The sequence below is a fragment of the Dyadobacter sp. 22481 genome, from assembly GCF_052044875.1.
GTDB classification, from domain to species: Bacteria; Bacteroidota; Bacteroidia; order Cytophagales; family Spirosomataceae; genus Dyadobacter; species Dyadobacter endophyticus.
The window spans coordinates 288,357-346,027 of the sequence record NZ_JBQENV010000005.1; the positions used below are offsets into that span (position 1 = coordinate 288,357).

A 57,671-nucleotide genomic window follows, 5' to 3' on the forward strand; every position below is an offset into this window, starting at 1 on the left:
GCCAGAATTGGGAGCAAGGGCAAGTTTCGGGTTGTCAGACCAGCTCGGGTATCTGTCAGGCTGATTTCCCGGACGACTATGATCCGAACGAGCACACGGCTGAGCAAAACCAGAGCGCAGCATCCGTAGTCTCCAACGGTTATGTACCCTGATTAAAACCAGGACGGGTGACGTAGCCACCCGTCCTAATATCTAATTCCTTTCGTACCCAATCTCACCCGCAGCGGAACAAATCTCGAACCAAATGCTTGGTGATTTACAAAAGTCATCAGATATAAGTATCTAAAATTGAGATTATTATTTTGTTCTACAATTTTACCAAAGTATCGTACCGCGACCAAACTCCTCGTAGGGGGCATCGTGACACATGAGGTTATAACAGCTGTCCGAGGTCATTACATTGTGACTTTCTAAGATATAGATGGGCATCTTCGTGCCGTCTCCTCGGAGCGCCAGGAAATCAGTAAAAGCCACGTTAACGTTTCGTTAACATTGTTTAACAAGGCATTAACTTCCTCTTTAAGAGAAACATCCAGCTTTGCGGAAATTCCTAATATCAAAAAGAAAAATGATGAAACACTTACACTTTTCCGCTCTATTCTTGATGCTCGTTTTTGGCACCGCCTGGAAGGAAAAAAACGAAAATGAGCTATTGAGAGACCTTGTTAGGCCCGAAACCAAAGACGTGACTGCCTCTCTCGTGGATTTACGTATGGATGCAGATCGAGCCAACTTTTCCGGCGATTGGAAATTAAATGAGTCGAAAAGTGAACGTGATGGCCAATTTCCTATTTGCATATTTGGAGAAGGGGATCGTTCAACTTCTAAAACAATTAAAGTTGCAGAGCACGGAGATTTTCTCACGGTAACCGTAGCGAGACCACTGCCTTACGGAAGGCTTGTTACTAGTCAAGAGATAGTGACCTTTGATGGTAAAAGTGAAGCCACCATTGTCGGAAGTCCTAGGGAGAAATCAAGCGCAAGGTGGTCAGATGATGGCCAAACTATGACTATCAATTCAGTAAAATCCTTCAACACAGTTTCTGAGGATGCAGATATTGCAGTAACAGAGGTTTGGAAATTAATTAATGATGGAAATTCTATTTCGGTCCAGGTCATTTCAAACTCCGGTTCCGGCGAGAATACCATGAAACTGATATATGATAGGCTGTGAGCCTCCAAGGGTGAAATTATTTGAGGCCTTGCATCGGTGAGGCCACCTGCATTTTACGGATGATATTTTTCGATCCGCACGTTTTTCCTGTCTCATAAAATGTCTGATACTGAATCCTAGCTATACAAGTTTGTGTTCCCTCGTCGGCGAATGGAGGGTTATGTCAGACGGCTTGTATTCCCGACCATGGATACGCGGACGTATCCGTAATAGGACACAGCAAAGCCTTCTACAATCATGTATTCGACCTTGTGATCATTCACCGACCAGATAATTTGGGGAAGGAAATTGAAATCAAGCATTCGCGATAACCCTTATTTGGATTGTCTTACGGATTGCCGCGACTTCTCAGGAGGGTTATCACCTCTGAGGAAATCTATGAAATTTTCAAACCTTTTTTGACCTTCCGCGCGACCAGTAGCGCTCACCGTGCCACTGGTCGCGGTGTCCTTCATTTCCTGGAAGCTGCTATATTTTCTTACCTTTTCCATAGCGGCACTGCTTTTCCTTGTTTATAAAACACTGACATATACAGATAGGGTACAAACAAGCACAATGAACACTCGTGCCCCACATCAATCGGTGCAATCAAGTCCCAAATGAAACATAACCACAAGGCCGGCCGGTAGGTTTTCAAAATACTCCAATAAATGACCGATCACGCAACCTTCAATATTTCCTTCTCTACCCTTGACAAAAATTTGGAACGTGATTTCAATGTGTCCATATCCTTATGGGACGATAAATAAAATACCCCTTCCTTACTGGGATCGTCCAGAAGATAAAATTTATAACCGTATTTCACCTCTCCTGGTAACAGTTCGGTGCCTTTTGCCGCTGGTAAGAACTGATAAAGTATGGCTCCGAACTCCTTGAAAAAATCTGGGGTGTAAGGCGTTGTAAGGCGGTCCAGGTCTGCCGGCTTGGGAACGTGGTGCTGTATAAGTCTGGTTTTCATGGCTATATCTCTCCTTTTTCTCTCAGTGACCAAAATAACTGCTGGGCATTCTCAATAGCCTCCTTGCCTGTCCATCCCCAGAACGTTCCTGCCAGTGCATGCAACTTCTCGTTCATTACCACCGGCTCCTCAATAGAAGGAATTCCGTCACTCGGCCCCCAGCTATCAAACACCTCGCCTTTACTATCCAATATGATTTCATACGGCATTTTGCCGAAGCTCACCTGTTCTTTGTATTTGTCTATCACCAGGTTCATCGCCTTGATCGCGCTCCGCTCACAGTGCACCGGACCCGTCGCGCCCTGCATATACAGGACTAGCTGGTCCGCACATTCCCGGTTAGTGAATGCCGCCTGTGGCCGGAGGGTATCAATTCCAGCATAAACTACCCATGCATAATTCGGGGAGACAATGGGCTGTATTTTCCCCTTAAATTCCTGCTGCCAGACATTATACTTAGCAAGAAGGCTCTTTTCCACTGCTTCGATGCTGTACTCGTCAAAGTCCTCTTCCTCCCTGGTTTTTGTAGCTTCTAGTTTCATAGTTGTTGATGAATTTATGGCGATTAATTTTTACTCTGAATTTTCCAACCAGCTATAACATAGGGAAATAACTACATGGATCGGGCGCCCAGCAGAAGCCAGCGATATTTCCCGGCCTCTGTGGTTCAAAGTTCATTTGATAACCAAAATTAAAAAATGGTTTTCAAACATGCATCACAAATTGATATTTTTATTACCAATATTTTGATACAAATACTACCAACTCCATTAGAAGTATGAGGAATTGGCTTACTTGAAGGTTACACGCCCGCGGATCCGCAGAAAGGCTTGACTGTTAAAACCCTAAAAAGTCCGCAAGAGAGCCCGGAACCAGCCCCTTAGACGATTAATTACAACAACCAGAGAAATTCGCCGAGTCCTTCGCGCCGGTCCTGCTGCCCGTGAAGAATCACTAGTCCAATGCCGGAGAGTCCATGCTAGAAGCTGTATCCGTGATCGATGCTTCTATCATCGATTATTACCCTTGCTTTCAAGCTCAACCATCTTGCCTTAGAGACGACATCGTAAAAAATGTCGTAGCAGTCAATCGGCGCAATTTATAGAATGCCAAGGCGATGCCGGAGGCGCCCGAAGTTATATCGAACGCACTGATACCGTGATCAAGTACAGAGTAGGCGCAGTCAATTAAAATTTGCAGGCCGCCCGTTGCCATTGACTTTCGCTTTGATCAACACTGGCTTCATATTTCCCTCATCATCGATTTGCCTGATCCCGTGGTCTCATCCAGGGCATCCATCAGAAAATCATTACAAAGCCCTACGGTGATTATTTTTTGAATAAAAATCTATTTTTATTGTTTATCAATAAAAATTTATTATTTTGGGTACATAAACCTAAATTTCAGCAATGATATCAAAAACAAACAACTTCGTATTTTGGGCCTTATATGTTGTGGCCTGGCTTATTTTTGTCGGGCTGAGCATTGAAGCGGGGGGCCTGATAGTAAATTTCTTTTTCAGTCTGTATAATCCCGAATTTGTCCAAAATCTTTATCAAAAGTTGGACTTAACTGAAATGTATAAAGATAGTAGATTAGTTTTCTTCGGTGTCTATGGCTTTATTCTAAGCATTTCAATTTTAAAAGCTTGCCTATTTTACATAGTTATCAGACTAATGCACACAATCGATTTATCAAAACCGTTCAACGCTTTTGTTGCAAGGCAAATTTCGCAAATCAGTTACTACACCCTTTCAATTGGATTGTTAAGTTACATCGCCAGACAGTTAGCTAAAAATTTAATGCACCACGGTTTTGCCACCGGCAATCTAAACCAGTTTTGGGCAGACAGTCAAGCATTTATTTTAATGGGAGCTGTAATCTATATTATTGCGACTATTTTTAAAAAAGGGGTAGATATTCAAAACGAAATTGATTTAACTGTTTAAGTGATGGCAATTGTAGTAAATTTAGACGTTGTAATGGCTAAACGAAAAATGTCACTTAATGAGCTTTCTGACAAAGTTGGGTTGACTTTATCGAACCTTTCCATATTAAAGACAGGAAAAGCAAAGGCAATTAGATTTAGTACTTTGGAGGCAATTTGTAATGTATTAGAATGCCAGCCAGGTGACATTTTAGAGTATGTTAATGACCTGCAAAAAACAACGGCCCGCTACAAGGATTTGGCATAACGGCAGATGAAGTGCCATATTTGAGCATTAGAGTCTAATAAGCATTTGCCTTGAATGCCTCAACCTAAGGTAATCTATGAACTGATAGCTGCTGACGTTTAAACACTTCACTATTCTTTATTTTGGCTACTTGTAATTGAAACCTGAAATACCCCGGGTTGTATTTTAGCAGGTGTAACGACCCCATGCCGCATATGAATGTAGGCGAAAATCCTGAACCGTTATTTCAACCCATTAGCTAACTAATTACAACAACCAAAGAAACTCGTCGAGCTCTTCGGGCCGGTCCTGCTGACCGTGAAGGGCCGCGAGCCCAATGCCAGAGAGTCCATGGTAGAAGCTGTATCCGTGATCGATGTTTCGATCATCGACTAATACCTTGGCCTTCAAACTCAACCATCTTGCCTTAGTGGCGAGGTCGCGAAAAATATCGTAGCCAGTCAATCGGTAGAGCTTATCAAATGCCAAGGCGATACCAGAGGTGCCCGAAGCCATGTCGAGTGCACTGATACCGTGATCGAGTACAGAGTAGGCGCAGTCAATTAAAATTTGTAAGCCGGCTGTTATCCAATCGCCCCTGTGAAAACACATTCCTGCGCGCAGCAATGCGTATCCTTTACCCAGCTCCCCTGTCTGGAATCCGGGGTCGGTTTGGGTGTTGCTTAGATCATTGACGTTCTCGCAAATCCTTTCGGCCAGCGTTGAAACTCCGCCTATCCCCTCTTTTTGATCCACCAGCCCGATCTCTGCTGCCGCTGAAACAAACAGCAATGGCGCAGAAAGTCCTATTCGAAGATTCTCATTTCCGCACCCGGTAGCGCCGACAAAACAAGCCTCACCCCCGGCTGCCAAAGCTGAAACAAACCCTTTAATTGGCCCCGCGAAATGCCTCGCCCCTGCGTTAAACCGCCTGAGCGCATAAAGCGCCGCCCCAAGATCCGAATTTTCAAAACCAGCGATCTGGCAGCGGCGAGCCATTGCTGCAAGGGCGAGCTTGTCGATATCCTCAAAAAAAAACTCCTGCTCGATCTGGATAAAACCACGCTCAGAAAGCCTGTGGGAAACCAGGGCTAAGTCGGCAAAATCCAGCCAACTGGTCTTCCCAGAGACGACGCCATTGCAGCCACGATCAAATAGCTCCTGAACCTCTCCCCTAAGATCAACCCGCTCAAAGCTGGCACCATACTGGCTCATAAACAGGGCGCAGGAGAATGCTCCCTGGCTCAACCCACAACCAGAGACTTTCCAGCTTCCGCCTTGGATCACCTGGTAGATTTGCTCTAAATCGCTGGCAAGCACAGCTGGATATTCCATGTTTGACGATACTACACGATGCATATCGCAGGTTTTTGATACGAAATAAAATCAGAAATCACCCGCCGGACTAATCCGGCGAGCCCGATCTCATCTTGGGTTTTGCTGGATTCCACTGGTGGAAACCTCATTAGATGGAATAGGAAACGTATATCTGGGGCTACCTGGGGCAAGAACATATTCTTTACCCTCATGCCTTCTTCGAAGTGTGGTCTTAAATGCCTCCTGCATATTTAACCTACGCAGATCAGCCCATCTTAGACCACGGGCAACGAGCTCTTTTTTTCGCTCAGCGATCACGAGTCGCAGTGCCTGCTCGGCAGTTGCCGCAACAAGAGGCTTGAAAACTCCATTCTTGAAGCGCTTCACCAGAAGCGCGTTCAGATCCGATAGCGCAAGGCTGGTATTACCTAACCAGGCGTAAGACTCGGCCCTTGTCAGATAGACCTCATCGGTTGCCAGACCGCTAAAAAAGCCAAAGCTGCCTGCATAACTTCCCTTATAGAATACCGTCCCGTCAGCGAGCGTGTCAAAATAGCACTGCTTGCGCAGATCCCCCGAGCCGTAGCTCGCATAGAGCGAAGAATCAACCTGATAGTAAGGTGTAAAGAAAAACAGGTAAAAATTCATCCTGTTATAATAGAGCACTTCCTGATTGGCATCTTTGGGTGAATTAGGGAAGCTCAATTTGGCGGCCGGATCCAGATCATTAAAGTCGACCAATTTGCCAGAAAGGGCCAGGGACGCAGAAGCGCTCTTTTCGGCGCTTTCGTAATCACCCATCGCAAGCTGGACCCGCGCCATCAGCGCGTAAGCCGCCGCTCGCGACGGCCTGTTCTTCCAGACAGATTCGGCAGTGATCAGCTCGGCTGCCTGCCGCAAATCAGCCAGGATTTGCTGGTAGGTATCTAGCAAACTTGCACGTGGGACAGTCTTAGTCACCTCGGTCGTCAATTTCAGCGGTATTCCAAGCTGCGAGCGGGCACTGGCTGCCTCATAGGGAGGAGCAAACTGCTGGGCGAGCCCATAGAAGGCGTTGGCACGGTAGAAGTAAGCATACCCCATCAGATTGGATAGCTCCGGACCGGGGCTGAGCTTACCAGCACCCTCCAGAACCAGGTTAGCGGCAAATACAGCTTTGTAAGGCACATCCCAGTCCGCAGAGCCCGCTCCACTGTACAGATCGTCAGCCCACAGATAGGCCTGCCTTTCGACATACTCCCAGGATTGGAACTGCTGGAAGCTTGCCGTAAACTCGTCCCCGGCGATCAGGTTTAATCCCGGTGAATTCATGCTGTCAAAATTATCGAGCACGGCTTGATAGTCGGCCAAAGTCCTCGGAACGACCAGCGCCTTATCGGGCTTAACATCCAGAAACGAGTCCTGGCATCCCGAAAGCATGGCCAATATGGGCCAGATCAAATATTTCTTCATCGCTGTTCTCGTTTAAAAATTTGCGCGGATGCCCAGAGAAATGCTTCGTTGAGGTGGGGTCGTATCGACAAAATCAGGGTCTAGGCTGCCCTTCATTTTTTTCCAGATCACACCCAGGTTTGCCGCATATGCATAAATCTCAAAATCCCGGATAAAGCTGCCTGATGAAACTGCATTCCATGAATAACCCGCCCTGATATCCTGCAAACGGAGATGGTCTGCCCTTTCTACCAGATCCTGGGAGCCGGTATAGAATAAATCCCGGTTAGTGTTGGTCGAAGCGGGCATCGAAGGCACATGGGTTAGCAGCTCATCGCCTGGCTGTTTCCAGCGTTTTGAAAAATCCCCGTGGGCTGTCACGCCAGTCAATACCTGCGAGTAAAGCACCGAAGGCAGCCGCACGTAATAGGCAAGCCGGTAGCCGATATTGGCTGACAAACTCCAATTGCGCCGGCTGACCGTATTGCGCAGGCCGCCGAAGACAAGCGGACGGGAAGAGCCGTGGTAAACAAGCGAATTTAAATCTGCCACTGCCAGCAGCGCCGCGTAGTTCTTGCTAACCTTCCCATCAAGCCATCCTCTGGGATCCCCGTTCTCGGGGTCCAGGCCGGCCGAAGGCAAGCTGTACATTCCCGTCAAATAGCGCCCCTGGGTAGGATAACCATTCGCTGAGACTACATAATCGCCCCTAAGGTTACTGGACTTGGGAAGGTATTTGCTGACTTTGATGCTCGCATAGCTAAGGATAAACTGGGTTTGCCAGCTAAATTTACCCTGAAAGTTATTGCTGGTTAAAAGCACATCTATGCCTCTACCACTGGTATTAGCAGTGTTCCCACGGTAGTTGGTCAATCCCGTTTGCGGGGCAAGCGGAGCATCCCCTATCAAATCAAACCCTTTTTTGATGTAGTACTCTATGCTACCGGAGACCCGGCCGGCAGCTGTTTTAAAATCCACGCCGAAATTCATCATCCTAACGCGCTCCCAGCGCAGGTCGGGATTGGGCGGGTTGCGAATCAGCGAATATGGAAGACCGATCTCGGTCTGCGAAGCGATGCTATAATAGGCCGTAGTGTAAGCAGAGAGCGTCCTATCTATGTTACCATTGTAGCCGTAGGTGGCGCGTAGTTTCAGCTGCGGGAGCCACCTGGCATGAAAAAACTTCTCCTGGTGCACATTCCAGCCAACTCCAACTGAGTACAGCGGCACACCCCGCTGATTGGCATTCACCCCAAAAAGGTTGGACATGTCTTTTCTGCCGCTGGCCGAAATCAGGTATCTGCCATCGAAGGTGTAGGCTGCATTGGCATAATAAGAAACGAACCGGTCGGTCAGGCTGCTCATCCCGCCATATTGCGGGATCCGGTTGGAGGCGGAGGCAGGATTGATATAGGACTTAAAAGTAGACAGGTAGTCAACTTGTTGAAAGCTGCCCAGCGCGTCATCGTATCCATAGCTGCGCCACGCATTGGACTTTGTGCCCAGATCGCGCACTTCGGCACCAGCGATTGCGGTCAATTGGTGCTTCTCTAAGATCGTCTTCTCAAAGTTGGCTTGCGCCCGCGCGAAATAACCCGAAACATCAACCGCAGACTGATCCAGGATGTCCCCAACCGGCACTGGCCTTACTAGCCCTGTCTCGGAAGCAATCGTAAATCGGTTAACAAGGTCGCGTACCGTCCAGCTTTTCTGGTTTTGCTGCCGCCATCCACGCGAGCTGCTGCCTGTATACTGGAATAACCCCTCTGCACTTAACCCCGGAAGGATTTTGTACCGAAGCCCGGTATTGATGCGGTAGTCGAGCTGTCTGGTTTGATAATTGCGATAGCCCATCTCGTCCAGGGGCACAAAGCCCCAGTTCAGCAGTCCTTTCGAGGCCGCATCATCCAAAAAACTGTTGCGATAGTAGTGGCTGAGCCTGGCCGGGTTACCAGACTCGTCAGTGAAAGACGCATACGGGTAGACTGCGCTGGTGGATGTCAGATTGAAATAAGATAACCCGAGTGCATTGTCAATCACGCGCTGGCGGGTAAGGTAGACTCCCGTAGAAAGCTCGGCTTTGCCTTTTAAAAGTGTCAAATCGTTATTGGCACTCACAGTTACGCGCTCAGAGCTATTTCCAATCTGCGAGGAGAGTCCTTTATCGTAGCCAGCCGAAAGGTGAAAACGCGAGGCCTTTCCCCCACCCTGCAAGCTGAGTGCGTATTGTTGATTGACACTGTTTCGGTAAAGATATTTGCGGTAGTCATTTCTGACATCGACACTACGCAATGCGTTGATTTGTGCATCGGCGCTCCCGGCCGATATCTTTCCATCACGGGCTGCGATCAAAAGCTCGACCACCGGAGTGAGCGCAGGTTTGCCGGGGCTGTTTTCGGCGGTTTTGTAATAGCCTCTGGAAAACAGCAGCTGCTCCATATCGATGACCTGAGAGCTGGACATCCTCGGCAGGTAAAAAGGATCAGGCTTCTGGGTTACAGTCAGGCTGGTATTCAAGCTCACCCGAAGCGGCTGCTCGTAGGCTGCCTTTTTAGTGGTGATCACAATAACCCCATTGGCAGACTGCGCCCCCCAGATCGAAGCGGCTGCGGCATCTTTGAGCACAGTCACACTTTCAATATCATTAGGATTTATCGCGTTCAAATCACCCGTATAGGGGAAATTGTCCAGCACGATCAACGGGTCCGCTTTGGCAAAAATCGTGCTCTGCCCCCGGATCGAAATGTTGGTTTGGCTGCCGGGTTTGACAATGCCGCGGTTAAAGATCAGGCCAGGCGTTACATCTGCCAGCCGGCTGATCACATCCGGCCCCACGCTCCGGTTGAATAGTTTCTGATCTACCTGGGCAAATGAGCCGGTCGCGCGCTCTTTGGGCAGTTGCTGATAACCGATTGAGACGATCACCTCGCTCAATTGGCTGCTGCTGGCTTCCAGCTCTATATCCAAAGATCTCGCTACCGAAGCGCGGACCTCCTTTGTCTGGTAACCAATAAAGGAAACTGCCAGCGTAGCCGTATCGGCGGAAAGATTAAGTCTAAACCGACCCAGCGAATCAGCCATCGTTCCGTTGCGTGTGCCTTTAATGACTACCGAAGCCCCGGGTAAGATGCCCCCGTCTGCCCCTCGCACCCGCCCGGTGACTTCGCCGGATTTCTGCGCCCAAACCGCACCGCAGCTCAGCAAAAAAGCAATAAACAATATAGATCGTCTCATAGTGAAAGGGCTTACTTATTTTCGATCACCAATAACCAGCACCTGGATAGGCGCCTGAACCGGCTCTAACACAAACCCGTATTTGGCCAGCTCTGAATTCAGCGCTTTCAGATCAGACCATCCCGCAGTGAGCAGCATGTCCATCTTACCGGTAAACCCGGTTTGGTCGACTACCATCGTGTTCAGCCGTTGAAAGTAGTTCAAGCGGCGTATGATCTGCCCAACCGATGCATTGGAGACTTTCCATTCGTATGGTCCCAGGTCAAGAATGGTTTTCCCTCCACTGCTGGCCAGTGCCCGGGCTGTAGAAATGCGTTTCAGAGCCAGACAGGCCGTGTCCCGCTGCTCAACTGCCGAGGTGTATTCGGGAAAGAACATTTCAAGGTCTCGCTGCATTAGTTTGAAGGCCTGCTTTTCCTGATCCAGGCCGACTGCGAGCTCATAACAAAAGCCGTTGCCGTCCTGAAGCCATTTCTCATAGGGCCCGCCGACAAGTGATGAAGTCAACCGGCCCTTATCGCGCACCTCAAAAATGGTATTGGTTTCGTTGAAAGGGACTCCATTAAGCGCGTGAGCGATCTTGAAAAACCAGGCCCGCTCGCAATTTCGGACTGTGATCCGAAAGTGGGACGTGCTATCGCGCAGGATTGAATGTCCAAAGCCTATGCCGGGCGTGTACCGGGTGAAAAGCGAATGGTAAAGCATATTTGAACCGTCCCCACCGTTTCCACCCAGCATCATCGGCCAGTACGGGCTGTATGGAATCCTTTTCTCATCGCTTTTTTGCTCCATAACAGGCACAGTGCCTGAAAGCATCTTTGTAATATTAGCGGCGTTAAGCTCCTGCATGCCGGTGATCGCCCGGATCACACCGGAAGCGTCAATCCAGACATAATGCGGGACGGCATTATACGCAAACAAGCGTGATAAGGTAGTGTCACCCGTGACACCGGGTATACCTATACGTTTGGGATTACGGCGGTAATATTTTGAAAAGAAGGACTGGATCTCCTTTTCACTTTGATAGGTGACTGATAGGATCTGCGCCTTTCCATCAAATTGCCGCTGAAGTGAATCTAAGACCGGCAGCATCTTCACGCAAGGGCCGCACCAGCTCGCCCAGAAGTCAAGGATCAACAGTTTACCCCGGAAATCGGCAAGCGAAACAGTTGGTGAGCTGTAATCCATCACACCGGAAAGGCGTAGATCAGGTAAACGGTCACCGACCTGCAGGGGCCTGGACACCTGGCCACGCGCCGGGCTCCACATGACAAGCAGATAGTACGCAAAGAGCAAATACAGAATATAGGACAGTCTTTTCCCGGGAGAGCAATAAATGAATTTCATTGCAATGAATTTTGGAGTGAAACAAATGTGAACAGAACAGTAGGGCACGCCTCTCCTACCCGATTCGGTTCAGCGAAACGGTATTTGGAAGAGCAAGCAGGTACAGTGCTATTCGGGCTTGCGGATAATCAGCCGAAATATTAGGGTGGTCTTCATAACGGTAACAATGGTGTCAATGGTGAAACAATAATTGTTACTGAAAGCCTCAGAAAGTCGAGATGTGAAAGCAAGCCGCCCTTTTAAAGGGCGTGGATCTCAACTTATTGACATTAGAGGCACTGGTATACCCTGGAACGAATAAGCAAAACCCACGCCTAGGTCGTGAGCTATTCTGCTTGTCGTCTCGTTCCAAAAAATTACCAGTTTTTCTAATGTGAGACTCTAAGCGAATGCTTCAAATTTCTTTGTGAAGTATCGCAAGTTACTACGTTGCCGTCTTTGCTGGTCAACGGATGTAACCGTACAAATATAACAATTATTTTAATTTGATATATGATCATACGTCAAAAAATTTTCTGAATGGATGGACTTTCCTTGTATGGAAAGTAAAAATATAATTCTTCAAAAATTCGGGGAGGCAATACTTGAGGCAGCCAAAGAAAAGGATTTGAGTTTGAGGAAGCTTGCCGCGGCCTCTGGTCTTGAATATTCGCAGGTTCAACGGATAGCTAAAGGCAAGGTAAATTTAGCCTTGACGACAGTCATTTCTCTCTGTGAAGGACTGGAAATATCACCCTCAGAGCTTTTCACCAAAATGAAATGAGTACTCGAAGGAAGCCTCGGTGATAAAATTTAGCTAAACCTATTTCCTGGATACATCAAATAATGAGCTTCAACTAGTCTCCTCCAAACTCCCATTTTTGCATTACCCCTTGGTCGCTTTCGTGAGTGAACGCAAATAGCCTGTTCGAAATCTCATCATGCAAATAATAGTCGTCGGAATCTAAACGGTAGTAGATCTTTACGTTAGATGGGTCGCTTCCGGCCCAATCCATATCAGGGATATAATCGTCAAGGCGGAAATCATTGATCTGCCCTTCGAATGAAGCTCAGTGTCGACATAAACAGGATGGTCTGTTTTTAACATTTGGTTATCTCAGTAAAATGCAGCCTGATCCTGACAACTAGAAAGAGACCAATAAAAGGGTACAAAAAGGTACAACAAAACTTGTACTTTTCTGTACCCCTTCCCAGCGACTTACTTTGTAGCGTAACAAAAATCAACCGGCAACCCAAGGCTGGTCACTTCAAACGCAAACGTAAGACGCATATGTTTACCTCAAACCCCTGGGCTGTTTATGCGGGAATTCTCGCCGGTGCCCTGCTGATTTACTACACCTTCGTTGGATGGAAATATTTTCGAACCGAAATCAATAGCCTGCTTGGCGGAAGAACCAGGAAAGGGCAGTTTGACGCTGGCACTTTAAGCAAAGCAATTGGGAAAACGTCCGACCCGAGCCGTCCGGACCAAGAAATTTTAAACGAGCAGGACCCGCAGCCAGAATGGCAAAACGAAGAAATGTCCACCAGGGTAGAGAACCTTTATGAGCACCTGACAACAGAAATCGAAGAAGCCCATCAGAAAGGCTATGACAGGCAGGATCTGATCCAAATGCTTCAAATAATCCTGAAAGATTACCAGATGCTTAAAAGATCGCCTTTCCAGTTTGCGGTAAATAATCGTATTGACGCCGAGTGCGCAAAATATGGCTCCATACATCTCAGCGAGGGTGATAAAGGTGAGGTTTGGGGGATGTTTTAATGGAGCCCGCCCAACGATCTGACCCCTTCCGAGTTGCGGAAGGGTGTCAGACGGAGGGGAATCGTAAGTATGTTCAACTTAAACGGATAGAGGAGTATGAAAACGAGCAGAAAGAATCCACCGGTGAGGTACGCCCTTTCACTTACATTGGCTCTGGGCCTAATCAGCACAATCACATGGGCCCAGGACGGGGCAGCAGGTATCCAGGAAGCCGATTCACAAGTCAGATCCTACTTTGAGCCCGGCACAAACCTGATGTATGCCATCGGGGCAGTACTGGGTCTGGTTGGCGCAGTAAAGGTTTTTCAAAAATGGAATGCGGGCGATCAGGATACTGGCAAAGTTGCTGCGGCATGGTTTGGTAGCTGCATTTTCCTGGTGGTAGTGGCGACAGTATTGCAATCTTTCTTCGGACTCTAGGCCGGCAAAAAGGTAGGCTTAAAGGCTTGACGTATAAACATTACCGGCAACCTTTAAATGCCTACCTTTTGATCAAACACGCCAGATGAATCAAACAATTGATAGTATGGGAATTTACATCGGCGAGCGGCTCAGAGACTATTTATCGTTCCTTGTTCGCCTCAATAACCCCAGATATGGTTTCAAAACTTACAAAGTGATCAAGAGAAACCCAATAGCAGATGGCACGAATCACATATGTGGTAAACAAGGGAATCAATCGCAGCATCGTTTTTCGCGGGCTTAAAGGGCAGTACATCTGGTATGCAGGCGGGGCAATGTTCATGGTGATGATTATGTATGCGCTCATGTATGTCTGCGGAGTGAATACCTACCTGTGCCTTTTGATTGCCGTATGCCTGGCCGCCGCATCGATCATGACAGTCTACCAGCTCAGCAACAGCTTTGGCGAGCACGGTCTGAGCAAAGCACTGGCGGCCAGAAAAGTCCCTGGCCTTGTCAAGGCCACTTCCAGAAAACGGTTCATAACCAGGATTAAATCAAATTAAAGCAAATGGAAAAGCTACTCGATGATCTGCTACCGATACTGGATGTGGAGCATGATATGATCCTTTCGCGCCAGGGCGATGTAACGATCGTTTTCCGGGCAGAGATGCCCGAGATCTTCACGCTCTCTGAGCAGCAGTACGAGGCCTTTCATCAGACATGGGTTAAGGCCATCAAGATGCTCCCCTCCCGCGCTTTGCTGCATAAACAAGACTGGTTTGTTACAAAAGAATTTTCTGCCAACCGCTCAGAGCCAGTCAGCTTTCTAAGCCAGGCCAGCGACAAATTCTTTAAGGGAAGACCCTACCTTTCCCATGAATGCTATCTGATGCTGACCAAATCGCCCCAGGAAAGAAAACTATCCAGCTCGCTGACCTCTAACCTGATTCGCAGCTCGATTGCGCCTCGGCAGACGCTAGACAAAGCAGCGCTCGATGATTTTTTGGACAGTGCCACCCAGTTCAAACGTATTTTAGAGGACAGCGGCATGAGCCGGCTCACCCAACTACAAAACGATCAGCTGCTAAGTCAGGCGCGCCGGGCGGGCCTGATCGAAAAGTACGCGTTTCTGCTGACCGGCACTGATCAGAGGCTGCTGCGTGAGATCAGCTTTGAGAAGGGAATTCAGATCGGGGACAGACTATGCAGCCTATACACGCTGGCTGACGCGGCTGATCTTCCAGGGATTTGCAGCGCTGCGACAACCTATGAGCGCTACTCGACTGACCGCGCCAAATTCAGTGTCGGTTTTGCTAGCCTTCTCGGGCAGTTGCTGGCCTGTAATCACATCTACAACCAGTACGTCTTTACTGGCGAGGGTGAGAAGACGCTCAAACGCCTTGAAAGCAAAAGGCTCAGGCTGCAATCCCTTTCGATTTATGCCCGCGAGAACAGTCTGGCCCTTGAGGCCACCAACGAATTTTTAAACGAAGCCATCCGCGAGCAGCGGCTCCCGGTCAAAGCACATTTCAATGTGCTGGCCTGGACAGAGGAGCACGGCTCGGTCAAAGAACTAAAAAGCATGGTCTCATCGGCACTTGCCCAGCTGGACAGCTCAGCCAAACAGGAGACCTCCGGAGCCCCCCAGATTTTCTGGGCGGGCATACCGGGAAACGCAGCCGATTTTCCCATGAACGATACTTTCGACACGTTCGCAGAACAGGCCGCGTGCTTTTTCAATCTGGAAGGCCCCTACCGGTCCTCAAAGGGCAGCTTCGGGATCCGGCTTGGCGACCGGCTTACCGGCAAACCAGTACTGGTCGATATCTCCGATGAGCCGATCAAAAAGGGGATCTGTACCAATCGCAATAAGTTTATTCTCGGCCCTTCCGGAAGCGGTAAAAGCTTTTTTACCAATCACATGGTCAGAAGCTATTACGATTCCGGCGCGCATATTGTGCTCGTCGATGTTGGTCACAGCTACAAAGGGCTCTGCGATATGGTTTCGGGATACTATTTCACTTATGATGAGAAAAACCCGATCCGGTTTAACCCTTTTTACATAGCGAAAGGCGATGCGCTTGACACTGAAAAGAAGGAAAGCATCAAAACGCTGCTACTGGCGCTTTGGAAAAAGGACGACGAGACTTTCAGGCGATCAGAATATGTCGCCCTTTCAGTGGCGCTTGCCCAGTACTATGAGCACATTCAAGACAGCGGCATTTTTCCATGCTTTGATAGTTTCTACGAGTTCCTGCAAACCCAATTCGTGCAGGTACTCAAACAGGACCAGGTCAAGGACAAGGATTTTGATATAGGTAATTTCCTTTACGTTCTCAGGCCCTATTACCGTGGCGGCGAGTTTGACTATCTTCTGAACGCGAAAGAAAACATCGATCTTTTATCAGAGCGCTTTATCGTCTTTGAGCTGGATAACATCAAAGAACACCCGATCCTGTTTCCGATCGTGACCATTATCATCATGGAGGTTTTTATCTCCAAGATGAGAAAGCTCTCCGGCATCCGGAAAGTGATCCTGATCGAGGAAGCCTGGAAGGCAATCGCCAAAGAGGGAATGGCCGAGTACATCAAGTACCTGTTCAAAACGGTCAGAAAGTTCTTTGGTGAAGCGATTGTGGTCACTCAGGAAGTGGAAGATATTATCTCCTCCCCGATTGTCAAGCAGGCCATCATCAACAACTCGGATTGCAAGATCCTTCTGGATCAATCCAAGTATCAAAACAAGTTCGATCAGATCCAGGAGCTTTTGGGCCTGACCGAAAAGGAAAAGTCGCTGGTGCTCTCAGTCAACAAGGCCAATGACCCGCTGCTGCGCTACAAGGAGGTCTTCATCAGTCTGGGCGGGGCGCTCTCCAAAGTTTACCGCGCCGAGGTCAGCCTGGAAGAATACCTAACCTATACCACTGAGCAAACCGAAAAGATCAAGGTGCAGCAGTATGCCCAGCAGCTGGGCAGCATACAGGCTGGCGTCGCGGCCCTTGCCCAACAAATGCGCCGGAATGGCTAATCTCAAATCAAAGACTGATATGTTTAAAAAGGCATTTATCCTCACGCTGCTGCTACTGACAGCGACCACACCTATCAAACAGGCGCAGGCAGCAATTCCCTGGGCTGAGATTATCAAGCAGGCCGTCAAGCGCGTAGTCAGGGCAATGGACCTTTTAGTGCAGCGCCGGCAAAACCGGCAGATCCGCCTTCAAAACGCGCAAAAAGCACTTGAAAATGCGATGGCCAAATTAAAGCTCGATGAGATTGAGGACTGGGTCAAAAAGCAGCGGGAGCTTTATAAGGAGTACTATGAAGAGCTCAAAAAGGTAAAGGCTGTGGTCAGCTACTATTTCCGCATTAAAGCGACCCTTGACAAACAGGCCCAGATCGTCGGGCAGTACCAGACGGCTTGGGCAATATTCCGAAACGACAGGCATTTCACCGCAGCTGAGCTTGCCCAGATGGAAAAAGTCTACAAGGGGATCCTTCAAGAAACCGCCCGTAGCGTGGAGCTTTTGGAGCTGGTCGTTAAATCCTTTGCCACCCAGATCTCTGATGTAAAACGGCTTGAAATCATTGACCGGGCGGCAAAAACCGCAGACCAGATCTACGATGAGCTCAACACCTTCAACCAGGAAAACAAGCTGCTGAGCCTTTCCAGGGCCAGAAGCGAATTCGACGCCAAAGTCACTAAGGAGCTCTACGGCATCCAGTAAAAATAATCCTTATGAGAACACTACTGATCGCCTTATGGCTGGCGCTACTGGCCACGGGCGCCCATGCCCAGCTATTCAAAGAATGGTTCAGGCAGAACAAAACGCAGCGAGAGTACCTCAAGGAGCAGATCGTGCAGTTGAAGCTTTATTTAGAGCTAACCAAACAAGGGTACAAGATCGCCAAAGAGGGCCTTAACACGATCCATCAAATCAAAAACGGTGAGTTTAAGCTGCATAAAAACCGCTTTGATTCATTGCGCATTGTCAAGTCAGGGATCACCTCGCTCTTCCGCTTGCAACACATCACTGATCTGCATGGGAGCATCAATGAAGTCTGCGAGAAGTTGCCTGCTGAAATCGCTGGTTGCCGGCTGCTTGATCCGGCGCAGAAAAAGCGAATGATCACTGGCCTTAAAATGCTCTATGATGACTCCCAGGTGCTGATCGGCGGTTTTTTTATGGTGATCCGCGATGAGCAGGTTTCGATGACTGACAATGAGAGGATCCAGCGGATAGAGGGCATCTGCAAAGAATTCGAAGAGAATTACCTGTTGGCCCAGAACCTGAGGCGGGATCTGCGCCTGGTCTGCAAATCCGTCTCGGCAGAGCTGGAAGATATTGATAACCGCCGCCAATTGAACGGCATCAAATAACAGTTATATGAAAAAACTAATCCTTATACTGATGCTGGGCTTTGCCGCTCCGCTAGCCTCGCAGGCCCAAACCCAGGAAGTGACCCAGCTGATCCTAAACCTTGAAAAGCTGCGCGAGCTCAGGAAAATTCTGCGGGAGCTCAAAAAGGGGTATGACATCCTTTTTGAAGGCTACACCAAGATACGCGATATATCCCGTGGAAACTTCAAGTTGCACGAGGCGTTTCTTGACGGGCTCTTGCAGGTCAGTCCGGCAGTGAAAAACTACGGGCGTATAAAGGATATCGTTCAGATGCAGCTTGCCATCATGCGGGAATGCCAAAGCGCGCCCGGAGCGCTTTCAGCCTCCGGAGTATTCAGCGCCAAAGAGCTGGATTACCTGGGTAAGGTTTACAGTGAGCTCTCGGATGGAAGCCTAAAAAACCTGGATGCGCTGCTTGATGTAGTGACCGCAAAAAAGCTCAGGGCCTCCGATGATGAGCGGCTATCGATGATCGATTCGATTTATAAGGACCTCTCAGAGCAGCTGGTTTTTCTCAGGCACCTCAATAGCAACAACAGCGTTCTGGCCGCCCAGCGCAAGGACGAAAAGGCCTCGCTGAAAACAACGGAAAACATCTACGATATAACGCCCTAGGCTAAACAATCTGCTTATGAAACAGTTCAAAGCCAAGCTGCTGATTGCAGCTACCGGCACGCTAGTGCCCAGCCTCGCCTACGCGCAAGGCTACCAGGCGCAAATCCGAGGGCTGAACCGGGTGCTCGATGAGCTCTACTCGGAGATGCTCCCCCTTTGCGAGCAGCTGATCAGTGTCGGCCGCGGGATTGCAGCCTTTGCCGCCATCTTTTACATCGGCCACCGGGTCTGGCGGCACATCGCAGCCGCAGAGCCTATTGATTTTTACCCGCTGCTCAGGCCTTTTGTGATAGGCTTTGCAATCCTTGTCTTCCCATCGGTGATCGCGCTGATCAACGCTGTGCTCTCCCCTGCCGTGCGCGGCACTTCGGGCATGGTCACCGGTTCAGACAAAGCGATCGAGATGCTGCTTAAAAAGAAGGAGGATGCTATCAAAAGCTCCGAGTTCTGGGAGATGTACGTAGGCGATGACAGCCGGGGCAACCGCGAGAAATGGCTTAAATACATGTATGGTGACAGCTACTCGGAAGGATTCACTGACGGGATTGCCAATGATATTAAATTTTATATGGCCAAGCAGTCCTATAATTTTCGCAACTCGATCAAGGCAGCCCTGAGCGAAGTCCTAAGGGTGATCTTTGAGGCCGCAGCACTCTGCATCAACACGATCAGGACCTTTTATCTGATCGTTCTGGCCATCATAGGCCCGCTCGCATTCGGGATCGCAGTCTTTGACGGCTTTCAGTTTACGCTTACCAGCTGGATTGCCCGCTACATCAATGTGTATCTGTGGCTGCCGGTGGCCAACATCTTCGGGGCCATTATCGGAAAGATCCAGCAGAAGATGATTGCGATGGACATCCGTCAGATCCAGGGCTCGGGTGACACCTTCTTCAACGCACACGATATGGCCTACCTGATATTTCTGGTGATCGGGATTGTGGGCTATTTCTCGGTGCCTTCCGTGGCAGGCTACATCATTCACGCAGGAGCGCCCGGGGCGCTGCTGCAAAAAACCACGCGGGTCTTTGATGCTGCTAGTACTTCTGCCGGGCGCATCGCCATCCCAACGGCTCCCCTTTTGACGCCGCCGAAAAGGACTTCCAACTAAACTAAAAAGATATGTTTACCAAGACTCAGGACATCGAGCGCGCCTTCCGGCACATCCGCCTTTTTTGTTTCGCGCTGATCATTTGCTGCGCGCTTCTCTCAGCCGTTTCGATCTACCTCTCATTTGATTCGGCTGAAAAATCTGCCCAGAAAGTATACATCCTGGCCAGCGGGAAGGTGCTTGAAGCCTATGCCTCCGAGCGCAGGGAAAACATTGCAGTGGAAGCCCGCGACCACGTCAAAACCTTCCACCGGCTGTTTTTCACGCTGGCCCCCGACGAGAAGGTTATCACGGCAAATCTGTCCAGGGCATTGTACCTGGCCGACGCCAGCGCAAAAAAGCAGTACGAGGACCTTCGCGAGTCCGGGTTTTATGCAGGGGTAATCTCAGGAAACGTCTCGCAAGAGATCCAGATCGATAGCGTCAACCTGGACGCATCGGCTCAACCCTACACCTTCGAGTGCCGCGCCATCCAGCGGATTATCCGCCCGACCAGTATCGTATCGCGCAGCCTTGTAACGGCAGGGTCCCTCAGACCCGTCGAGCGAAGCGACAACAACCCGCACGGGTTTCTCATCGAGCGGTGGGTGACCACCCAGAACAAAGACATTCAAATTCAAACCAGATAACTGCCATGTTCTACCGATTCAAACCAGCCCGCAGCCCGCAGCCTGCTGGCCGACAGTATCAAAAGCTGCAAGCAAAAATCATTTCCATCCAGCGCGCCTGGGCAAACCGTTTAAATAGTCGCGCGCAAAGGCTGTCTGCCAGAAGGCTCAAAGCTGCGCTTATAGCTGCCGGCCTGGCCGCCTCAGCTGCTGCGGCAGGTCTTATCTACTACGGAATCAATCCGCCAAAGCTGACCCTACACCGCTTCGAGCTGAGCTTGCCTGCTATTTCGGGCTCCATTTCTGTGCCTGAAAGCCCATCCAAACAACAAGCGCTGGATCAGTATCTGGACAGTGTTGAAAAGGCCTTCATCTTAGATAGTATTCAAAACACAAAACCACAAATCAGCCATGACGCCTCGCCCCTACACTGACCAGTTTTTAAGGCAACGCAAGTTCTATCTTGTCTTGCCGCTGCTTGCCCTACCGTTTCTGACATTCATTTACTGGAAGCTGCTGGTTCGAAATCTTGATAAACCACCAGCGGAGAACCCGCAGGGTACCGGCCTGCAATTAAGTCTGCCTGCCGCTGAGCTGAAAGGCGAGCAAAACATGGACAAGCTTGCCTACTACCGCAAGGCGGATCAGGATTCAGCCAGCTGGGCGCAGCAAATCAAAAAAGATCCCTACCGGCAGGGTGAATACAGGCCAGTAGTTGACTCGACAAACTCAGCGCTGATGGGACTGTCGGCCCCGGGTTTAAAGCCCGGCCATGTAAGCACATTCCAGGCCGGCAGCGGGACAAAGCAGGAAAAACAGCTCCATCAAAGGCTCAGGGCTCTGGACAAAGCCATAGCAGCATCGCATGTGCCGGCATTCGAAAATCAAGAGCCCGGTAGGGACACCGCAGCTGAAAGCAAGCCAGATATCTCCCGGCTTGAAAAGATGATGGCCCAGATGCAAAGTCAGGATCCGGCCGACGGCCAGGATCCTGAAATGAATAGACTCGATGGAATGCTCGATAAGCTATTGCAGTTACAGCAGCAAGAGAATCTGCCGGCAGAGCCAGACGATGTCAAGGATGCAAATCAGACTCCAGGCCTTCCGGTAAATGCGGCTTCTACCGATGATCCTATCTCGCTGCTTGCGGCGCATCAGGATTCTTCTGCTTACAGAGCAGGTGAGGGCCTTAAAACCGGTTTTTACGGACTCGACCAGCAAGATGCAGCCAACACCGAATCCGGACTGACTGCCGTCATCGATCATACCCAGCAGCTGGTCTCAGGCAATACCGTTCAGCTTAGGCTGACAAAGGCGTTATCGGTCGCCTCAGCCCAGATCGCGGCAAACACCTTTGTTTATGGCACCGCGTCTTTGTCGGGAGAGCGGCTCAAAATCAAGATCAGCTCAATCCGCTCAGGCGATTTGATCCTTCCCGTGAGCCTGTCAGTCTATGACCTGGATGGTAATGAGGGAATATTCATCCCGGGCGCGATGCCGCGCACTGTGGCCAAGCAGCAGCTCAGCAGCCAGGTGCAGGGATATGACCTGGATGCTGGCGGCCTTTCGGTGGGTGCCCAGGCGGCATCTGCCGGAATCCAGATGGGTAAAATGCTGCTCAGCAGAAAAACCAGGCTAACCCAGATCACCCTCCGGCAGGGCTACAAAGTGCTCCTTTACGAGACCAACACAACTAACCGATAAGATCAGCTATGCATCATTTCATCAAAATGGCAGTATACATATCCTGCCTTATCCATCTGCTGGCCCAGCCTAAGGCGTTCGCGCAAAATGACCGGCTTTACGCGATTGAGTCACTCCCACTCGAAGTCAGCGCGGCCAGAACTGTTTCTTTGAGCTTTGCAGCCGCTGTGAAAAGCGTCGACCGCGGCAGTGCCGAACTTTTGGCCCAAAAAGCAAAGGGGACAGAAAACGTAGTGCTGATCAAGGCGGCCCGCGAAGAGATGGAGCCTACCAGTTTGCTTGTGATCACAGCCGACGGGGATCTTCACGTATTCGAGGTCCGCTACCAGCAGCAGCCTTCCAGCATCGGGCTGCAAATTATGCCCAGCCGTCAGCAGCCGCTTGCGGCCCAAATGCCAAAGACCATCGATCAGAATCAAATCCAGCAAGCTTTAAAGCTTGCCGCAGACCAACCGCCAAACCTAAGGCGCAAAAGTCTAGCAGGCGATGTATCCCTGGAAGTAGACGGCCTCTACATCGCAGGAGCTGTGATGTATTTAAGATTGAGCCTTGAAAACCGGTCTGTGATCGACTACCAGATCGAAACACTACGGTTTTTGGCAAGCGACAATAAGCAAATCAGACGCTCAGCCAGCCAGCAGGACGAACTGCTGCCAATCGGTGGATCTGTCGCGACCGATCAAATCAGGGCCTCAGAGCAAAAAACCCTGGTAGTGGCCCTGGCCAAAATGACACTTCCTGAAAGCAAGAGCCTTCTGGTGCAGCTCACAGAGCACAGTGGCTCCCGGCATATTACCGTGCGCTTAAAAGCCAAGCACCTGGCGAAAATAGCGCGGATTCCATCAGTGTCAAACCTTTAAAGAGATCGGAGATGAACCAGAAAAATTTCGAGTATCTCACAGACCAGCTCAAATATCACGGCTTTGGGCAAGAACTAAATGAGCAGTTACGGGCCAGTATGCAAAAACAACTTGCTCAGTTCTCTTTGCAGCACAAGATGCGTTTTGGAAACGATGAGCTTACTGCCTCTTTGAATTTTCAAAAATCGGCCCGAGAAGATCTGTATTTTTTTAACAGCTACCTGGCCAGCCTGAAAAACTACGATCAATCTCAGAAGGTCAATCAATTGTTCTACATGCAGCGCTCGGGAAGTATAACCGTCAAAGAAGCTTTTAACCTTTTACAGGGCAGAGCCGTTGAAAAACAGCTCATCAACCGGCAGGGGGATCCCTACCAGGCCTGGGTGCAACTCGACTTTAAAAATACGGATCAGGCAGGCAATTTTAAGATCCAACAGTTCCATCCAAATTATGGGTACGATCTTGCCGGGGTGCTTTCCAGGCTTTCAATTAAAGAGCTTGACCAGCATCAAAGCAAGGCAAAACTGCTTGACTCACTTCGAAAGGGCAACCGCCAGCAGGTTACCCTTCTTGATCAGGGCGTGGAGCACAAATTCTTTATCGAGGCAAGCCCGCAGTTCAAAGGTATCATCGCCTATGACCACAACTCGGTCCGCCAGCAGATCCACGCCCTGACTGACTCCAAACAGCACGCCCCCAAGCAGGCCGCCCAACATGCTTTGCAGGCCAGTGATGCCGACCGCCTGGCCCGCCAGCAAGAGCAGGGTCTGTCGGCAAGCTAGCCCGCTCGCCCCCATGACCACCGTATACCTTCAAGGAGATGGACTATACTGCTTATCAAGATTATATAAAAAAAGTCCGCCAGGTGGACATGGTCGGCTACCTGTCCCGGTTGGGGATAGAACCTGCCAGGATCGCCGGGGTCAACTATTGGTACCAAAGCCCGTTTCGAGACGAGAAAACGCCTTCTTTCAAAGTAAACCGGCACCTGAACCGCTGGTATGATTTCGGGGAAGGTGCCGGCGGTAACCTGATTGATTTCGGGATCCGCTACCATCAGTGCTCAGTCGGCGATTTTCTGAGCGCTTTCAGGCAAGACATACTGATGCTTTCTGCTGCGGCGCCTTCGGCGGCAAGAGCCCAGCCCGAGCAAAACAAAATCAGAATACTGCAAGAAAACCCGCTGAGCAAGCCCGCCCTGCTATCTTATCTGACCCAGCGCTGCATTGACATCGAGCTCGCCAGAGAGCATTGCCGGCAAATAGACTATGAGCTCTCGGGCAAAACCTACTACGCGATCGGTTTTGCCAATGACTCAGGCGGCTACGAGCTTCGCAATGCGTATAGCAAGATCAGCACTTCGCCCAAAGATATCACCACCCTTGGGCGCGCAGGTAACGTTCTGGCTGTTTTTGAAGGTTTTTTTGATTTTCTTTCCTACCGCTCCATGCATCCAAATGCGGGCATCGAATCCGAAAACTACATGGTGCTTAACTCGGTAGCATTTTTCTCGAAAGCCAGGCCCGTATTCGAAAGCCACCGCCAGGTCCATCTTTATCTGGACCTGGATCAGACCGGCAAAAGCCTGACCAGCCGGGCGCTGGCCGAAAACGATCATCTCACAGACAAGAGCATGCTCTACCATGGCTTCAAGGATTTAAACGAGTATCTGATAGCGACCAACAACCAGGCTAGGAAAAGTCTATCAAAGACACCAGGACTGGATTTGTCAATATGAGGCGCAAATTGGATTTGCCCACTACCAGGTTTTGTATTTTAAATGATTCCCCAATAAAGTGATGAAAGAGCCTGTCCCCAACCAAAGCCGCACCGTTTACTTCCAAGTAGAGATCTCTCAATACGAGCTACTCAAAGACAGATGCAGCCGGACCACCTGCCGCAGTCTGGCAGAATACCTCAGAAAGCTGATTCTCTCAGAACCAGTCACGGTCAATCACCGGAATGCTTCCCTGGAAGACTTGATCACAGAGCTCTCGCTGACGCGAAGGCAGCTATCGGATGCGATCCAGATTTTTGAGCAGTCCGCACAAAAAGTTTCTGCGAGCCCACACCAGCAGCTGACCGCCGTCTGGCTTAATGAACATGAAAAAGACCGGGCTAGGATCGTAGTGCTGATCGATCAAATCTATCAGCACTGCAAAAAAACTGCGCTTGTATGGTTGCAATAATCAGATCGGCGGCCTCAGCAAAGCGCAGCTGCCAGTATAACGAAAACAAGGTCGATGCCGGGCTTGCCAGCTGCATATTGGCCGGCAATTATCCATGTGAAGCCGGCGAGCTTACAGCAAAACAACGCATGCTCGTGCTTCAAAAGCGGCTTGATCTCAACGAAAGGTGCAAAAAAGGTTGTCTTCACATTGTACTTTCCTTTCCGGCCGAGGATAAACTTACCCAAGCCGAGCTCAAAAAAATCTCGCAGACCTATATGGATCATATCGGTCTTGCCGATCAGCCATTTCTGGTTTATCAGCATCTGGACACGCTTCATCCACATCTGCACCTTGTTACCGTAACTGTGAAGGCGGACGGCTCAGGCAATTCGGTCTTCCACAGCCGGCAGGCAGCGGTCAAAGATGTGATCAAACAAATAGAAAAAGACTACCGGCTCACCCCATCCCGGGGAAGAATGATGCCGGCCGGCAAACTGGAAAGCGCTCAAAAATTACAATACGGCAAGATCCCAGCAACGCTTGCAATTTCTCAGGTGCTCTCGGTGGTGCTTCCCAACTTTAAATACAGCTCCCTTTTAGAGCTCAACGCGGTGCTCAGGCACTACAACCTGGTTGCCAAGACTGGCAAACCCGGGTCAAAAATTCGGTTTTACCAAGGGCTCACCTACCAGATGCTTGCTGATGACGGCAGAAAAATAGGGACATCCGTTAAAGCCAGCCGCCTTTCGGGTAAACCCACCCTGAGGTATCTGCATGAGCGTTTTAAAGCAAATAAGCTCGCTGTACTGCCCGGCCAGCAGCGCATTAAAACCCTGATTGATCTAGCCCTGATTGCCCCCGACACCCGCTCTCTGGCTGCTTTGGGCCAACGTCTTTCCCAGCAGGGAGTCAAAGCTGTATACGCCCTGGAGGCCACTGGGAAGCTCTGTGAAGTTATTTTTGTCGATTTTCGAACCAGATCCGTCTTTTCGGCCAGTCAGCTTGGGGGCCGCTACACCCCTTCCAAGCTGCTGGAACACTTGGCCGAATCGGAAAAGAGCTTGGAGTCAGCCCCGAGCATTTACCAAAATCCCCTATTGAAGCCTTCCTCTGGCATGGCAGCCCTTCAAGCAGAGCCGGCCATTGGCAGCGAAAAACAAGCCAGCGCCCCCCTACCCGATGAGAGCCTGTTAAAGCTGCTGCTTGATCCTGTGCCGCAGGCAGATTCGCTGCCGCGGGAGCTGAAAAGGCGACTGCATAAAAAACGCAAACAAATCTCACTACAACTTTAAAACGCGTCAAGGATGAGCTCAGCCACCGCAGAAAACCAGCAGGCACTACAGCGGATCATGGACATGAGCCGCATGATCAGCCTTGCATTGCTGGCCCTTCACTACTACTATTACTGCTATGGGGCCTTTGAATCCTGGCAGCTGACAGCACCTTGGAGTGATAAGGTGCTCGAGCAGCTGATAAAGACGCAGCTTTTCAGTCATTTTTACAAGACTAAGCTGGCCGCGCTTTTGTTTCTTTTTATTTCGCTGCTGGGCGCAAAAGGCAAAAAAGATGAAAAGCTCTCGATGCGCTCCCCGCTCTTGTGGGCATCTACGGGGCTGGTCTGCTTTCACTTTTCTTTTCTATCTCTGAGCATCACCGGGCCAGATCGCCCGCTTGCCGCGGCAATCTACATGCTTTGGTGTTCGAGCGGCTATTTGATCATTCTTTTAGGCGGGGCCCGGCTCTCTCGGGTGATCCGCCAAAAGATCGCAGTCGACATCTTCAATGCCGACAATGAGAGCTTTCCACAACAGGAAGCGCTATTGGAAAACCAGTATTCGATCAATCTGAAAGCGCGCTACCGGCATGGCGGCAGAACGCGGGACAGCTGGGTGAATTTTATCAACCCGTTCCGAGGCATTCTCTTGGTCGGATCCCCTGGCTCTGGAAAAACCTACTACGTGATTCGTCATATCATTACCCAGCACATCATGAAGGGCTTTACCATGTTCATATACGATTTTAAGTTTGACGATCTGACCAGCATCGCCTACAATACCTGGTTAAATACACCTGGTGGCCAAAAGGCGGCTAAGGCGTTTTACTATGTGAACTTTGATGATCTTTCGCGATCACACCGCTGCAACCCGCTCGACCCGGACTCGATGACTGACATCTCCGATGCGGCAGAGTCGGCCCGCACCATCCTGATGGGCCTGAACCGGGAATGGATCCGCCGTCAAGGCGACTTTTTTGTCGAATCTCCCATCAACTTTCTGACGGCCATTATATGGTTTTTAAAAAAGTATCAAAACGGAACCTTCTGCACGCTGCCTCACGTGGTCGAGCTGATGCAGACTGAGCACGCCAAACTTTTCTCGGTGCTCAGGACCCAAAAAGAAATACAGGTACTGATCAACCCTTTTATATCTGCTTTCATCCACCACGCCAATCAGCAGCTGGAGGGACAGATCGCCTCAGCGCAGATTTCGATGGCCCGTCTCTCCTCACCGGCGCTTTATTATGTGCTCTCCGGAAACGACTTTTCCCTGGATATCAATAATCCTTCGGACCCCAAAATAGTTTGTATGGGTAATAATCCGGCCAAGATCATGACTTATGGGGCTGTGGTCTCCCTTTATATATCCCGCCTGATCAAAGCAGTCAACCAAAAGGGTAAACAAAAGTCCAGCCTTGTCTTCGATGAATTCCCCACCGTCTATTTGAACCATATTGATTCGCTGATTGCCACCGCCCGGCAAAACAAGGTAGCGACCACCCTTGGGATTCAGGACCTGAGCCAGCTCCGAAAAGATTATGGAAGAGAGCTTGCAGACGTGGTCATGAACATCACAGGGAATATCATCTGCGGGCAGGTCAGTGGCGAGACGGCCAAGCAGCTCTCTGAACGCTTTGGAAGGATCAATCAGGACCGCACCAGCCTTACGATCAACCGTACTGACACCTCCATCAGCCGCTCCAAGCAGCTGGACCCGGCAATTCCTCCCTCCCGCATTGCGGCCCTAAGCGCCGGTGAATTTGTCGGAATGTGCGCTGATAATCCCGACCAGCCCGTGGATCTGAAAACATTTCATTGCACGCTGGTCAACGAGCATAACGCACCCGGCCGCCAGCAGGCTTCGCAAAAACCCTTACCTGTTGTCCGCAAGGTAAACCCTGATATTATCGAGGCCAACTACCGGCAGATCAAGGAAGATGTAGAAACGATTATTTTCTCGGAAATGGAAAGGATGCTCTCTGATCCGGAGCTGGCGCATTTGATCATCAGCAGATAATCGCCAAAGCTCCCAGGCAATTAAATGAGCGCGGTAGCTATTAAAAGAGCTTGCCCATCAGCCGTTATCAAAAGCTATTCAATGATTGGTGATCGCGCTTGACCGGCCGCTGCCAGTGTTTTCACCCGCTTTTTTGACAACATCTCGCCAGGAATAAATTCTCCATGTATCCACCTAACAAAATTAGTTGCATGCGTCTGATAGACAGCTACCGAAAGGGAAGTAAGCCCAGACTGACTGACCTGGCTCAGATAGTCTTTCAGCAACCGGCAGACCTCTTGGCTGAGATCAGTATCAATCTTCTTTTGAGTCATATTGTATTAGTAAAGGGTTTTAGGGCGCTTTGGATATTGGACATAAGAAATAATCGCTGCTGAATTTGCCCAAATAACCAGCGGAACCATCCTGCCTTTGGGCTTTCCGGCCGAATTACCTATTGAAAATGCATTTCTTTTTTTGACACTGCGCCAGAGGAATATGCTGCACCCGAAGGCTAAGAATTCCAAAAGTTTTCTGACAATCCGGTGAAGCTCATCTAGTCGCGAACTGAATTTGAACTTTAAAGCAAATCAAAACGCTTCGCCTGCCGGATCGATAAGATTAAGATTTGCATCATAGACATCTAATCCCCTGTTGCTTAACTCGACTGGGACAAACCCAAATTCCGAGTTGGGGTGATCAGTGGCTCTGAATTCTCCACCATTACAGCCTTTTATAGCGCTAATCCCAAGAAGCGGGAGTCCAGCAATATTGTAATCCTTGTTCTTTGGCCAGTGGCGCTACTCGAGATTGAAATACTTAAAAACGTCCCTGGCAATGATCCGGGAATTGACGGTAAACTCATCCAGTGTGCAACCTTTGTGAGCAACCAAGAGGCTTTCGTCACCCACATGTTCAAAAAGTTCCAAGCGCAGCGCTGCGCCATGATTCCCAGGAATCCCTTGCAGGCCTTCGAAAATTGCGACAGCCTTCTCTTGGTCGTAACCAACCTGAAAATAACCAAAGGGGCGCCATCCACCCGGCGCCTTAACGTTGGCAGCTATTTCGTAGGAGGCCCTCGTCATATTTTTCTTTTTGAAATTTTAAAATAGCGGAATAACAAAAATCGGAGGGCCCGCAAGCCCTCCAATTTTTTAAGCTATCTCAATCAGCCTCGGAGCTTTTTGCTTGGCCTGTTCCCGCTTAGGAATTGTCAGGTGTAGCAAGCCGTTTTCATATTTTGCCGCTATGTGCTCGACATCGACCACGTCTTTGGGAAGAACGAAGCTTCTCTGAAAAGACTGGTAGCTGAACTCCCTGCGACTGTAACCATCCTGGCCAGACTCCTGCTGATGCTCTTTTTGAGAGCTGATGGTAAGCATGTTGCCGTCCAGCTCAACCTTGAAGTCGCTTTTGTCCATTCCGGGAGCGGCCATTTCAACATCGAAATTATCGCCTGTCTCGCGGATGTTTACCAAAGGCACCGTTGTACTGGTAGCTGAATAGTTATTGTTGCCCCAGTTAAAAAGTTCGCGGCCAAAGAAATCGTCGAACAGCGCCGGGAATGCTGTGGGCAATAGCCCGTTCCTTTTGATGAGTGACATAATCAACCTCCTTTTTAAAAAGTTAAACAATGAATAATGAACTTTCGGCCGGCCTTCATCGCCCGCCTTACCCTGCTGATTCAAAGTGCGTTCCAAGCTGGATTTGCCGGAAATTTTTTCAGGGTTCTGACATTTTTTCTGACAGTTTTACACTGCAAAAAACTGACAAACCTGGCAGTATCGGAAATTTTTGTTGAACAGGTTTTTGAAAAATTCACTCATTTTTTATTTTCGCGCCAAGAAGAGTGCATAGGCCGAACGAGGCTTTGCAACCATTCTTTAATAGATGAAACTTAGTGATAACTTTTGTTTGTTAGATTATGTCTCTTTTTTGTCCAATTTTCAAAAAGTACAACACTTATTCCATTTACGGTTTATTTTTCATGGCCGTACTCCCGGCAAATTCACAGGCGCAGCCTTCGGGTAAACCTATTGGAAGTTCTTCTTTTCAAACCACCTTATTTAATCTGGAAGCCGGCGCCAATGAGCCATTCCGGTATTCGGCAACACTAAAAAATGGGGCTGGTCAGCCAAAGATCTATGCTTTGGACGCGAAAGTGCCCTCCGGCTGGCTGGTATCTTTTCGCACCTTGGGCAGCCCCGTCACATCGATCCATCTCGAAGCGGGCGCAACGCAGGAAGTATCCGTAGAACTGAGCGCAAGCCCTTATTCCAAGCCGGGAAAGTATGCCATTCCCGTAACGGCTATTTCGCCCGTCGACACGCTTAGGCTCAATCTTGAAGCCGTTCTCAAAGGGGCTTACAAGATCGAACTAACCACTCCTTCCGGACGACTCAGTGAAAATGTTACCGAAGGTAGCCTAGAGCAGATCGTATGCACAATCAAGAACACGGGCACCCTGCCGCTTACTAATGTGGAATTGTCAGCCCAGACACCCCCGAAATGGCAGGTCACCTTTGAGCCGGCCAAAGTGGAGCGTATAGACCCCTCCGGTTCTATCGATGTAACGGCCAAGGTGCATGTTCCGGACAAAACAATTGCCGGGGATTACGTCTCCACCTTTACGGCTAAAACCCAGAACGCCAATGCAGATGCTGCTTTCCGGATCACCGTTAAGACTTCCTTACTATCCGGCTGGCTTGGCATTCTTGTCATTTTACTTGCCATTGGCTTAATATTCAGGTTAATCAGAAAATACGGCAGACGATAAACAGTATGGAAAATCCTGTCATTGATTTGAAGGGGTTGACTAAGTGTTATGGTTCTCTGAAGGCAGTCGATGACCTCAACCTGAAAGTCGAAAAAGGCGAAATATTCGGTTTGCTAGGCCCGAACGGAGCAGGAAAGACTACAACCATCCTGATGATGCTCGGCCTTACCGAACCCACTTCGGGCAAAGCGCTGGTCTGCGGAATCGATGCAACGACCAACCCCATCCTGGTAAAGCGTAAAGTGGGATACATGCCCGACAGCGTCGGCTTTTACGAAAATATGACAGCCCTTGAAAACCTGGTATACACCGGAAAACTCAACGGCATCCCTGGAAATGAGGCACACCGCCGCGCGCTGGATCTGCTGGATCTGGTTGGCCTGGGCGAATCGGCCAACAAAAGAACGTCCGTTTTTTCCCGCGGTATGAAACAAAGGCTCGGTCTGGCGGAAGTTTTAGTCAAGCGGCCAGAAGTAATCATCCTCGACGAGCCCACGCTCGGGATAGACCCAGCGGGCGTTAAAGAATTCCTTGATCTGATACGCCAGTTGAGCAGGGAACAGGGATTGACCGTCTTGCTTTCTTCCCACCATTTGCACCAGGTGCAGATGGTTTGTGACCGTGTGGGTATCTTCGCTGCCGGTAAAATGCAGATGGAGGGAAATATTCACAAGCTTTCACAGGCCCTTTTTGCCGAAGACTCCTACTCGGTGAGCATCACGGTGAGAGAACCTTTACCAGCTTCCTGGGAGTATAGTGATGAACTGCGAGACATCCGGGACGTGCGAGGGTTGCGCATTAGTGAAAACCTCGTGCAGATCGCATGCGCTTCGGATGTTACGCCTGACATAGTCCGCTTCTTTGTCGCCAAGGGCCTTGACGTAATGGGTGTCCATAAGCGGGAATTCGGACTTGATGAGATTTATCAAAAATACTTTGACAACAATTTAATTGAAAACAATGCCCATGAAAAGTCTCGCAGCATTTTCAAAAGGTACATCCATAAAAAGTGACCCCGGCGCTAACCCGGTCACCACTTTTCGGGTGGTGGTCGATAAAGAAGTGACTGACCATATCCGTAGCTGGCGGCTTATCCTATTGCTGGCATTGCTGGCGCTCACATTTTTTGGGGCTTTATATGTTTCGCTGAGCAATATCAAAAGCGTAGTTTCAAATGCTCAGGACCCGGATAGCACGTTTCTTTACCTGAAACTGCTGACCAGTACAGACGGCACGATGCCCCCATTTCATGTATTCCTGAATTTTCTCGGTCCATTGCTCGGGATAGCGCTGGGCTTTGATGCGATCAATTCCGAACAGAATAACGGCACCTTGATTCGCCTGATGGCTCAGCCAGTATACCGCGACAATCTGATCCTGGCAAAATTTGTGAGTGCGTTAATCCTTGTAGGCACCCTGTTTTTTACGCTCGTCTTACTGATGATTGGCGCAGGCTTGTGTATCACAGGTGTTTTGATCGAACCAGTCGAGGTACTCCGAATATTCACCTTCACCATTCTGGCTGTCGTCTATGTCGGCTTTTGGCTGAGCTTGTCAATATTGTTCTCGATCGCATTCAAGCAAACGGCCACCTCCGCGCTCGCAGCGATTGGCGTGTGGCTATTTTTTACAGTATTTTATCAGATCGTTGTCAATTTGGTGATGGCCGCTTTCATTCCCAGACATACCATACAGACCGAAGCAGACCTGGTCGGCTACAATGAAATGATGCTGAACATACTCCGCCTCGCGCCAAGCCAGCTGTTCTCCGATGCAACGACCACTTTGCTGATGCCGTCGGTGCGAAGCCTCGGCCCGATGACAATGGAGCAGATGGCGGGCGCTATTCCCTCACCACTTCCGTTTACGGAAAGCCTGATGGTGGTCTGGCCCCAAGTGTCCGGATTATTAGCCGCAACTTTTCTCTGCTTTGCATATTCATATTACTTATTCATGCGGAGAGAGATCAGAAGCTAGAATACGTCATTAGGGCATAGCAATTTGCGATAAGCTTGGAGGATCCGGGGCCGCTGGTCTATCTAACGCAGATAAATCACCAGTTCTTTGCCGTAGAAATGCGATCAAACATCATGATCTCACTTCACTACTGTATTGCTTTGGCTTTTTGCCGATGTGTCTTTCGAATATTTTAGTAAAATGGCCCAGATTCTCGAAGCCGAGTTGATAGCCTACTTCTGACACAGATATCCTTTCTTCCCGCAGAAGCCGCGCGGCCTCTTTCATTCGTACATGTTGATAGTACTCATAAATACCCATTCCAAATACTTGCGTGAATATTTTGCGCAATTTTAGCTCGTTCATGCCAGCGATCTGCTTCCATTCTGCGATGGTGCCGGGCCGGTTCAGTGACGAAACAATCCTATCCCTGACCTGGTAGACGGCGTGGATGTCCTTGGCATGCAGTTTCACGACAGCCGCGCTTTCCCGCTTCTTCAAACTTGTGAACAGATGGAAAAGCAATTCTGTCGCTTTCATCTTGTAGTAAAAACTTGTCATCACGCCCGGCCCCTCCCGTTTGACGAGCTCGTTTACGGTTCGTAAAATGTCATCGGTCATCAGTTCCTCGATCCAAAAATTACTGGCGCTATCGAAAAGGTAATCGAAGTGTTCAGCCTCTTCCTTTAAAAAGCTCCTTAAATAGCCGGCACTGACACTGATGGAAACGTGTGATACCCGCGTGTTCTTTTTGAAATGTAATGTTTGGTGGATCGCGTAAGGAAAAATACGAACATAAGGCGCCTCAACCGGCGCGTTTAACCCGGACATAGCTGTTCCGCCGTCCTGATCATCTGCAAAGATGTTGTGAAATACAAAGCCGATACCGCCAGCCAAATCCGACTCCCCGGTTACGCGGGTAAAATCCTCTGTTACCAAAAATGATCCGAAGTGAATGGCCATGTCGGGCAAAAAGGTAAATCCTTTGAAATAGATCACCTGAAAATGCTGCAACACATTCTCTAAGATCAAACCCAGCTTATTCATAAACTGCCCGATGTCGCTGCTTTCCTGTCCGCCTGGCTGAATACTCATTTTCTCGACTAAAAAAACTCGTTCATCGAATATTTTAACCGTAAAGCTACGAGTAGTTTTGCTGTGTTCAAGATAGTATCTGATAAAAAACAAACAGAAAACCATGAAAAAACGAGCGCTGATTTCCGGAGCCAGCTTTGCAGGATTAACGCTGGCCTACTGGCTGAATAAGTTTGGTTACGAAGTGACCGTGGTAGAATTGGGCAAGGACCTGAGAACGGGCGGATCTCCCATTGATGTTCGTGGAGAGGCATTGGAGATCGCCCGTGAAATGGGGATTTACGATCAGGTTAAATCCAATGAATATATCCACACGGATGAGATAGTGGATGCCCGGGATCAAACCCTGGTCAAATTTGCCATTAATACCTTACCGGAATATCTGGGCGATGTCGAGATACATCGCGGGATACTGGTGCAGATCATTTACGATGCGATTCCAAAGGATGAAGTAAAGATCATGTTCGCTAGCAGCATATCCACATTGGTCCAGCGAAAAGATCATGTGGAGGTGACCTTTGAAACAAGGCAGCACCAAACTTACGATCTGGTATTCGGAGCGGACGGTACGCATTCCACCGTGAGAAAGCTCGTCTTTGGGCCGGAGGAAGCGTTTAAGAAATTTCTTGGCGTTTATTTTGGATTTGCTGTCACCGACGAGATCCAAACAGGCAGGCTCGGGTCGACGGGTATTGTGTATCGGGAGCTCGGAAAACAGGCGGTGATCTTTGAATTTCAAAATGGCGTGAACACCATCCTGGTCTTCCGGGCGCCCAAACTGGAATGGGATTACCGTGACCGCGAACGACCCAGGCAAATCTTAAAAGAATACTTTGGCGGCAATAGCAATTGGAAGATCCCGCAGATTTTAGATGCGATGGTACGCGCTGACGACCTCTATTTCGACGAAGCCTGTCAAATCCAAATGTCCGGCTGGACCAAAGGACGTGTCGCATTGATCGGTGATGCGGCCTATGCGCCAAGCTTTTTCACCGGTATGGGCACTAGTCTGGCGATGCAGGGGGCGACCTTGCTGGCCAAGCAACTGAATGCGCATGACGATCATCAAACTGCTTTTGCGAACTATAATGAAGTGTTCAAACCCATTGTCGAGAGCGTGCAGGCGCGTGTCGATCACTCTTTGAAAATTCAGTTACCGGAAACGCAACAAGAATTGGAAGCGTCTTTTGCGGCTTGGAGCATGATCCAGGAATAGGATATCAAGCAGGTCCCGTGCATATGTGCGGGACTGATTACCGTGTTTTTCCGGTTATCGACCCTTCTATCGCTTTCCCACCAATGCCAAAGTCCGTAAATCAGCCTCCCCTTCATAATACTTTTCTAGTACCGCCTCAAACACCGGATCCGTTTCAGGCAGCAAACTGAATAACGTCATACTCGACCGCAGTTTAAGATCGTCAGGGATTCCCAAAATATGGTATGCCGATTTCCCTTCTACCGCCAGCATTGCTCCGGATATTTCAACTAACCTCTTTCCCAACAGGGGGTGTTCGAAATACCGCCTCGCCTGATCGAGATTTTCGATGGCGAAATAGTTAGCCGTGCTGCTGTGCCCTAACCCTTTGATCTGAGGAAAAATGTACCACATCCAATGGCCTCGTTTTCTGCCATTTTTGATCTCACTGAGTGCTGCGTCGTAGTCACTTTGCTGCGCATCTAAAAACTTTTGCAAATCCATCTCGCTCATCCTCGGTCAAATACGCGACGTATAGCAACCAGCATATAAATTAATGTCGGCGCAATGCCGGCATTAATGCTTCACTTCAACTTTGGGAAACTGTAAAATCTGAACGGCAGCACCTGCGCTATTTCCCGAAAGCTGCACAAATACATGATCCCCGTCTTTCCGCCGGATTGCGTAAACTTTCACCGGGTTGTTGGGATAATCAATCGAGCCCTCTTCGCCGAAGTAGGTCGCTTCATCCTTGATTTTGTCTAGTTCACGAGGCGATACTTTCCCCTGGAAGATCAAAAGTCCCCCAGCGGCTGTGATCAAATCCCGGTAATTTTTTTCGACATAAGCCAACGACCACTCCTTGCCGGTCTCACTGATGAGAAAAGTCTTGTAAACAGTTCCTTCAAGAAGGATCATACCCTCTTTGGTAGGAAAGAACAGCCGGTCGAACTCGCGGGTTATTGGCTTGTTTAGCGCGGTGACTCCCACAGGAGGGGCGAATATCGGAAACGCAGCCAACGGCTTTTCACTTATAGGAAATTTACTGAGATCAATGGTGTCGACAGCCACGGGTACCACCCGAGGTCCGGCAGCGGGCTGGTTATCTGTAATGGGTATCATAGCCCGAGTGAAAGCTAAGCAAACACAACCCAGCAGCGAATAAATGAAAGATCTAATATTGGTCATTCAATGGTGGATTAATTATTTAAAACTAAACAATGTCGTAAGGCCAAAACATAGGCCCATAGTCACGGCAGCTATCCAACACTGGCATAACGGCTTGGTGAAACAGGGATCGAAATTCGATTATCTGCTCAAAATACAGAATAAAACCATTAAATTAAAGCAATTGTAACCGCTCGGAACAAATCGTCATGAAAGGGGCTGTCAGGTATCTGCGAGTAAGCCATGGCTAAAGCTCGATTGCCAAGGAATCTGACGGTCAACACACCGAATTCGCCAGCATGATCTCTTTACTTTGGTTAACCAAGCCGCATTAATTCCTGACACCAGCGCCCGTTTGTCCGATTCTTCCACCGAGTGTTCAGTTTCGGACATGCAGATTTGCAAAAAACCTCGTTTGCAGACAATAGAAGCATCTTTTTAAGATGGCATACCATTTGTTATACAAATACAGAAATAATTAACTAGTATGCGAGGTACCTACCTGGGAGAATTTGAAGAATTGGTGCTGCTGGCAGTGGCGATACTAGCCGGCGGGGCTTATGGGGCAGCTATCACCAATGAGATTGAGCAACAAATGCAGAGATCAGTGAACTTGGGCGCAGTACATGCTGCTCTGGCCCGACTGGAAGAGAAGGGTTTGCTTACATCCAGACTCGGAGGGGCTACGGCGGAGCGTGGCGGACGTAGTAAGCGATTTTTCACCATTACGATGGCTGGAACAAAGGCTTTGGACAACATCCGCGAGATCCGGAACCGCATGTGGATTGCTATTCCCAAACCGGCCTGAGCTATGAAAGAGCAAACTCAACCGCCAAAATGGGCCACCAGCCTACTACGCTGGTTCTGCGCGCCACACCTGGTCAATGAACTTGAAGGCGATCTTTACGAACTCTTTGCACAACGTTTGCGGACATACGGATTGCGTGAGGCACGTAGGCGTTACGTGCTCGACGTATTCAGCCTGATGCGTCCTTTTGCGTTGAAAAAACAACCTGAGAAATATCCTAAACCTGCATTTTACCCAATAGCCATGATCCGTAATTATTTAAAAATTGCCTTCCGTAATCTCGCAAAGCACAAGATGTTTTCTTTCATCAATGTCATGGGACTTTCAGCGGGCATGGCAGCCTGCTTTCTGATCGCATTGTATGTGCATTTTGAGATGACTTACGACGCATTCAATACAAAGGCCGACCGCATTTACCGCGTTTCAACGGATATCCAGACCAGTTCCGAAACACTCCGGTATAGTATCAGTCCTTGGGCAATGGCATCGAATATGCAAAACGAATTCCCTGAAATTGAAAATTATGCGCGGGTTCGAAAAGACCAAATGCTTTTCCGGACAGGAGACCGTAAATTCAAAGAAGAGAATGTATTGCTGGCAGACTCGACCCTCTTTCAGGTCTTCGATTTCAAACTGTTAAAAGGAGACCCCAGAACCGCATTGACCGCACCATTGCGCATTGTTATGACAGAAAGTGCCGCGCGAAAATATTTCGGCAGTACCGACCCGATGGGTCAGACGCTGCTGCTCGGCGACAAAGGCGAACCCGCTCAGGTGACCGGCGTCATGCAAGACCCTCCGGCCAATTCACAGATCAAAGGCGACATATTTATGTCGATGAGCACCTACACAGCCCATCACGACAAAAATATCGAACGCGAATGGGGAAGCTTCGGTGCCATCGCGTACGTATTGCTTAAACCAGGCGCGGACCCCGCTGCACTGGAGAAGAAATTTCCGGCATTTTTGCAAAGTCACGCAGGAAAGATGATGGCCGAGCAGCAAATGCAGATCCGTATGCTGCTGGAACCGCTTCGAAACATTTACCTGCACTCTACCCGGCCAGCTGATGAATCCGGAAATATCAACAATATCTATGTTTTCACCGCGGTCGCACTCTTTATCATGCTCATCGCATGCATCAACTTTGTGAACCTAACTACTGCAAGGTCGGTAGAAAGGGCTCGGGAAGTGGGTGTGCGAAAAGCGGTGGGCGCAGGAAAAAATACACTGGCACGTCAATTCCTGGCAGAGTCAATGATGATGTGTTTGCTGGCGTTCTTCATATCGATTATCCTATCGGCTGCGTTAATTCCGATTTTCAATGAGCTTGCTGGCAAAGTGGTAAGTGCCGGGATAATCTATGAGCTGCCCATTGTAGCAATATTGCTCGCAGCAGCTTTGCTGATCGGACTGCTCTCAGGCATTTACCCTGCTTTTGTATTGTCGTCCTTTGAACCGGTACGGGTTTTGAAAGGTCGATTCACAACAAGCATGAAGGGTATCATGTTGCGCAAAGGGCTGGTGACCCTTCAATTTGCTATCTCGATCGCGATGATTATCGCTACAATTGTGGTATACACCCAGCTGGATTTTATGAGAGGCTATGACCTGGGCTTTTCAAAAGATCAAACATTGGTCATTCAAGGAGGTACCGGACGGGAGCGTGATGCTTTTGAAGAATCCATTACAAGTTTAGCCGGGGTAAAATCGGCAACAGCTTCATCGGCAGTACCAGGGGGCTGGAATCCACAGGCTTTTTCAAGAATAGAAAATAAAAGCGGCCAAATGCAGGCAGGGAATATGGATGTATACCGCGTCGACTATGATTTCATATCTCAGTATGGTTTGCAAGTGGTAGCCGGGCGCGCATTTTCAAAACAGTTCGGCACTGACAGCACACAGTCGCTGATCATCAATGAAGCAGCTGCAAGGGTGCTTGGTTATGCCTCGCCAGGCGAAGCTGTCGGAAAGAGATTTGATCAATGGGATCGGCAGGGTACAATTATAGGTGTCGTGAAAGATTTTCATTTTAAGTCATTGCAAGAAAACATCAAACCGTTGACATTCCGTACGCTCGACTTCTGGAACGGGAAGCTTCTTTCCGTACAGATAGAGGGCAAGAATGTCAGGCAAACACTTTCCGCTATCGAAAATCAATGGAAACAAATGCATCCTGATCAGCCTTTTAGCTATTATTTCCTCGATGAATTTTATGACCGTCAGTATCGGGCCGACGAGCGTTTTGAGGCTCTTTTTGTAAGTTTCGCGTCACTGGCGATCTTCATTTCCTGTCTGGGATTGCTCGGGCTAGCCTCCTACTCAACTGTTCAGCGTACAAAGGAAATTGGCGTCAGAAAAGTGATGGGCGCCTCGGCCGCTAGTATTGTGGCGTTGTTATCCATGGATTTTCTGCTACTTGTTTGTATAGCGTTCATCATCGCCGCTCCGGTGGCCTGGTTTGCAATGGATCGCTGGCTGGATGGTTTTGCGTATAAAACAAGTATCCGCTTCTGGATTTTTGCGGCGGCCGCGTTGTTAGCAGCGTTTGTAGCATTAGCGACAATCAGTTTACAGACCGTCCGCGCCGCATTGATGAACCCAGTCAAAAGCCTTCGAAGTGAGTGAGGAAATAGCCGAGAACCTCGTCGAATTCTGTAACAGTTGCCTGAACATGGATTTGAGAAATCCCGCTAAGAGCCATGATTTTGCCGGCCAGCTACTTTTGATCCGGCTTTTGAGTTTGCAATGGGACCGGTAAGGATATACCAGTAAACCCGGCATAGGTGGGCCCGACACGGCTGTCCTGATAGTCAGAACTTCTGGTATCACTTATGCGACTTACTTGAAAACCGGAGTTATTGCGATTACCGCCGCGTTGTTTTTGACGGGAGGCCCGGATACAAGGATCGACGGAGCAGCCAGGGCATTGCTCTTAGGAAATATCCTGTGTATGATTCAACTCACCGCAAATTTTCCAGCCCGATTCCGGCAACCATTTCGAAAAATTCCATCACAGCTGAGAAAAGTGGCCATAGCAGACAACGCTGCTGATAACGGCTAAGTTAAACATTTACAAACGTCTTGTTTGTGCCATTAGTCACATAGCCATCCGCCAAAGCCAAATGGTGGCCATGCACAGAGGCCGCGGTAGGGGCACAGACACTGGCTATCGGACGGTGCGCTCTCTGATATTTAAAAATATCTTAAGAGACATCGGCATAGCTATTCCATTGCTTCTTACTTACTTCGTATACAGTGATTTTAATGTCACAACTTATACCATGCGAATCCTGATTATCGAAGACGAAGCCCGCATTTTGAACTTTCTCCGACAGTGACTGGAAGAAGAAGCCTACTTGGTCGCGTTAGCTGTCGTCATATTGCATATCAGAAAAAGGACATTGCCGCCTTGGCGGGGCTCAACGTAAAGGTTTTTCTGAAAAGGTTGGGTATTACGAAGGCACGGCGCGATAAAAAAAACTATCTTACCACTAGTATTAATCTATTAACTCAACGAAAATGAAAGCACTTCTAACTTTTTTCTTTTGCCTGTCACTGCTTCTAAACAAAGCCATTGTAAAAGGTCAATCAATTGATCCCATCAAATTCACACTGGAAACCAAGGCCACTCAGCTTCAACTTGGAGAGGAAATGGAAATGGTGATCACCGCTCAATTACTAGATTTCCCTTCCAACACCGTTTTTGTTTTCAAGGAAAATTACTCGTTCAAGATTAAAATGATATTCCCTGAGGGCTTTGTAACAACCGGTGGCTCCTATCGGGATTACATTGGGGCAACCCTTTCCCCTTCGAAGCCCGTAGCCACCTACTCGGTCAAGGGTAAATTTGTTTCAGTCAGCAAGGCCAACAAATTTTCGCTGCTTCGAGGAAGTCAAGATGCAACAGATCAAAGTCAGTTTATTTACAGCGCTTCGTTATCATATACTACCAGGGAGCCCGAGGCCTCATCTGAGGACGCCAGGAAATCTTCCGAAACAATGGTTCTTGATACTCCGGAATTTGTGCCCTTCATGACAAAAGAAAGCCTGAGAGCGGGACTAGCGGGTGATGCAGATGTTGTTAAAATTTTATATAACGACCGTGTCTATACCTACCGCTATGATTCATTAAGTATTGCACTAGACAACTCCGTCACAGTGCTAGTACGCGATAGTACCCGCAGGTATTTGATTGATACTGACTATTTAACTCCTGAAATGTTTGGAGCTAAAGGAGACGGCATAACAGATGACAGTGCAGCAATCCAGGCATGTCTGGATGTTCCCGGCTATGATTATCTGTTTCGAAAAAATGCTATTTACGCAGTTGGCGGGCAATTACTTATCAAAAATTCTAATACAAAAATTATAGGGGCCAACGCCACTATAAAAGCCAGGAGCGATTTCTCTTTGCCTGCTGAACGTTTTATTATGCGTACTGGTAATACAACCCCCATTTATTCCAATACCTCTGTTTCCATCAATATCTATGATGGATCAGCAGAATTTACAATGGCTAACGCAAGCACATTACTGCGAGTGGGTGACATGGTTCGCATTGAAGGACCAGGAAGTTACCCTAAGGGCGAGCTGACAAACCCGCTTTACAGCTCTGGGCACCTTTCTCAAATAAAAAGAATTGTTGGAGATGTAGTAACAATGACTGACGCGGCAATTGAACCATTCACGGGTACTAAAATCTATACCTATAAAACCTTAGATGCTATTGAAATTTCAGATTTAAATTTTGATCATGGGACATTTGGAACACCTGGAACATCTCAGGTATTTGGCTCATTGTCATTAAGCTATTGCACCAATGCAAAAGTAACAGGCGGGAAATATCGTGGTAATGGGCTAGGCCAAATAGGGCTAATCATTGACTCAAACATCAATACTTTTGTCCAACAGCTGGATGTAGATGGATACTCCAATCTTGTAGGTTCTTCGCCCATTGGCTACGGAATTTCAATGACTGGTCATAATGTGACGCTGTTCAAAAACAGGGTTTCAGAATGTAAACATTCCTTGGCCACTTCCGACCGAAGGTTCATGTCGACCGGACTTATTATGGACAGTAACATCTGCTACGGCTTGAAAACGCTAGGTAATACTGCTCCGCTGGATTATCATGCCAACGCGAGAGGCAAAGCAATAAATAATACTGTTTATAGTTTCAACACGTTGGGCGCCCAATTTCGCGATGGAGGCATAGATGTAATCGATAATACCATTATAATTAATTATCAGGGCACAGAAAGCCTGACTTTCAAAGGATTGATTTTTTACGAAAAGTATTTTGGGGAAAATCGAATTGAGGGAAACAAGATTTTTGTACATCATGCCACCGCACCGTTAGGCGTACAAATTATTCAGGTTGACGTTGATGCTAATCTTGGTAGTAAAAATAGAAATGTCAGCATTCGCAAAAACTACCTTTCGGGGGGTAATATTTATTGGGAAGAATCTGATGGCGGACTGGTCATCGAAGAAAACGAATTGACCTCTCCGGGTGATATGGGAACCGCTTTAATCAGTCCAGGTATCCAAATTATTAACTCTCAGGACTTTTTGATTCGTAATAATACTTTTACCAACAACCATGTGACGCTCGCTAGTTACGCTGTTATAGTTGATATAGATAGTAAGAGGGGAACAATTCAGGACAACAAAATTAATCTTGTCAAAGATGCTACTTCATCTCAAATCCGTCTTTATGGCGATGAGCTAAAAGTAACTGGAAATACAATAATGTCGGGCGCTGCGACCGGAAATAGCTATATTGGTTGGTACACATCAGATAAGAAAATATTGTTACTTAATAACAAAAAAATCCTTTCCCCCGCCGGACCTTATGTAAATATTGGCTACGGTTCTTTGCAAGATGCCAACGCATTCTACTCAGATCACTCCGTTATGGTTATTGCCAGCAATGGCACCACCCGGTACACTTGCAAAAGTATTTCAGGCGTATATACCTGGGTTTTAGATGAGACTCTGATAGCCAGTGATGCTGAAACACAGATTTCAGCATCAGTTTCAGAAGACAGCAAAGTAGTTTCAAGGTCGAAGCTTTTCAATTGGTGGGCCTGGCTAAAAACGCAGGCTCAAGTTGTTTCAGCCGCATGGACATTTTCAAATTCCGTTAAGATGTCTAATCTGCCAACTTTCGCCAGTGAATCCGCAGCAGCCGCAGGTGGCCTAACAACGGGAAGTTTATACAAAACATCGAGCGGCGAGATTCGAATAAAATTATAAAATAGAAGCACCTTTAATCCCTTGGACACGGAATAAGTGCGCGAACGTGTTGGCGGCTATATTTTAAGGTATCTCCAACAATAGAAAAGGCCACCACGGGTCGCTGGCATGGTGGCCACATGCTTGCCGCGGAATTTTTTAACCCAGTAATTGAATTTATGGTATCCCATAGTATTCCGATTGCAAAAAGCAGCCTGTTTGCTTATCCCTTGCGGCTGCCACTGATCGTACAGCTCACGCATTCTTTCTGTCTCATTTTTCATGAAACAAGATTACGAACTACATAGATCTGTTAAAATATGGTTCTATCGGACGCATACCAAAAAATTGGTAAGAATCCGAAAATCAAGTGGAGTCAATGCAGATGAAACGGCTGCGGTTCTGAACATGTCTGATGAAGAATATCAGAAGTTGGAACACGGCGCCGGAGAAATGACGCTCTCCCAATTATTTCGCATTTCGGAAATTTTAGAAATTGAGCTGACAAGCCTCTTCGGAGAAACCGAAAACACCATCTACACCAACATACCTGAGGGTATCACAGAAGTTAGCTTTAAAATCACCGTGAAGTCTCGAACCCCTGTTGACATTGAGAGCGAAACTGCGACGAAGTTTGGCTTATCCAGACCAACACCAGAGGCGACTTTCACAACTATAAAAGGGCGCAGGCGAAGGCCCTAGAAAAGCTAGCCTCCATGTTCACCCAACCTTGAAGGTACGTTGTGGGTCCTGAACTGTTAAGAAACGTGGACAATCGATCAACCCTTCTCAAAAAAAACCACCCCTACCCGATCAATATGACCGATCAGCTCCGTGTTTTCAATTTTGTGATAAGCAGAAAGATCAATTTTATAAGGAAGCATTAGATCATCCAGTTCCAGTTCAATTTTAAACAACTGAGATAGATCGAGCCCCGGCGCTACCAAAGCCAAATCAATATCGGAGCCGTTTCGGTAGTTCCCTTTCGCACGCGATCCGTATAGAATGGCTTGCTCTACTTCGGGATGCTTAGCAAACACCCCCTGAATGCTACTGACGGTTTTTTCTGATAATCCGTGCATTAGTCATGTTGCAATTTAATACGCTCCATCGTTTCCTGAAACTTCACAAACAACGGGTAAAACCGGTCAATAATATTTGTGTAAATCTCATCGGAGATCTCTTCGTTGTAGGTGTGGCTGGCAAGATTTCTATTTTTGATCATTTCCATCCAATTGTCTCCGTCTGAGATCAAATCAGTACTAAAAGCCTGCCGCGTCGCATCCCTTGATCCCCTGATTTCAGTATTGCCCTGATATACAAAAAAGTCCTGCATCACCTTCCAGGCCAGCTCGTGCGTGTATTCGAATGCTTGTATAATCCCTTGCCTTTCCAGCTCGCTCAACGGACGTTCGGCATCGAGCTTCACGGCTTCGCCCAACTTTTTTAGTGCCTTTTTATAATTTTCAAAGCGCTGTCCCCAACGGATATCCTGCTCGCCCATAGTTTCAATTTTGTGCCAATTTCAACAATTACTTTCCGATACAAAATATACAACACCCTTACTACCAATCAATTAACCAATACAAGAACCAAATAAGACACAAAAACTACTGGTTTCTGTTGAGTATACTGATGATGAGATTTTTTACTGTCTCCATCTCCTCCGGCTTGCTTGCTGCCGCAAACAAGGTGAAGCTGGCTAATGCCTCGTTGCTTACAATCGGGCGACTATCGTCAGATATTAGTAAATTGTTCCTTTCTAGAAATAGCAGGAAGCATGCCGCAGCAATACGTTTGTTGCCATCTACAAAGCTATGATTCTTAATGATTAGGTACAGCAAAGTCGCAGCCTTTTCTTCGACTGATGGGTAAAAATCTTCGTCGGCGAAACCCTTGCCGATTTGTGCGATAGCACTTTGAAAGCTTTCATCCTTTTCTTTTCCAAACACTGCTGAATCGAAGTTCGCCTTCATAACTTCGACGACAGCATGATATTCCGTCAAATCCGGATAAATTGCCGGGCGAATGGTCCGACCATTCTTGTCCAGTTGTTCGTGGTCGTAATCGTCCAATAGTGTCAGTCCTTTTGCAAAAGTGGCAAGCCAGCTCAAACCCTCCAAGCTCACTTTTTCTTCGATCGCCCGGCTAAGAATCCGAACACCGTCTTGTAGCAGTTGAATATGTTGTTGCTTTTGCTTTAATCTGGTCTCATTAATCGCATAACCTTTTACAAGAAAGTCCTTTAAGCGCTGGGTTGCCCATTGCCTGAATTGAGTTCCTAGTTTAGAATTCACTCTGTATCCCACCGCGATGATGACATCAAGATTATAGTGAATCCTGTCGCGCGCTACTAACCGGACACCCTCCTGTTGAACTGTTCGGAAATTCCGAACAGTTCCGACTTCATCCAGTTCATCCGATTGAAAAATATGCTTTATGTGCTCACTTATGTTAGCCTTGCTTGAACCAAACAGCGTCACCAGCTGCGAATTAGTCAGCCAAACAGTATCTTCTTCAAATACTACATTAATAGACGCTTCTCCGTCCAGACTTCGGTAAATCTCAATTTTACTCTCCATGCCCTAAATCTACATATCTTCAACACAGAAGTTTATCAACCTCAACCAATTATTGGTGCCGCGGCCGGTCCCCAAGCTTATGTTCTGCCTAACTCTAAGCCGCCCAGATTTGCATAATGAATAACTCGTGGGATCCTAAATCGATTACATGTACTATCCATCAGACACCTCGTTAATGAGTCACCTATAAAAGTGTTATTTGTAAATTACAAAATCCAGCGATTATGTAACCTACAAATAACACTTTCATCAGTGCCGCTTCACAGCATCCATATTTCGCGAGGTACACGCAAACGATTAGGACTGTACAAAGTACACCACAAGTAAAACCGTCATGCAGATCAGAAATGAACAATCCGCTCCTTCCAGTCTGAAAATACAATGAACAGTGTAGCAGATCTTGATCAGGCTTTCCGAAAGTTTGGCAAGGGAGCAGACACCTATTGCATGCGGACGGCAAATTATGAAAGCCCCGAAATCACACTAATCGTTAATTTCAAAAAACGTCCAACTTTTGGGGTTCAGTCCAAAATGGGGCTTTTTTCATTTTAATCCTTTCCAGAAGTGCTTTTTTTGCGTAAAAAGCATGTTTTTGTACGATTCCGACTCAGCTCTTTACGGAATAATCTAAATTCTCATCAGGTAAAATACAAAAAGTCGTAGGGTATATATTCGTAAGGTTTGTCTAGTACATATTCCATACAGCTCCGAATGGCGGTAAAATTTTCACCGGAATCTCCAATCTAAGACACCCTTTTTACTCCTTCACAAATCTTTCAGTCGTCCCGTCTGCAAATTTCAAAATGTACAATCCACTGGCCAGTGACCGGATGTTGATCTGTTGTTGGCCGGTGGTGATCACCATTGTTTGCAACTTTCGGCCATTTGCGTCATATAATGTAGCCGTGGTTTTCAGCAAAGCATTGCTAACCTGGAACGTTACCGCAACTGCTGCCGGATTGGGATATACGGATGCGAAATTATTGTCGCCAGTCAGCGAGATGATTTTGCTATAAGTAAAAGTCCCGTCTCTGTCGGACATTTTGAGACGGTAATAGATCGTCCCGCCGTAATTCGTCCGGTCAACGTAGCTGTACTGATGATCCCCGCTGCCCGCTGCGGAGACGACGGCGATCTTGCCAAAATTCTTCGCATTGACACTGCTTTGAACTTCAAAATTATCCGTATTGACTTCACTGGCCGTGCTCCATTGGAGCAGGTTACTTCCGGCTTCCTTGCTGGCGGTGAAACTGATCAGATGCAGCGGCAAAGCGGACTCAATGGTTTTGACAAAAAATCCACTGAAACCCGTCACATCAAAACTTACTTCCCAGCGATTAGCATCGGCGTTCCACACTACATTTCCATTCGCTTCCGAAGGCTTGAAAGTCGCAATGGAGCCAGTATAAGAATCCGGCAGCCCTGAACCATCGTTGGTCGTTCCGGAGCGCTTTTCGATGCGGAGGTTGGCCTTGTAATTTTCCGCATCTTCGGCATTCACCGGCAATTTGATGGCGCTTCCCACATTGAAATCCGTGAATTCCTGTTGGGTAAAATACAGGGTCACTCTGGCAGTGGCACTGGCGGCATTGGTCGCTGGGGTGATCTGGTAATGTCTTTTCAGGAAGTTTACCGGCTGGCTGTTTGCTATCCATACCTTGGCAGTGATGGAACCGTTTACCGGCGCTCCACCATTGGGCGACAGATAGGCCAGTATCTTGCAATTTGACCCGTTGGTAGTAAGAATAAGATCCCCGGAAACAGTCGCAGCAGCTTCATTGCCGTCCAAAGCTAGCTCACGCGCGGCCCCGCCGAATTCGTAGGCTCCCATATCTACCCCATTTTCACGCATTCTGGGATTGTTGTCCAGATCGGTGGTAATGCCCGTCAGATCCAGGGCCTGGCCAGCTGCGAAGAAGTTATACCCTCTGTTAAGCAACGGGCTGCATGGTTGCAGCCGGTAATTACCTCCGGCGGCGTCGATAAAAAGCGGATTGGTACTACCGGCAATATTGTGGTTACTGGTGCTGCTTTCTCCCTGCACCTGGCTGTACTCGATGGACAGATTGGCATTGTTGAAATTGTCCCTATTGTTATTATACACAATGCTGTTGCGCAGCTTGGAGATGAGACTACTGTAATTGCAAATACCCGCACCCTGGCCGGTAGCTGTATTGCCCACAATGGTACAATTGGTCATTACAACGGACGAATTTGAGATCAGGATGCCTCCGCCATTATTGGCTGTGTTCCCGGCAATCAGGCAGTTGGTCAGTATGGGCGAGGCGCTTGAAACTAATACCCCTCCACCATCAGAAACGGAGCTGTTGCCGGTGAAAGCGCAATTGATAAGCACCGGGGAGGAACTGTATATGTAGATTCCTCCAAAAGAATTAGCACCATTGTTACCAGTGACTTTCAGGTTAGCAAACATTGGCGATGAACCCGCAAGGTTCTGGACGGCGGGAGCATTGACGACACCTGTGATCGTAAAGCCGTCCAGCACCGAGGCAGTCGTGAGAGTAAGCCCATTGTTGATCAACACACTGGATCCGTTTGCCTGCAAGATACTTTTATTGGTGGTGATGGCCAGGTTTCGTTCGGTAAGGCTAGCTTCCGTACCTGCAAAACCACCGTAAATTTTCACACCTTCCTTCATGCTATAAGCCGTTCCACTCGCTGGCTGGTAAGTACCACCAGCTACCCAAACCTGCTGGCCCGTTGCAGCAGAATTAATGGCGACCTGCACATTACCCGCCGCGCAATCCCAGCTCCCTCCCGAACCCGTTGCACCTGATTTGATATAAGACACGCCCGCAACACCCGCTGTCGGAGGATTGCCCTGGTATTCATAAGCACCCAAGTCCGTCGCACCGCTATTGTAAAAGCGCGGGTTACCAAGCAGGTCCGTGGTGGTCGTGGATATATCTGGCGTTTGGCCGCTCGCATAAAAGCTGTTGCTTCCTATGTTCAGTGCCGGGCTGCAAAGTTTCAGCTGGTAATTCCCGTTGGCAGCATCATCAAAAAGCGGGTCGGTATCTCCGGAAATATTATGATTGGCCGGATCAACGGCCGAACCCTGCACCAGGCTGTATTGAATATCCATACTGGATCCTGGCTCGTTGATTATGCCAGTTTCATTACCATAAACAATGCTGTTACGCATTTTAGGAGAAGAGCTATTCGTATTGTAGATAATACCAACACCGGCAGATGAGTTTATATTCCCCGCTATTGTGCAATTGATCAGTACAGGCGAAGATCCCGAATTATAAACAGCTGCGCCATTAGCAGGAGACCCATTATCAATAATCGCACAGTTGACTAGTACAGGCGAGGATCCCACGTTCGCTAATGCCCCGCCCTGAAAGTTACCGGTGATGATCACATTGGCCAGCATCGGAGAGGATGAATTGTTGTCGATAGCAGGACCGGCAACACTGCCGGTAACCGTAAACCCATCCAACAAAGCAGCGGTAGTGAGGTTCAGGCCATCATTCTTTATAACCCTTGCATTGTTACCCTGCATGGTGCTCTTGTTTGCAGTTTCAGACAAATCCCGGTCAGCGAGACTTTCTTCCGTGCCCTCGAAATTGCCATAGATCTTTACCCCTTCTTTCAATTTGAAAGACAAATTACGGGTTGGCTGGTAAATACCGCCCGCTGCCCAGATCTGTTCACCGCTTTTGCTGACATTGATGGCTACTTCTAAACTGCCTATCGGACAATCCCAACTCTTTCCGGACCCCGTTCCCCCGGCTTTCACATACCAGACACCTGCAACGCCTACCTCCGGGTCACCCTGGTATTCATAAGCGCCCATATCTGCGAGGCCATTGCTATAAAAACGAGCGTTACCATCCAGATCGGTCGTAAAAGCGGATATATTGGGCAACTGGTCATTGGCATAAAAAGCTTTATTGCCTGAGTTGATACCCGGACTGCAAAGCTGCAAACGGTAATTTCCTGTGGCAGCATCCACAAAAAGCGGATCGGCATTACCCGGAAAATTATGATCATCCGCATTGAGATTGTTTTCTGACTGCACCAGGCTGTACTTGATCACAGTAGTAGACCCTGCCTCATTGCCTATACCAACCAGAAGTGTCCCCCTCGTGTTGCCGTAAACAATGCTGTTACGTACTGTGAGAGAAGAATTATCGGCATTCCGGATAGCAAATGCCGAGGTGCCTGAGGATGCGTTCCCTGCAATCGTGCAATTGATCAGGATTGGTGAGGATCCAAAATTAGCCATTGCTGCCCCGGAGTTAATAGATACATTGTCTATAATAGCGCAATTGATCAGGACAGGCGAGGATTGTTGGTTGGACATTGCCCCGGCATAATTATTACCGGTGATGATCAAATTGGCGAGCGTTGGAGAGGATGACACATTGTTGATGGCAGGGCCGAAGGCACTACCTGTAATTGTAAACCCGTCCAATAAAGAAGCAGTCGTGAGGTTCTGGTTTTCATTTCTGATCACCATGGCATTGTTCCCCTGCATGATGCTTTTGTTAGCTACGAGTTTCAAATCCCGGTCAGCAAGCGCTAGCTCCGTGCCATTAAAATTGCCATAAATCTTCACTCCTTCTTTCAGGTTGAAAGACTGGCTCCGCGTCGGCTGGTACGTGCCGCCACCTACCCACACTTGTTCACCGCTTGATGCCGAAGTAATCGCGACCTGTAAATTGCCAGCCGCACATCCCCAGTTTGCTCCTGAGCCCGTTCCGCCCACTTTCACAAATGAAACGCCTGTAACGCCTGTTGGTGGGTTACCCTGGTACTCGTAAGCTCCCATGTCTGCAACGCCATCGTTGTAAAAGTGGGGATTACCATCCAGATCAGTGGTAAGAGCAGATAAATCAGGCGTTTGCCCGTTTGCGTAATAAGTATTACTGCCCTTATTCAAACCATAACTGCAAAGTTGCAAGCGATAATTTCCTGCGGCAGGATCGACAAAAACCGCACTGGCATCGCCCGGAATATTATGATCGGCCGGATTGCTGGTGTCGTCCCCCGCGACAAAGCTGTTCTGTACGAGGCTGTACTTAACAGCTGTTGCAGAGGTGAAGTCATTTCTGATGTTACTGTTATTACCGACAGTACTTTTGTTGCCTGAAACGACACTGTTACGCAGTTTGGGAGAAGAATTACTGGTATTGTACATACCCCCTGTCCCCGTATTGCCGCCAATCGTACAATTGGTAAGTGTAGGAGAGGAAGCCGAATTGTATATCCCTCCACCCTGCGGTGCTGTGTTGCCGGTAATCGCGCAATAAGTCAGGATTGGCGAGGAACCGGTATTTTCAATCCCGCCGCCGAAATCAGAAGCGGTATTGCCAGTGATATTACATTTGATCAGTACCGGCGAGGCTGTTTCATTGGAAATTCCTCCGGCCGTATTGCCGCTGATGGTCAAATTAACCAACGTCGGCGAACACGAAGTATTCGCAATGCCAGCCGCATTGGAAGCACCGGTAATGGTAAAACCATCCAGAAGCGCTGCATTCGTGAGAAGATTATTATTATTCACAATGACGCTGGCTCCGTTGCCTTGCAAGATGCTTTTATTGGCCGTAATAGTCAGGTCACGGCCGGTCAGATTTACCTCTGTGCCAGCAAAGCCGCCATAAATTTTCACCCCTTCCTTCATGGCAAACGACTGCCCACTCGCAAGCTGGTAAGTGCCGCCCGCGACCCATACTTCATCTGTACTTGAAGCGGCATTGATGATGCCCTGAAGGTTGCTGCTCGCATCGCCCCAGCCCGAGCCATTCCCCGAACCTGTCGCGGTTACCCGCACATAAAATCTTGATGCATAAGCGCCAGACGAAAACCCCGTCAGCACTAGCAAAAGCGATAAGACGGCTGGCATTCGCAAGGAAGAAGAAAACAAGCGCCACTTGCTTTTTGCAGGAAGTAAAGTTGGATCCATATGGTACTTAAAGAGGAAGTTATAAGATTTTGTAAAGCACCACCTTTCGATGGCCAAACCTACAACCTGCCTAAACAGGTTGCAGGTTAAATCATTCTTTCACAAATCTCTGCGTAGTACCATCAGCAAATTTTAAAATATAGAGCCCATTCGTCAGCGATTTAATGTCCATTCCTTGCTGATTGGCCGTGATTACAATGCTTTGCAGCTTCCGTCCGCTGAGATCGTATAAATTAACCGTGCTTTTTAGCAAGGCATCATTTACATAAAAGGTAACCATTGCTCCTGCCGGATTTGGATAAACGCTGGTGAAATCTCCGTTACCTCCAACCGAAACGATCTTGCTAAATGTATAAGTACCATCCAGATCCGACATTTTCAAACGGTAATAAACCGCCCTATCAGCCGTCCGGTCATTGTAGCTATATTGATGATCTCCACTACCTCCTGCTTCGACGGTCGTAATTTTGATGAATTTCTTAGCGTCGCCACTCTTCTGTATTTCAAAATTGTCGGTATTGACTTCGCTTGCAGTGCTCCATTGCAACAGGTTGCCTCCTTCTTCTTTTCGGGCGGTAAAACTGATCAGATGTAGCGGTAAGACAGAATCGATGGTTTTGACGAAAAATCCACTGAAACCTGTCACGTCAAAACTTACTTCCCAGCGGTTGGCGTCGGCATTCCACTCCACTTTCCCATTCGCTTTCGAGGGTGTGAAAGTAGCAATGGAGCCCGAGTAAGAATCCGGTAATCCTGAACCATCACCGCTCACGCCCGTACGCTTTTCAATGCGCAGGTTCGCTTTGTAATTCTCCACATCTGCGGCGTCAACTGGTAGTTTGGTAGGATTCGCCTCATTGAAATCCGTGAATTCCTGTTGTGTAAAATAGAGGGTCACTTTTGCAGTAGCATTAGCTGCATTGGTAGCAGGAGTAATCTGATAGTGGCGTTTCAGGAAGTGTACCGGCTGAGTACCAGCCACCCATACTTTCGCAGTGATGGCTCCATTCAGGGCTGCGCCTCCATTGGGGGACACATAAGCCAGTACCTTGCATCCTGATCCACTGGTAGCTAGAACAAAATCACCGGAAACAGTACCCACAGACTCATCGCCGTCGAGCGCAAGTGTGCGTGATGCGCCGCTGAACTCATAAGCCCCCATATCTACCGCTGACTCAGCCAATCTTGGCTTGCTGACCAGATCGGTAATGATGCCCGAAAGGTCCGGGGTTTGGCCGGATTGAAAGTAATTAAACCCTTTGTTAACAGCAGGACTACAGGGCTGTAACCGGTAGTTACCTCCCACTGCATTTACAAAAAGCGGATCGATATCCGCGGTCGGAGGATTCGTCGGAAATGATTTGTTCGTTTCTATCAGGCTGTATTCAATCGTTGCAGTGGAAGCATTTTCGTTGTATACCCCATTCTGATTGCCGTAAATAATACTGTTACGGATTATAGGTGAGGAATTTTGAGCGTTATACACCCCGATACTTCCCGGACCAGTAGAATAATTATCGGCAATCGTGCAGTTGATCAATACCGGAGAAGATTTCTGATTCACCATCGCTCCAAAGAGAGTTCTATTTTTGATAATAGCGCAGTTGATCAGGTATGGGGAGGACTCTGCATTTGCCATGCCGCCATCAGTAGTGCCCGTGATAACCACATTGACCAACATTGGGGAGGCTTGCAGGTTTATCATCCCAACGGATCCGCCAGTAATCGTAAAACCATCTAACACAGCAGCTGTCGTTAATCTTTCGTTGATATTTTCAATCACAGGGCCACTGCTTCGTCGCAGCACACTCTTATTGGCGGTGATAGATAGATCCCGGTCAGCGAGACTTCCCTCCGTTCCGGCAAAACCACCGTATATCTTTACTCCTTCTTTCATGGCGAAAGTTCCGCCACTCGCAGCTTCATAAATGCCGCCAGCTACCCATATCTGCTCACCGCTAACAGCAAAAAAGAGGGCTGTCTGAAGGTCGCTCATCGCGCATTCCCAACTCAATCCTGTGCCTGTTCCACCCTCTTTCACATACCAAACTCCCGGCAATCCGGCAGCACCGCGGTCGCCCTGGTATTCGTAAGCCCCCATGTCCACTACGCTCAGGTTATAAAAACGGGGGTTGCCATCCAGGTCAGTTGTGACAGTGGATATATCGGGTATCTGGCCGCTGGCATAATATGCATCGCTGCCAGTGTTCACAGCCGGGCTGCAACGCTGCAATCTGAAATCCCCCCCTGCCAGATCCACAAAAAAGGGATCTTTGTTATTTGGAATGAGATTACCGTTCGAATCGAAATAGTTTTCGATGAACACCATACTGTGCTGAATATCCGCTGTGCTGCTTGACACGTTTTTTATACCATCGCTCCTGCCAACAATGATGCTGTTACGTACTTTGGGTGAGGAATTTTCAACATTATAGATCCCACTCCCTTGGCCACCAGAACCGTTACGGGCAATGGTGCAGTTGATGAGTACCGGGGACGATTTCTGATTCACTATTCCCCCAAGGAAACTGGTATTGGCGATGATAGCGCAGTTGATCAGGACCGGAGAGGAGAATTCAAGATTTGCTATACCAACGCCATTGTTACCTGTGATCGTCAAATTGACCAACGTCGGGGAGGAGCCAAAATTGAAGATACCAGCCTCCGTGCCCCCAGTGATTGTAAAGCCATCCACCCGAGTAGCGGCTGTAAAGCCGTTACTATTGGCCAGGACATATTTATTACTCCCCCCGGCAGTCAGGATGCTTCTGTTATCGGTGAGTGTCAGGTCTCTTTCGGCAAGGCTTCCTTCTGTACCGGCAAAACCGCCGTAGACCTTCACTCCCTCGGTCAATCTAAAACCGTCTTCACCCGGTGCAATGTGGTATGTGCCAGCGGCCACCCATATCTCATCACCGCTGACGCTGTTATTGAACATAGCCTGGGGATAAGGACTTGCATCCGCCCAGGAAAGGCCCGATTTCGAACCCGAACCGAACTCGGTTACATAATATATTGTCCCGGGGTCAACCGGTAACGCAAACGCTCCTGATGAACAAACGGTCAGGTGTAAAAAGAGCAGCAAGAAAGTCGAAATTCGAAACGGGATAGAGAATTGAGAAGACTTACTTTTTGTAGGAAGTAGAGCTTTTATCATATTGGACTGGAGGAGGATTTTACTAGATTTTGTAAAGTACTCTCTTTCATTGACCAAAACCTAGCCGAATGAGTCTAATTGTGATTAAAGGACTGCCAAGCGGCAGTCCTCAAAAGTCCTAAATGCTTTCTTGCATGCTGATCGCCGCAAAATTTTGTCACCGTCGTTTTGGCTGTGAATTCGTTACCGCAGTGCTGACAAATTCTGGTGATGGAAATGTTGGAACTCATAAACGTGCTTAAATGCGTTCAGATCAAATAAGATAATTTAAGCGTAAATAAGAGAAGTAATTTCTCCTATTTTTCTCCCTTTCGAAATCGTCTGATCCTGAGGGACAAACGAGGGACAAAAATCTAGTAAATCACCGGGAGAAGAGCAAAAAGAAAACGGCTGAAAATTTAGATCAATTATCTAATTTTCAGCCGTTTGTATATTATTCCTTACGAGTATTTTATCTACTTATTTGCCGATACAAAACTTCGAAAATATATTATCCAGCAAATCATCCGTAACAATCGTCCCCGTAATCTCCCCCAAATGATGCAGCGCCAATCGGATATCCTGCGCCAGAAAATCCCCGGTAACGCCCAGCGCTAACCCATTTAAAACATCGGTTAGCGACGCGTTGGTCTTGATCAAATGCTCATAATGCCGCAAATTAGTCACAACCGTGTCGCCGGCCGCCTGGCCGTGAACCAGTGAAACCAGCTTCCGTGTGAGCGCAGAGAGGTTTTGCTGCGTATGGGCAGAAATAGGAACAATATCAGAGTCTTCACCAAGCAGTTCCGTTGCCAGCGAAGGATTAATATCGGTTTTATTCAACACAAAAAGAACTTCCTTATTAGCTGGCAGCAATGCCTTCAATGCGCGGTTCTCAGCCAGCGTTTCAAGGCTGTCAAAAAGGAAAATAACAATATCTGCTTTGTCCATAGCCGCTTTCGAGCGCTCGATGCCAATAGATTCCACAACATCGGTTGTCTCCCGAATGCCCGCTGTGTCAATAAAGCGAAATTTCAACCCATCCAGCACAATGGTGTCTTCGATCACGTCGCGTGTAGTACCTGCAATGGCCGTGACAATTGCTTTCTCCTCATTCAGCAATGCATTCAAGAGTGTCGATTTACCCACGTTCGGCGAGCCGATAATAGCTACCGGAACCCCTTCCTTGATGGCATTGCCAAAGTCAAATGAGCTGATCAGCGGCTCGATGGTCGTTTGCAGCGCCACAATCAGCCTGCGCAAATCGTCGCGCTCGGCGAATTCAACGTCTTCTTCGCCAAAATCGAGCTCCAACTCGATCATAGAGGCGAAATGGATCAGCTCGGAGCGCAGCGAGGCCAGTTTTTTGGAAAATCCGCCGCGGAGCTGGTTCAATGCAGTTTTGTGGCTGGCTTGCGAGTCGGCGGCGATCAAGTCGGCGACGGCTTCGGCCTGCACCAGGTCGAACTGGCCATTCAGGAAGGCACGCTGGGTGAACTCGCCTGGTTTGGCAATGCGCGCGCCTTTGGTGATCAATACCTTTAATATCTGGCGGATAATGTAGTCGGAACCGTGGCAGGAAATTTCTGCGGAATCTTCCTTGGTAAATGAGCGGGGCGTTTTGAAAACCGAGACGAGCACTTCGTCGATGATTTCGCCACCGGCGTTGATAGTGCCGAAATGCACGGTGTGGGTTTCGACCTTTTCGAGGTTTTTACCCTTGAAAACGCTGTTGACCATGGCAATAGCGCCCAGGCCCGACACACGTATAACACCTATCGCGCCTACGCCCGAGGGCGTGGCAAGCGCGCAAATCACTTCCTGCTGATGGATGGGTACTATGTTCATAATGCAAATATGCTACTATTTGAAAGAACCAATATCGGAAGCAGGAAGTTTGAATTTTGTACCTTTACGGGATTTTTCCGCTGACGCGGCGTGTTACCCATTTTTACAACATTAAGAATTTCAAGATTTTGCTTACTGAAACTTTGCCTATCGTTACATCAGAGCTGCCGGTGATGGAAGCCTTCTACACCTTGCAGGGTGAAGGCCAGCACAGCGGTCGTGCCGCCTATTTCATCCGGCTCGGCGGCTGCGATGTAGGCTGCCATTGGTGCGATGTAAAGGAGTCCTGGGATGCGAGCATCCATCCCAAATTTGATATTGAAGCGATCGTGGACGGCGCATTGCAGTTTCCCGGTCGATTAGCAGTAATTACCGGTGGAGAGCCAT

Annotated in this window: 52 protein-coding genes (2 of these 52 cut by a window edge); 31 read left to right on the top strand and 21 right to left on the bottom strand. The window is 48.4% G+C overall.

What is annotated here, in order from left to right; translation table 11 throughout:
* Both ACTJJJ_RS29365 and ACTJJJ_RS29370 read left to right on the top strand, forming a co-directional pair.
* Positions 1 to 152, top strand: partial view of a hypothetical protein gene (locus tag ACTJJJ_RS29365; protein ID WP_188927592.1) — the 3' portion only. The gene continues 127 nt to the left of window position 1, outside the view; the window shows 152 of its 279 coding nt (coding positions 128-279); its start codon lies off the left edge, out of view; it ends in the stop codon at positions 150 to 152.
* A gap of 416 nt (positions 153 to 568) precedes the next feature.
* A complete protein-coding gene (locus ACTJJJ_RS29370; RefSeq protein WP_426293786.1) occupies positions 569 to 1,174 on the top strand; it encodes a hypothetical protein in 606 nt (201 codons plus the stop codon).
* 158 nt (positions 1,175 to 1,332) lie between these two features.
* On the opposite strand, the gene ACTJJJ_RS29375 is transcribed toward ACTJJJ_RS29370, so the two are convergent.
* The 4 genes from ACTJJJ_RS29375 to ACTJJJ_RS29390 form a co-directional block, all read right to left on the bottom strand.
* Entirely contained in the window at positions 1,333 to 1,476 is a 144-nt protein-coding gene (locus ACTJJJ_RS29375; protein WP_426293785.1) for a hypothetical protein, read from the bottom strand.
* A 12-nt stretch (positions 1,477 to 1,488) separates the two neighbouring features.
* Positions 1,489 to 1,665: a hypothetical protein gene (locus tag ACTJJJ_RS29380; RefSeq protein ID WP_426293784.1), complete on the bottom strand. Its 177-nt coding sequence runs from the start codon at positions 1,663 to 1,665 to the stop codon at positions 1,489 to 1,491.
* 167 nt (positions 1,666 to 1,832) lie between these two features.
* Positions 1,833 to 2,132: a hypothetical protein gene (locus tag ACTJJJ_RS29385; RefSeq protein WP_426293783.1), complete on the bottom strand. Its 300-nt coding sequence runs from the start codon at positions 2,130 to 2,132 to the stop codon at positions 1,833 to 1,835.
* 2 nt (positions 2,133 to 2,134) lie between these two features.
* On the bottom strand, positions 2,135 to 2,674 hold the full coding sequence (locus tag ACTJJJ_RS29390; RefSeq protein WP_426293782.1) for a hypothetical protein: 540 nt from the start codon (positions 2,672 to 2,674) through the stop codon (positions 2,135 to 2,137).
* An 867-nt stretch (positions 2,675 to 3,541) separates the two neighbouring features.
* Here ACTJJJ_RS29390 and ACTJJJ_RS29395 point away from each other — a divergent pair.
* Both ACTJJJ_RS29395 and ACTJJJ_RS29400 read left to right on the top strand, forming a co-directional pair.
* A complete protein-coding gene (locus ACTJJJ_RS29395; protein WP_426293781.1) occupies positions 3,542 to 4,081 on the top strand; it encodes a DUF2975 domain-containing protein in 540 nt (179 codons plus the stop codon).
* 3 nt (positions 4,082 to 4,084) lie between these two features.
* Entirely contained in the window at positions 4,085 to 4,327 is a 243-nt protein-coding gene (locus ACTJJJ_RS29400) for a helix-turn-helix domain-containing protein (protein WP_426293780.1), read from the top strand.
* 246 nt (positions 4,328 to 4,573) lie between these two features.
* On the opposite strand, the gene ACTJJJ_RS29405 is transcribed toward ACTJJJ_RS29400, so the two are convergent.
* From ACTJJJ_RS29405 to ACTJJJ_RS29420, 4 genes are all read right to left on the bottom strand, one after another.
* Positions 4,574 to 5,641, bottom strand: coding sequence for a hypothetical protein (locus ACTJJJ_RS29405; protein WP_426293779.1), 1,068 nt, complete (start codon positions 5,639 to 5,641; stop codon positions 4,574 to 4,576).
* Positions 5,642 to 5,731: 90 nt separating this feature from the next.
* The gene (locus ACTJJJ_RS29410; protein ID WP_426293778.1) at positions 5,732 to 7,075 is read right to left on the bottom strand and encodes a RagB/SusD family nutrient uptake outer membrane protein; all 1,344 of its coding nucleotides are present in this window, start codon (positions 7,073 to 7,075) and stop codon (positions 5,732 to 5,734) included.
* Positions 7,076 to 7,087: 12 nt separating this feature from the next.
* Positions 7,088 to 10,288 carry a SusC/RagA family TonB-linked outer membrane protein gene (locus ACTJJJ_RS29415; protein ID WP_426293777.1) on the bottom strand — a complete coding sequence of 1,067 codons (3,201 nt, stop codon included), beginning with the start codon at positions 10,286 to 10,288 and terminating at the stop codon, positions 7,088 to 7,090.
* A gap of 15 nt (positions 10,289 to 10,303) precedes the next feature.
* Positions 10,304 to 11,635, bottom strand: coding sequence for a redoxin domain-containing protein (locus ACTJJJ_RS29420; protein ID WP_426293776.1), 1,332 nt, complete (start codon positions 11,633 to 11,635; stop codon positions 10,304 to 10,306).
* A gap of 538 nt (positions 11,636 to 12,173) precedes the next feature.
* On the opposite strand from ACTJJJ_RS29420, the gene ACTJJJ_RS29425 reads away from it, so the two are divergent.
* The 18 genes from ACTJJJ_RS29425 (at position 12,174) to mobC (ending at position 28,564) form a co-directional block, all read left to right on the top strand.
* Positions 12,174 to 12,398, top strand: coding sequence for a helix-turn-helix domain-containing protein (locus ACTJJJ_RS29425; RefSeq protein WP_426293775.1), 225 nt, complete (start codon positions 12,174 to 12,176; stop codon positions 12,396 to 12,398).
* Positions 12,399 to 12,905: 507 nt separating this feature from the next.
* The gene (locus tag ACTJJJ_RS29430; protein WP_426293774.1) at positions 12,906 to 13,397 is read left to right on the top strand and encodes a hypothetical protein; all 492 of its coding nucleotides are present in this window, start codon (positions 12,906 to 12,908) and stop codon (positions 13,395 to 13,397) included.
* Between the two features lie 96 nt (positions 13,398 to 13,493).
* Positions 13,494 to 13,817, top strand: coding sequence for a DUF4134 domain-containing protein (locus tag ACTJJJ_RS29435; protein WP_188927560.1), 324 nt, complete (start codon positions 13,494 to 13,496; stop codon positions 13,815 to 13,817).
* Between the two features lie 221 nt (positions 13,818 to 14,038).
* Positions 14,039 to 14,365, top strand: coding sequence for a DUF4133 domain-containing protein (locus ACTJJJ_RS29440; protein ID WP_426293773.1), 327 nt, complete (start codon positions 14,039 to 14,041; stop codon positions 14,363 to 14,365).
* Positions 14,366 to 14,370: 5 nt separating this feature from the next.
* Positions 14,371 to 16,830, top strand: coding sequence for a TraG family conjugative transposon ATPase (locus tag ACTJJJ_RS29445; RefSeq protein WP_426293772.1), 2,460 nt, complete (start codon positions 14,371 to 14,373; stop codon positions 16,828 to 16,830).
* A 19-nt stretch (positions 16,831 to 16,849) separates the two neighbouring features.
* Positions 16,850 to 17,527: a conjugal transfer protein TraI gene (locus ACTJJJ_RS29450; RefSeq protein ID WP_440703729.1), complete on the top strand. Its 678-nt coding sequence runs from the start codon at positions 16,850 to 16,852 to the stop codon at positions 17,525 to 17,527.
* Positions 17,528 to 17,538: 11 nt separating this feature from the next.
* Positions 17,539 to 18,180, top strand: a complete 642-nt coding sequence (locus ACTJJJ_RS29455; RefSeq protein WP_426293770.1) for a hypothetical protein — start codon at positions 17,539 to 17,541, stop codon at positions 18,178 to 18,180.
* 7 nt (positions 18,181 to 18,187) lie between these two features.
* The gene (locus tag ACTJJJ_RS29460; RefSeq protein WP_426293769.1) at positions 18,188 to 18,817 is read left to right on the top strand and encodes a TerB family tellurite resistance protein; all 630 of its coding nucleotides are present in this window, start codon (positions 18,188 to 18,190) and stop codon (positions 18,815 to 18,817) included.
* A gap of 16 nt (positions 18,818 to 18,833) precedes the next feature.
* Positions 18,834 to 19,928: a conjugative transposon protein TraJ gene (gene traJ / locus ACTJJJ_RS29465; protein WP_426293768.1), complete on the top strand. Its 1,095-nt coding sequence runs from the start codon at positions 18,834 to 18,836 to the stop codon at positions 19,926 to 19,928.
* Between the two features lie 11 nt (positions 19,929 to 19,939).
* Complete coding sequence (gene traK, locus ACTJJJ_RS29470) at positions 19,940 to 20,557, top strand: conjugative transposon protein TraK (RefSeq protein ID WP_426293767.1); 618 nt, start codon at positions 19,940 to 19,942, stop codon at positions 20,555 to 20,557.
* Between the two features lie 5 nt (positions 20,558 to 20,562).
* Entirely contained in the window at positions 20,563 to 20,970 is a 408-nt protein-coding gene (locus tag ACTJJJ_RS29475) for a hypothetical protein (protein WP_426293766.1), read from the top strand.
* Positions 20,948 to 22,240, top strand: a complete 1,293-nt coding sequence (gene traM / locus ACTJJJ_RS29480; RefSeq protein WP_426293765.1) for a conjugative transposon protein TraM — start codon at positions 20,948 to 20,950, stop codon at positions 22,238 to 22,240. The genes ACTJJJ_RS29475 and traM overlap by 23 nt, the downstream gene beginning before the upstream one ends.
* Before the next feature lie 8 nt (positions 22,241 to 22,248).
* Entirely contained in the window at positions 22,249 to 23,100 is an 852-nt protein-coding gene (traN, locus tag ACTJJJ_RS29485) for a conjugative transposon protein TraN (protein WP_426293764.1), read from the top strand.
* Positions 23,101 to 23,111: 11 nt separating this feature from the next.
* Complete coding sequence (locus ACTJJJ_RS29490) at positions 23,112 to 23,882, top strand: hypothetical protein (RefSeq protein ID WP_426293763.1); 771 nt, start codon at positions 23,112 to 23,114, stop codon at positions 23,880 to 23,882.
* Between the two features lie 38 nt (positions 23,883 to 23,920).
* Positions 23,921 to 24,838 (top strand): toprim domain-containing protein, encoded by a 918-nt coding sequence (locus ACTJJJ_RS29495; protein ID WP_426293762.1) that lies wholly within the window; start codon positions 23,921 to 23,923, stop codon positions 24,836 to 24,838.
* Between the two features lie 61 nt (positions 24,839 to 24,899).
* Entirely contained in the window at positions 24,900 to 25,289 is a 390-nt protein-coding gene (locus ACTJJJ_RS29500; protein WP_426293761.1) for a hypothetical protein, read from the top strand.
* Positions 25,277 to 26,563 (top strand): relaxase/mobilization nuclease domain-containing protein, encoded by a 1,287-nt coding sequence (locus tag ACTJJJ_RS29505; protein WP_426293760.1) that lies wholly within the window; start codon positions 25,277 to 25,279, stop codon positions 26,561 to 26,563. The genes ACTJJJ_RS29500 and ACTJJJ_RS29505 overlap by 13 nt, the downstream gene beginning before the upstream one ends.
* Positions 26,564 to 26,575: 12 nt before the next feature.
* Positions 26,576 to 28,564 (top strand): conjugal transfer protein MobC, encoded by a 1,989-nt coding sequence (gene mobC / locus ACTJJJ_RS29510; RefSeq protein ID WP_426293759.1) that lies wholly within the window; start codon positions 26,576 to 26,578, stop codon positions 28,562 to 28,564.
* Between the two features lie 74 nt (positions 28,565 to 28,638).
* On the opposite strand, the gene ACTJJJ_RS29515 is transcribed toward mobC, so the two are convergent.
* From ACTJJJ_RS29515 to ACTJJJ_RS29525, 3 genes are all read right to left on the bottom strand, one after another.
* On the bottom strand, positions 28,639 to 28,878 hold the full coding sequence (locus ACTJJJ_RS29515; protein WP_426293758.1) for a hypothetical protein: 240 nt from the start codon (positions 28,876 to 28,878) through the stop codon (positions 28,639 to 28,641).
* A 465-nt stretch (positions 28,879 to 29,343) separates the two neighbouring features.
* Positions 29,344 to 29,628, bottom strand: a complete 285-nt coding sequence (locus ACTJJJ_RS29520; protein ID WP_426293757.1) for a hypothetical protein — start codon at positions 29,626 to 29,628, stop codon at positions 29,344 to 29,346.
* A 69-nt stretch (positions 29,629 to 29,697) separates the two neighbouring features.
* Positions 29,698 to 30,147: an Hsp20/alpha crystallin family protein gene (locus tag ACTJJJ_RS29525; protein WP_426293756.1), complete on the bottom strand. Its 450-nt coding sequence runs from the start codon at positions 30,145 to 30,147 to the stop codon at positions 29,698 to 29,700.
* Positions 30,148 to 30,530: 383 nt separating this feature from the next.
* Between ACTJJJ_RS29525 and ACTJJJ_RS29530 the strand changes: the two genes are divergently transcribed.
* Genes ACTJJJ_RS29530 through ACTJJJ_RS29540 form a run of 3 tightly spaced genes read left to right on the top strand, consistent with a single transcriptional unit; the run spans position 30,531 to position 33,296 of the window.
* Positions 30,531 to 31,319, top strand: a complete 789-nt coding sequence (locus ACTJJJ_RS29530; protein ID WP_426293755.1) for an NEW3 domain-containing protein — start codon at positions 30,531 to 30,533, stop codon at positions 31,317 to 31,319.
* A gap of 5 nt (positions 31,320 to 31,324) precedes the next feature.
* Positions 31,325 to 32,332, top strand: coding sequence for an ABC transporter ATP-binding protein (locus tag ACTJJJ_RS29535; protein WP_426293754.1), 1,008 nt, complete (start codon positions 31,325 to 31,327; stop codon positions 32,330 to 32,332).
* The gene (locus ACTJJJ_RS29540; RefSeq protein WP_426293753.1) at positions 32,286 to 33,296 is read left to right on the top strand and encodes an ABC transporter permease; all 1,011 of its coding nucleotides are present in this window, start codon (positions 32,286 to 32,288) and stop codon (positions 33,294 to 33,296) included. Before ACTJJJ_RS29535 ends, ACTJJJ_RS29540 begins: the two co-directional genes overlap by 47 nt.
* A 111-nt stretch (positions 33,297 to 33,407) precedes the next feature.
* Here the strand turns inward: ACTJJJ_RS29540 and ACTJJJ_RS29545 are convergent, their stop codons facing one another.
* Positions 33,408 to 34,370: a helix-turn-helix transcriptional regulator gene (locus ACTJJJ_RS29545; RefSeq protein ID WP_426293752.1), complete on the bottom strand. Its 963-nt coding sequence runs from the start codon at positions 34,368 to 34,370 to the stop codon at positions 33,408 to 33,410.
* 103 nt (positions 34,371 to 34,473) lie between these two features.
* On the opposite strand from ACTJJJ_RS29545, the gene ACTJJJ_RS29550 reads away from it, so the two are divergent.
* Entirely contained in the window at positions 34,474 to 35,586 is a 1,113-nt protein-coding gene (locus tag ACTJJJ_RS29550) for an FAD-dependent monooxygenase (protein WP_426293751.1), read from the top strand.
* A 66-nt stretch (positions 35,587 to 35,652) separates the two neighbouring features.
* Here the strand turns inward: ACTJJJ_RS29550 and ACTJJJ_RS29555 are convergent, their stop codons facing one another.
* Positions 35,653 to 36,078, bottom strand: a complete 426-nt coding sequence (locus ACTJJJ_RS29555; RefSeq protein WP_440703730.1) for a DUF1810 domain-containing protein — start codon at positions 36,076 to 36,078, stop codon at positions 35,653 to 35,655.
* A gap of 63 nt (positions 36,079 to 36,141) precedes the next feature.
* Positions 36,142 to 36,687, bottom strand: a complete 546-nt coding sequence (locus ACTJJJ_RS29560) for a hypothetical protein (RefSeq protein WP_426293749.1) — start codon at positions 36,685 to 36,687, stop codon at positions 36,142 to 36,144.
* Positions 36,688 to 37,219: 532 nt separating this feature from the next.
* Between ACTJJJ_RS29560 and ACTJJJ_RS29565 the strand changes: the two genes are divergently transcribed.
* From ACTJJJ_RS29565 to ACTJJJ_RS29575, 3 genes are all read left to right on the top strand, one after another.
* Complete coding sequence (locus ACTJJJ_RS29565; protein ID WP_426293748.1) at positions 37,220 to 37,540, top strand: PadR family transcriptional regulator; 321 nt, start codon at positions 37,220 to 37,222, stop codon at positions 37,538 to 37,540.
* Between the two features lie 3 nt (positions 37,541 to 37,543).
* The gene (locus ACTJJJ_RS29570; protein WP_426293747.1) at positions 37,544 to 40,168 is read left to right on the top strand and encodes an ABC transporter permease; all 2,625 of its coding nucleotides are present in this window, start codon (positions 37,544 to 37,546) and stop codon (positions 40,166 to 40,168) included.
* 894 nt (positions 40,169 to 41,062) lie between these two features.
* Positions 41,063 to 43,801 (top strand): right-handed parallel beta-helix repeat-containing protein, encoded by a 2,739-nt coding sequence (locus ACTJJJ_RS29575; RefSeq protein WP_440703731.1) that lies wholly within the window; start codon positions 41,063 to 41,065, stop codon positions 43,799 to 43,801.
* Between the two features lie 56 nt (positions 43,802 to 43,857).
* Here ACTJJJ_RS29575 and tnpA read toward each other — a convergent pair whose 3' ends face one another.
* Complete coding sequence (gene tnpA, locus ACTJJJ_RS29580) at positions 43,858 to 44,064, bottom strand: IS66 family insertion sequence element accessory protein TnpA (protein WP_440703732.1); 207 nt, start codon at positions 44,062 to 44,064, stop codon at positions 43,858 to 43,860.
* Here tnpA and ACTJJJ_RS29585 point away from each other — a divergent pair.
* On the top strand, positions 44,063 to 44,482 hold the full coding sequence (locus ACTJJJ_RS29585; RefSeq protein WP_426293745.1) for a helix-turn-helix domain-containing protein: 420 nt from the start codon (positions 44,063 to 44,065) through the stop codon (positions 44,480 to 44,482). The two genes, tnpA and ACTJJJ_RS29585, sit on opposite strands and share 2 nt — an antisense overlap.
* A gap of 77 nt (positions 44,483 to 44,559) precedes the next feature.
* On the opposite strand, the gene ACTJJJ_RS29590 is transcribed toward ACTJJJ_RS29585, so the two are convergent.
* The 6 genes from ACTJJJ_RS29590 to mnmE all read right to left on the bottom strand — a co-directional run bounded on the left by ACTJJJ_RS29590 (position 44,560) and on the right by mnmE (position 57,284).
* Positions 44,560 to 44,862, bottom strand: coding sequence for a nucleotidyltransferase domain-containing protein (locus ACTJJJ_RS29590; RefSeq protein WP_426293744.1), 303 nt, complete (start codon positions 44,860 to 44,862; stop codon positions 44,560 to 44,562).
* Complete coding sequence (locus ACTJJJ_RS29595; protein ID WP_426293743.1) at positions 44,862 to 45,284, bottom strand: nucleotidyltransferase substrate binding protein; 423 nt, start codon at positions 45,282 to 45,284, stop codon at positions 44,862 to 44,864. Before ACTJJJ_RS29595 ends, ACTJJJ_RS29590 begins: the two co-directional genes overlap by 1 nt.
* A gap of 106 nt (positions 45,285 to 45,390) precedes the next feature.
* A complete protein-coding gene (rhuM, locus tag ACTJJJ_RS29600; RefSeq protein ID WP_426293742.1) occupies positions 45,391 to 46,362 on the bottom strand; it encodes a RhuM family protein in 972 nt (323 codons plus the stop codon).
* A gap of 757 nt (positions 46,363 to 47,119) precedes the next feature.
* Complete coding sequence (locus ACTJJJ_RS29605; protein ID WP_426293741.1) at positions 47,120 to 52,240, bottom strand: right-handed parallel beta-helix repeat-containing protein; 5,121 nt, start codon at positions 52,238 to 52,240, stop codon at positions 47,120 to 47,122.
* Positions 52,241 to 52,391: 151 nt separating this feature from the next.
* Positions 52,392 to 55,385: a right-handed parallel beta-helix repeat-containing protein gene (locus ACTJJJ_RS29610; protein WP_426293740.1), complete on the bottom strand. Its 2,994-nt coding sequence runs from the start codon at positions 55,383 to 55,385 to the stop codon at positions 52,392 to 52,394.
* A gap of 531 nt (positions 55,386 to 55,916) precedes the next feature.
* Positions 55,917 to 57,284: a tRNA uridine-5-carboxymethylaminomethyl(34) synthesis GTPase MnmE gene (mnmE, locus tag ACTJJJ_RS29615; RefSeq protein ID WP_426293739.1), complete on the bottom strand. Its 1,368-nt coding sequence runs from the start codon at positions 57,282 to 57,284 to the stop codon at positions 55,917 to 55,919.
* Positions 57,285 to 57,457: 173 nt separating this feature from the next.
* On the opposite strand from mnmE, the gene ACTJJJ_RS29620 reads away from it, so the two are divergent.
* Positions 57,458 to 57,671: the beginning of a 7-carboxy-7-deazaguanine synthase QueE gene (locus ACTJJJ_RS29620; protein WP_188932009.1), read on the top strand. 368 nt of this gene lie beyond the right edge of the window; the window shows 214 of its 582 coding nt (coding positions 1-214); its start codon is at positions 57,458 to 57,460; its stop codon lies off the right edge, out of view.

What these genes read in the sequence shown, in the direction of transcription:
- ACTJJJ_RS29370 (WP_426293786.1), top strand. Translation starts at nt 569, where the DNA reads ATGATGAAACACTTACACTTTTCCGCTCTATTCTTGATGCTCGTTTTT.
- ACTJJJ_RS29375 (WP_426293785.1), bottom strand. Translation starts at nt 1,476, where the DNA reads ATGCTTGATTTCAATTTCCTTCCCCAAATTATCTGGTCGGTGAATGAT.
- ACTJJJ_RS29380 (WP_426293784.1), bottom strand. Translation starts at nt 1,665, where the DNA reads ATGGAAAAGGTAAGAAAATATAGCAGCTTCCAGGAAATGAAGGACACC.
- ACTJJJ_RS29385 (WP_426293783.1), bottom strand. Translation starts at nt 2,132, where the DNA reads ATGAAAACCAGACTTATACAGCACCACGTTCCCAAGCCGGCAGACCTG.
- ACTJJJ_RS29390 (WP_426293782.1), bottom strand. Translation starts at nt 2,674, where the DNA reads ATGAAACTAGAAGCTACAAAAACCAGGGAGGAAGAGGACTTTGACGAG.
- ACTJJJ_RS29395 (WP_426293781.1), top strand. Translation starts at nt 3,542, where the DNA reads ATGATATCAAAAACAAACAACTTCGTATTTTGGGCCTTATATGTTGTG.
- ACTJJJ_RS29400 (WP_426293780.1), top strand. Translation starts at nt 4,085, where the DNA reads ATGGCAATTGTAGTAAATTTAGACGTTGTAATGGCTAAACGAAAAATG.
- ACTJJJ_RS29405 (WP_426293779.1), bottom strand. Translation starts at nt 5,641, where the DNA reads ATGGAATATCCAGCTGTGCTTGCCAGCGATTTAGAGCAAATCTACCAG.
- ACTJJJ_RS29410 (WP_426293778.1), bottom strand. Translation starts at nt 7,075, where the DNA reads ATGAAGAAATATTTGATCTGGCCCATATTGGCCATGCTTTCGGGATGC.
- ACTJJJ_RS29415 (WP_426293777.1), bottom strand. Translation starts at nt 10,288, where the DNA reads ATGAGACGATCTATATTGTTTATTGCTTTTTTGCTGAGCTGCGGTGCG.
- ACTJJJ_RS29420 (WP_426293776.1), bottom strand. Translation starts at nt 11,635, where the DNA reads ATGAAATTCATTTATTGCTCTCCCGGGAAAAGACTGTCCTATATTCTG.
- ACTJJJ_RS29425 (WP_426293775.1), top strand. Translation starts at nt 12,174, where the DNA reads ATGGAAAGTAAAAATATAATTCTTCAAAAATTCGGGGAGGCAATACTT.
- ACTJJJ_RS29430 (WP_426293774.1), top strand. Translation starts at nt 12,906, where the DNA reads ATGTTTACCTCAAACCCCTGGGCTGTTTATGCGGGAATTCTCGCCGGT.
- ACTJJJ_RS29435 (WP_188927560.1), top strand. Translation starts at nt 13,494, where the DNA reads ATGAAAACGAGCAGAAAGAATCCACCGGTGAGGTACGCCCTTTCACTT.
- ACTJJJ_RS29440 (WP_426293773.1), top strand. Translation starts at nt 14,039, where the DNA reads ATGGCACGAATCACATATGTGGTAAACAAGGGAATCAATCGCAGCATC.
- ACTJJJ_RS29445 (WP_426293772.1), top strand. Translation starts at nt 14,371, where the DNA reads ATGGAAAAGCTACTCGATGATCTGCTACCGATACTGGATGTGGAGCAT.
- ACTJJJ_RS29450 (WP_440703729.1), top strand. Translation starts at nt 16,850, where the DNA reads ATGTTTAAAAAGGCATTTATCCTCACGCTGCTGCTACTGACAGCGACC.
- ACTJJJ_RS29455 (WP_426293770.1), top strand. Translation starts at nt 17,539, where the DNA reads ATGAGAACACTACTGATCGCCTTATGGCTGGCGCTACTGGCCACGGGC.
- ACTJJJ_RS29460 (WP_426293769.1), top strand. Translation starts at nt 18,188, where the DNA reads ATGAAAAAACTAATCCTTATACTGATGCTGGGCTTTGCCGCTCCGCTA.
- traJ (WP_426293768.1), top strand. Translation starts at nt 18,834, where the DNA reads ATGAAACAGTTCAAAGCCAAGCTGCTGATTGCAGCTACCGGCACGCTA.
- traK (WP_426293767.1), top strand. Translation starts at nt 19,940, where the DNA reads ATGTTTACCAAGACTCAGGACATCGAGCGCGCCTTCCGGCACATCCGC.
- ACTJJJ_RS29475 (WP_426293766.1), top strand. Translation starts at nt 20,563, where the DNA reads ATGTTCTACCGATTCAAACCAGCCCGCAGCCCGCAGCCTGCTGGCCGA.
- traM (WP_426293765.1), top strand. Translation starts at nt 20,948, where the DNA reads ATGACGCCTCGCCCCTACACTGACCAGTTTTTAAGGCAACGCAAGTTC.
- traN (WP_426293764.1), top strand. Translation starts at nt 22,249, where the DNA reads ATGCATCATTTCATCAAAATGGCAGTATACATATCCTGCCTTATCCAT.
- ACTJJJ_RS29490 (WP_426293763.1), top strand. Translation starts at nt 23,112, where the DNA reads ATGAACCAGAAAAATTTCGAGTATCTCACAGACCAGCTCAAATATCAC.
- ACTJJJ_RS29495 (WP_426293762.1), top strand. Translation starts at nt 23,921, where the DNA reads ATGGACTATACTGCTTATCAAGATTATATAAAAAAAGTCCGCCAGGTG.
- ACTJJJ_RS29500 (WP_426293761.1), top strand. Translation starts at nt 24,900, where the DNA reads ATGAAAGAGCCTGTCCCCAACCAAAGCCGCACCGTTTACTTCCAAGTA.
- ACTJJJ_RS29505 (WP_426293760.1), top strand. Translation starts at nt 25,277, where the DNA reads ATGGTTGCAATAATCAGATCGGCGGCCTCAGCAAAGCGCAGCTGCCAG.
- mobC (WP_426293759.1), top strand. Translation starts at nt 26,576, where the DNA reads ATGAGCTCAGCCACCGCAGAAAACCAGCAGGCACTACAGCGGATCATG.
- ACTJJJ_RS29515 (WP_426293758.1), bottom strand. Translation starts at nt 28,878, where the DNA reads ATGACTCAAAAGAAGATTGATACTGATCTCAGCCAAGAGGTCTGCCGG.
- ACTJJJ_RS29520 (WP_426293757.1), bottom strand. Translation starts at nt 29,628, where the DNA reads ATGACGAGGGCCTCCTACGAAATAGCTGCCAACGTTAAGGCGCCGGGT.
- ACTJJJ_RS29525 (WP_426293756.1), bottom strand. Translation starts at nt 30,147, where the DNA reads ATGTCACTCATCAAAAGGAACGGGCTATTGCCCACAGCATTCCCGGCG.
- ACTJJJ_RS29530 (WP_426293755.1), top strand. Translation starts at nt 30,531, where the DNA reads ATGGCCGTACTCCCGGCAAATTCACAGGCGCAGCCTTCGGGTAAACCT.
- ACTJJJ_RS29535 (WP_426293754.1), top strand. Translation starts at nt 31,325, where the DNA reads ATGGAAAATCCTGTCATTGATTTGAAGGGGTTGACTAAGTGTTATGGT.
- ACTJJJ_RS29540 (WP_426293753.1), top strand. Translation starts at nt 32,286, where the DNA reads ATGAAAAGTCTCGCAGCATTTTCAAAAGGTACATCCATAAAAAGTGAC.
- ACTJJJ_RS29545 (WP_426293752.1), bottom strand. Translation starts at nt 34,370, where the DNA reads ATGAGTATTCAGCCAGGCGGACAGGAAAGCAGCGACATCGGGCAGTTT.
- ACTJJJ_RS29550 (WP_426293751.1), top strand. Translation starts at nt 34,474, where the DNA reads ATGAAAAAACGAGCGCTGATTTCCGGAGCCAGCTTTGCAGGATTAACG.
- ACTJJJ_RS29555 (WP_440703730.1), bottom strand. Translation starts at nt 36,078, where the DNA reads ATGAGCGAGATGGATTTGCAAAAGTTTTTAGATGCGCAGCAAAGTGAC.
- ACTJJJ_RS29560 (WP_426293749.1), bottom strand. Translation starts at nt 36,687, where the DNA reads ATGATACCCATTACAGATAACCAGCCCGCTGCCGGACCTCGGGTGGTA.
- ACTJJJ_RS29565 (WP_426293748.1), top strand. Translation starts at nt 37,220, where the DNA reads ATGCGAGGTACCTACCTGGGAGAATTTGAAGAATTGGTGCTGCTGGCA.
- ACTJJJ_RS29570 (WP_426293747.1), top strand. Translation starts at nt 37,544, where the DNA reads ATGAAAGAGCAAACTCAACCGCCAAAATGGGCCACCAGCCTACTACGC.
- ACTJJJ_RS29575 (WP_440703731.1), top strand. Translation starts at nt 41,063, where the DNA reads ATGAAAGCACTTCTAACTTTTTTCTTTTGCCTGTCACTGCTTCTAAAC.
- ACTJJJ_RS29585 (WP_426293745.1), top strand. Translation starts at nt 44,063, where the DNA reads ATGAAACAAGATTACGAACTACATAGATCTGTTAAAATATGGTTCTAT.
- tnpA (WP_440703732.1), bottom strand. Translation starts at nt 44,064, where the DNA reads ATGAAAAATGAGACAGAAAGAATGCGTGAGCTGTACGATCAGTGGCAG.
- ACTJJJ_RS29590 (WP_426293744.1), bottom strand. Translation starts at nt 44,862, where the DNA reads ATGCACGGATTATCAGAAAAAACCGTCAGTAGCATTCAGGGGGTGTTT.
- ACTJJJ_RS29595 (WP_426293743.1), bottom strand. Translation starts at nt 45,284, where the DNA reads ATGGGCGAGCAGGATATCCGTTGGGGACAGCGCTTTGAAAATTATAAA.
- rhuM (WP_426293742.1), bottom strand. Translation starts at nt 46,362, where the DNA reads ATGGAGAGTAAAATTGAGATTTACCGAAGTCTGGACGGAGAAGCGTCT.
- ACTJJJ_RS29605 (WP_426293741.1), bottom strand. Translation starts at nt 52,240, where the DNA reads ATGCCAGCCGTCTTATCGCTTTTGCTAGTGCTGACGGGGTTTTCGTCT.
- mnmE (WP_426293739.1), bottom strand. Translation starts at nt 57,284, where the DNA reads ATGAACATAGTACCCATCCATCAGCAGGAAGTGATTTGCGCGCTTGCC.